General features: G+C 50.0%; 38 protein-coding genes. 15 read left to right on the top strand and 23 right to left on the bottom strand.

From position 1 onward, the window contains the following. Nucleotides 1–240 precede the first annotated feature (240 nt). The 13 genes from BZG84_RS11715 to yceD all read right to left on the bottom strand — a co-directional run bounded on the left by BZG84_RS11715 (nt 241) and on the right by yceD (nt 10,760). Nucleotides 241–1,020, bottom strand: coding sequence for a TatD family hydrolase (locus BZG84_RS11715; RefSeq protein ID WP_077479228.1), 780 nt, complete (start codon nt 1,018–1,020; stop codon nt 241–243). Nucleotide 1,021: 1 nt separating this feature from the next. Beyond that, on the bottom strand, nt 1,022–2,038 hold the full coding sequence (holB, locus tag BZG84_RS11710) for a DNA polymerase III subunit delta' (RefSeq protein ID WP_241825784.1): 1,017 nt from the start codon (nt 2,036–2,038) through the stop codon (nt 1,022–1,024). Beyond that, complete coding sequence (gene tmk / locus BZG84_RS11705; protein ID WP_069589106.1) at nt 2,011–2,649, bottom strand: dTMP kinase; 639 nt, start codon at nt 2,647–2,649, stop codon at nt 2,011–2,013. Before tmk ends, holB begins: the two co-directional genes overlap by 28 nt. Next, on the bottom strand, nt 2,646–3,662 hold the full coding sequence (mltG, locus tag BZG84_RS11700) for an endolytic transglycosylase MltG (protein ID WP_077678243.1): 1,017 nt from the start codon (nt 3,660–3,662) through the stop codon (nt 2,646–2,648). Before mltG ends, tmk begins: the two co-directional genes overlap by 4 nt. Then, a complete protein-coding gene (pabC, locus tag BZG84_RS11695; protein WP_077479230.1) occupies nt 3,656–4,483 on the bottom strand; it encodes an aminodeoxychorismate lyase in 828 nt (275 codons plus the stop codon). The genes mltG and pabC overlap by 7 nt, the downstream gene beginning before the upstream one ends. A 94-nt stretch (nt 4,484–4,577) precedes the next feature. Further along, nucleotides 4,578–5,816: a beta-ketoacyl-ACP synthase II gene (gene fabF, locus BZG84_RS11690; protein ID WP_069589102.1), complete on the bottom strand. Its 1,239-nt coding sequence runs from the start codon at nt 5,814–5,816 to the stop codon at nt 4,578–4,580. Between the two features lie 92 nt (nt 5,817–5,908). Beyond that, nucleotides 5,909–6,145, bottom strand: coding sequence for an acyl carrier protein (gene acpP, locus BZG84_RS11685; RefSeq protein ID WP_002541727.1), 237 nt, complete (start codon nt 6,143–6,145; stop codon nt 5,909–5,911). Between the two features lie 157 nt (nt 6,146–6,302). After that, nucleotides 6,303–7,037: a 3-oxoacyl-ACP reductase FabG gene (gene fabG, locus BZG84_RS11680; RefSeq protein WP_077479232.1), complete on the bottom strand. Its 735-nt coding sequence runs from the start codon at nt 7,035–7,037 to the stop codon at nt 6,303–6,305. 70 nt (nt 7,038–7,107) lie between these two features. After that, nucleotides 7,108–8,034, bottom strand: a complete 927-nt coding sequence (gene fabD / locus BZG84_RS11675; RefSeq protein WP_077479233.1) for an ACP S-malonyltransferase — start codon at nt 8,032–8,034, stop codon at nt 7,108–7,110. A 19-nt stretch (nt 8,035–8,053) separates the two neighbouring features. Then, nucleotides 8,054–9,013, bottom strand: coding sequence for a beta-ketoacyl-ACP synthase III (locus BZG84_RS11670; RefSeq protein WP_069589098.1), 960 nt, complete (start codon nt 9,011–9,013; stop codon nt 8,054–8,056). Nucleotides 9,014–9,021: 8 nt separating this feature from the next. After that, the gene (gene plsX / locus BZG84_RS11665; protein ID WP_069589097.1) at nt 9,022–10,044 is read right to left on the bottom strand and encodes a phosphate acyltransferase PlsX; all 1,023 of its coding nucleotides are present in this window, start codon (nt 10,042–10,044) and stop codon (nt 9,022–9,024) included. Between the two features lie 9 nt (nt 10,045–10,053). Next, nucleotides 10,054–10,224 carry a 50S ribosomal protein L32 gene (gene rpmF, locus BZG84_RS11660; protein ID WP_069589095.1) on the bottom strand — a complete coding sequence of 57 codons (171 nt, stop codon included), beginning with the start codon at nt 10,222–10,224 and terminating at the stop codon, nt 10,054–10,056. Between the two features lie 5 nt (nt 10,225–10,229). After that, nucleotides 10,230–10,760 (bottom strand): 23S rRNA accumulation protein YceD, encoded by a 531-nt coding sequence (yceD, locus tag BZG84_RS11655; protein ID WP_069589094.1) that lies wholly within the window; start codon nt 10,758–10,760, stop codon nt 10,230–10,232. 276 nt (nt 10,761–11,036) lie between these two features. On the opposite strand from yceD, the gene BZG84_RS11650 reads away from it, so the two are divergent. Beyond that, nucleotides 11,037–11,618: a Maf family protein gene (locus BZG84_RS11650; RefSeq protein WP_077456001.1), complete on the top strand. Its 582-nt coding sequence runs from the start codon at nt 11,037–11,039 to the stop codon at nt 11,616–11,618. A gap of 142 nt (nt 11,619–11,760) precedes the next feature. On the opposite strand, the gene BZG84_RS11645 is transcribed toward BZG84_RS11650, so the two are convergent. Both BZG84_RS11645 and rluC read right to left on the bottom strand, forming a co-directional pair. Continuing rightward, the gene (locus BZG84_RS11645) at nt 11,761–12,483 is read right to left on the bottom strand and encodes an HAD-IA family hydrolase (RefSeq protein WP_241825783.1); all 723 of its coding nucleotides are present in this window, start codon (nt 12,481–12,483) and stop codon (nt 11,761–11,763) included. A 63-nt stretch (nt 12,484–12,546) separates the two neighbouring features. Beyond that, nucleotides 12,547–13,500 carry a 23S rRNA pseudouridine(955/2504/2580) synthase RluC gene (rluC, locus tag BZG84_RS11640; protein WP_077678247.1) on the bottom strand — a complete coding sequence of 318 codons (954 nt, stop codon included), beginning with the start codon at nt 13,498–13,500 and terminating at the stop codon, nt 12,547–12,549. A 566-nt stretch (nt 13,501–14,066) separates the two neighbouring features. Here rluC and rne point away from each other — a divergent pair. The 13 genes from rne to gspS2 all read left to right on the top strand — a co-directional run bounded on the left by rne (nt 14,067) and on the right by gspS2 (nt 34,410). Next, nucleotides 14,067–16,982 carry a ribonuclease E gene (gene rne, locus BZG84_RS11635; RefSeq protein ID WP_198536734.1) on the top strand — a complete coding sequence of 972 codons (2,916 nt, stop codon included), beginning with the start codon at nt 14,067–14,069 and terminating at the stop codon, nt 16,980–16,982. A gap of 236 nt (nt 16,983–17,218) precedes the next feature. Further along, the gene (locus BZG84_RS11630; RefSeq protein ID WP_077678241.1) at nt 17,219–20,620 is read left to right on the top strand and encodes a response regulator; all 3,402 of its coding nucleotides are present in this window, start codon (nt 17,219–17,221) and stop codon (nt 20,618–20,620) included. Between the two features lie 787 nt (nt 20,621–21,407). Further along, on the top strand, nt 21,408–23,096 hold the full coding sequence (locus tag BZG84_RS11620) for an ABC transporter substrate-binding protein (protein WP_077678239.1): 1,689 nt from the start codon (nt 21,408–21,410) through the stop codon (nt 23,094–23,096). An 83-nt stretch (nt 23,097–23,179) separates the two neighbouring features. After that, nucleotides 23,180–24,166, top strand: a complete 987-nt coding sequence (locus tag BZG84_RS11615; RefSeq protein WP_077579530.1) for an ABC transporter permease — start codon at nt 23,180–23,182, stop codon at nt 24,164–24,166. A 1-nt stretch (nt 24,167) separates the two neighbouring features. Beyond that, the gene (locus tag BZG84_RS11610; protein WP_077678238.1) at nt 24,168–25,196 is read left to right on the top strand and encodes an ABC transporter permease; all 1,029 of its coding nucleotides are present in this window, start codon (nt 24,168–24,170) and stop codon (nt 25,194–25,196) included. After that, entirely contained in the window at nt 25,193–26,182 is a 990-nt protein-coding gene (locus BZG84_RS11605; protein ID WP_077480264.1) for an ABC transporter ATP-binding protein, read from the top strand. The genes BZG84_RS11610 and BZG84_RS11605 overlap by 4 nt, the downstream gene beginning before the upstream one ends. 27 nt (nt 26,183–26,209) lie before the next feature. Beyond that, nucleotides 26,210–27,205, top strand: coding sequence for an ABC transporter ATP-binding protein (locus BZG84_RS11600; RefSeq protein ID WP_077678237.1), 996 nt, complete (start codon nt 26,210–26,212; stop codon nt 27,203–27,205). Between the two features lie 20 nt (nt 27,206–27,225). Then, complete coding sequence (locus BZG84_RS11595; RefSeq protein ID WP_241825782.1) at nt 27,226–29,202, top strand: glycoside hydrolase family 9 protein; 1,977 nt, start codon at nt 27,226–27,228, stop codon at nt 29,200–29,202. After that, nucleotides 29,202–31,166 carry a beta-N-acetylhexosaminidase gene (locus BZG84_RS11590; RefSeq protein ID WP_077678236.1) on the top strand — a complete coding sequence of 655 codons (1,965 nt, stop codon included), beginning with the start codon at nt 29,202–29,204 and terminating at the stop codon, nt 31,164–31,166. Before BZG84_RS11595 ends, BZG84_RS11590 begins: the two co-directional genes overlap by 1 nt. Nucleotides 31,167–31,275: 109 nt before the next feature. Next, complete coding sequence (gene miaE, locus BZG84_RS11585; RefSeq protein ID WP_198536733.1) at nt 31,276–32,043, top strand: tRNA isopentenyl-2-thiomethyl-A-37 hydroxylase MiaE; 768 nt, start codon at nt 31,276–31,278, stop codon at nt 32,041–32,043. 348 nt (nt 32,044–32,391) lie between these two features. Next, nucleotides 32,392–33,342 carry a transposase gene (locus tag BZG84_RS11580; protein WP_077480260.1) on the top strand — a complete coding sequence of 317 codons (951 nt, stop codon included), beginning with the start codon at nt 32,392–32,394 and terminating at the stop codon, nt 33,340–33,342. A 379-nt stretch (nt 33,343–33,721) separates the two neighbouring features. Then, nucleotides 33,722–34,033: a YciI family protein gene (locus BZG84_RS11575; RefSeq protein WP_077480259.1), complete on the top strand. Its 312-nt coding sequence runs from the start codon at nt 33,722–33,724 to the stop codon at nt 34,031–34,033. Further along, nucleotides 34,033–34,410 carry a type II secretion system pilot lipoprotein GspS-beta gene (gene gspS2 / locus BZG84_RS11570; protein WP_077480258.1) on the top strand — a complete coding sequence of 126 codons (378 nt, stop codon included), beginning with the start codon at nt 34,033–34,035 and terminating at the stop codon, nt 34,408–34,410. Before BZG84_RS11575 ends, gspS2 begins: the two co-directional genes overlap by 1 nt. On the opposite strand, the gene BZG84_RS11565 is transcribed toward gspS2, so the two are convergent. The 5 genes from BZG84_RS11565 to BZG84_RS11545 form a co-directional block, all read right to left on the bottom strand. Beyond that, entirely contained in the window at nt 34,403–35,071 is a 669-nt protein-coding gene (locus BZG84_RS11565) for a TIGR01621 family pseudouridine synthase (RefSeq protein WP_077480269.1), read from the bottom strand. The genes gspS2 and BZG84_RS11565 overlap by 8 nt on opposite strands. 197 nt (nt 35,072–35,268) lie before the next feature. After that, the gene (locus tag BZG84_RS11560; RefSeq protein WP_077480257.1) at nt 35,269–35,457 is read right to left on the bottom strand and encodes a hypothetical protein; all 189 of its coding nucleotides are present in this window, start codon (nt 35,455–35,457) and stop codon (nt 35,269–35,271) included. A 230-nt stretch (nt 35,458–35,687) separates the two neighbouring features. After that, nucleotides 35,688–37,715, bottom strand: a complete 2,028-nt coding sequence (locus tag BZG84_RS11555) for a capsular polysaccharide biosynthesis protein (protein ID WP_077678234.1) — start codon at nt 37,713–37,715, stop codon at nt 35,688–35,690. After that, nucleotides 37,712–38,671: a glycosyltransferase family 1 protein gene (locus BZG84_RS11550; protein ID WP_108742980.1), complete on the bottom strand. Its 960-nt coding sequence runs from the start codon at nt 38,669–38,671 to the stop codon at nt 37,712–37,714. Before BZG84_RS11550 ends, BZG84_RS11555 begins: the two co-directional genes overlap by 4 nt. Then, complete coding sequence (locus BZG84_RS11545; protein ID WP_077678233.1) at nt 38,668–40,806, bottom strand: glycosyltransferase family 2 protein; 2,139 nt, start codon at nt 40,804–40,806, stop codon at nt 38,668–38,670. Before BZG84_RS11545 ends, BZG84_RS11550 begins: the two co-directional genes overlap by 4 nt. Before the next feature lie 92 nt (nt 40,807–40,898). On the opposite strand from BZG84_RS11545, the gene BZG84_RS11540 reads away from it, so the two are divergent. Further along, on the top strand, nt 40,899–43,178 hold the full coding sequence (locus BZG84_RS11540; protein ID WP_158011492.1) for a glycosyltransferase family 2 protein: 2,280 nt from the start codon (nt 40,899–40,901) through the stop codon (nt 43,176–43,178). A gap of 5 nt (nt 43,179–43,183) precedes the next feature. Here BZG84_RS11540 and BZG84_RS11535 read toward each other — a convergent pair whose 3' ends face one another. From BZG84_RS11535 to BZG84_RS11525, 3 genes are all read right to left on the bottom strand, one after another. Further along, nucleotides 43,184–43,630: a hypothetical protein gene (locus tag BZG84_RS11535; RefSeq protein ID WP_077662127.1), complete on the bottom strand. Its 447-nt coding sequence runs from the start codon at nt 43,628–43,630 to the stop codon at nt 43,184–43,186. Nucleotides 43,631–43,645: 15 nt separating this feature from the next. Next, nucleotides 43,646–46,588 (bottom strand): glycosyltransferase, encoded by a 2,943-nt coding sequence (locus BZG84_RS11530; protein ID WP_077678232.1) that lies wholly within the window; start codon nt 46,586–46,588, stop codon nt 43,646–43,648. Between the two features lie 187 nt (nt 46,589–46,775). Next, nucleotides 46,776–48,956: a polysaccharide lyase gene (locus BZG84_RS11525; protein ID WP_077678231.1), complete on the bottom strand. Its 2,181-nt coding sequence runs from the start codon at nt 48,954–48,956 to the stop codon at nt 46,776–46,778. Nucleotides 48,957–49,022 lie beyond the last annotated feature (66 nt).

Here is a 49,022-nt window from a genome sequence, read left to right as displayed (position 1 = left end):
TTTAAATTCAATGGCTTATGTTATTTTTGATTCAAATCAAAAATCGATAACGACATTGTCAGCATGGTCACTTTGACGTCAATATGACGCAATTTTGACCGAAAAATAACAGCCGTATCTGCATGTCATCAGGCGAGCTACATGCATCATAAGGCGTGAAATGATTTTATTTTACCCGCCCGATATACAATGAAATGGCAAAAGAAGAAAAAGCCCGGCATTGTCGCCGGGCTATTTGAATTAATTAGTTTTCGCGCCGCTGAAAAGCGCAAAAAAGTTTTGGCTTGTGACCTCACAAACCGTCTCAACCGTTTCTCCTTTGAGCAACGCGATATACTCGGCAACTTCCCGCACATAAGCAGGCTGGTTTTGCTTACCGCGATAAGGCACCGGCGCCAAATAAGGCGAGTCAGTTTCTACCAACAAGCGCTCTAGCGGTAAACGACGTACCACCTCTTTAAGCTCGGTCGCCTTATTGAAGGTCACGATACCTGAGATAGAAATATAAAAGCCTAGCTCAATAGCCGCCTCGGCCATCTCGTAACTCTCTGTAAAACAGTGTAGCACGCCACCCACTCGTTCAGCCCCTTCCTCACGTAAAATCGTCAGTGTATCTTCACGTGCCGCGCGGGTATGAATAATCAGTGGTTTATTTAGCTCTACCGCTAAACGCACGTGCTGGCGGAAAATCTCTTGTTGCTGTTCGGCCAACTCTGGCTGGTAATGGTAATCCAACCCTGTCTCGCCAATAGCCACCACACGATCATCAGCGGCAAGGGCCTTTAAACGGTCATAATCGAACCCGTTTTCAATATCGAGTGGGTGAACACCACATGAGGCAAAGACTTCGGGGTAAGGACGAATCATCTCCAACATCTCGGGGAAGCTATCCAGCGTCACCCCCACCGAGAGAAAGTAATCGACACCTCTTGCCTTCGCTTTATCTAATACATCGGCGACATTCTGGTGTAGTGCGTCATAATCCAGTTTGTCGAGATGGCAATGAGAGTCTATTAACACGTTATTCTCCAATCGTTAATAACCACTGGCTAATCACAAGCTCAGTGTTTAGTCCTGAATGCTTGGTCAGTTGCCGTTGCATATGATGCAGCGCACGCAGCTGACTGTGTAATTGATGGGTTTGTAGCGCCTCAGCCACTTTTACTACCACGGGTTGGTGATGGTGATGAATGAGCGCGTTGGTCGCCCCTTGACGCCACTTCATCACATCAAGCAAAAAGTAGCTGGCCCAGTCCAATGAAGCGGGATAGTGTGAAACCAACTGCTCAAGCGTGTCAAATAGGCCCGAGCGCGTGACCAAGTAGTCCGCTAACTGAGTCACAACCGCATGGTGATGATCCAATCCCCCTGAGGCTACAAATTCTTTTGCCGCCAATGGTGCGCCACGATATAGCGCAACCGCATGATAAGGCACATCTCGCTGCAATGCTTGCTCGACCCATTGCTTGGCAACCTGTATCTCCGGCTGGGGCGCTTTCCATACGCTGCAACGGCTGATGATGGTCGCCAGTAAGGTGTCTAGCGAGTCACTGAGCAAGACAAAATGACAAGCTGAAGGTGGCTCCTCAAGGGTTTTGAGCAGTGCATTCGCGGCAGCTTCACCGAGCATCTCAGCCGGTTCGATAATAATGAATCGTGCACCACCCAGTTGAGATGTTTCAGTGGCTTTGCGTTGGCTTTGGCGCACCGCGTCAATACTGATTTGTTTGCCGGGTTTTTCTGGCTTTAGCCAATGTACATCCGGGTGATTACCAGCTGCATACAGCTGACAACTATGGCAGTGCCCACAAGGCTGCTCTGTCTGTGTTTGGCATAAGCGTGTTTTTGCCAACAAGCTCACCAACTCGCCACGGCCACTGCCGGTTGGCGCCGCGAGTAAAAGAGCATGCGGCAAGCGTTGTTGCGTCAGTAAGTGTTGCCAGTGAGACCACATCGGTGCAAACCAGGGCAACACCTCAGGTGCTGGGATAGATAGCGTTACTGCGTCACTCATGGCGTGTTTTGTGTCGTTAGCCATTGGGTTAAAGCCTGTTCAATGCTGCGAGAAACCGTGTCGAGCGACTGTCCCGCATCGATAGTCACCACGCTCGGATCCGCCTTAGCAAGTGCTAAATAACGTGCTCGTGTCCGTTCAAAAAAGTCGAGCTGCATGGTTTCAATTCGATCCAATTCGCCACGACCGCGAGCACGCGCTAGCCCCTGACTAGGCTCAATATCCATATACAAGGTCAGCGAGGGCGAAAAGTCGCCCAATACCGTGGCTTTAAGGCTTTGCATCAGTGCTGCATCCATACCGCGGCCACCACCTTGATAGGCTTGCGAGGACATATCATGACGATCGCCGATCACCCATTGGCCATTCGCCAAAGCCGGCTTTATGACGTTCTCTACCAGCTGTACGCGCGCCGCATACAAAAGTAACAACTCGGCTTTGTCGGTAAGAGGCTCATCTGGATGACCTTGCTTAACCAAGGTACGCATTTGCTCTGCCAGCGGGGTGCCACCAGGCTCACGAGTGGTGATCACGTCATCGATGCCGTGCTGGTGTAGCACCTGCTTCACCTTTGCAATAGCCGTGCTTTTACCCGCTCCTTCGAGGCCTTCTACAACAATAAAATGGTTTTTCATTGGCTCTTTAACACTTTTAGGTAATCACGCACCGCTCGATTATGCTCGGCCAGCGTGGTAGAAAATTGATGGCCGCCTTTCCCTGTCGCGACAAAATAATAGTATTGAGTGGTGGCAGGCTGTGCCGCCGCCATCAGTGATGCCACACCCGGCATGGAGATCGGCGTTGGCGGTAGCCCTTTTATCACATAGGTATTGTAAGGCGTTGGGGTGCGTAAATCTCGTTTACGAATATTGCCATCATAGTTGTCACCCATGCCATAAATCACCGTCGGGTCGGTTTGTAAACGCATTCCCCGACGCAGCCGATTGACAAAGACGGAAGCCACCTTGGTGCGCTCGGCATCGATCGCGGTTTCTTTCTCGATAATGGAGGCCAAAATTAACAGCTCATACGGCGAGTCGATCGGCAGGTCATCAGCCCGATTTTGCCATGCCTTATTGAGCGACGCTTGCATCGCTCGGTATGCGCGACGCAACAAAGACAAATCCGTATCCCCCACATCGTAGACATAGGTTTCGGGGAGTAACAAGCCCTCAAGCTTGGTGTACTCAGCGCCTAACTGTTTGGCGATGTCAGCTTCATCAAGCCCCGTCAATGTTTGTTCGAGATGCGGTGCGGATGCCATTTGTGACTGCCACTGCGCGAAGGTGCTTCCCTCGATAAAGGTGATGGCATCTTGATATTGCTGTCCCTCACGCAAGGTGGCGAATGCCTCACTTAAGCTTTGTCCCGGATGAATTTGAAAGGTACCCGCTTGAATCCGTGTCAACTCAGGATACACCCGAGGCGCCACCTTGGCCCACACTGTCGCAGTCAGCCAGCCTTTATCTTCAAACTGATTGATAACTTTATGATAATGCGCCCCTTTCTCAATTGTCACCAGTTGTGGTGACTCAAGATTTAACGGTGAGGCCACATAGGCTTTTGTCTGCCAAAGCGTCCAGCCTGCCAGCGCGACAAGCAGACACATGAGTAGGCTGATCAGCCCGAATATTCGCTTTTTTAGCACGCGTTTAACCTCTGCTGTAATGCGCTTGCCAGCGTATGATCAGAATACGATATGTGGTCAATATGATTCACAGGGACCACTTTCATTAGGGTATTGGTGATAAAGACTTCCTCAGCTTGATAAAGCGCATCCGGTCCTTGTTGCACCATGTGACAGTGATAGTCAGGGATGTCCTCAAGCAACGCAATAACGCGCTGACGCATCAGCCCATCCACGCCGGCATAGTGCAGAGCGGGCGTATACACATCGACGCCTTGACGCCAAAAAAGATTCGATGCCGTGGTCTCGACAAGGTTGCCAAACAGATCGCACACCACCAGATCGTCGACGGTGGCTGAAGATAGCTTATTGCGTTGGTCAAGTTCGCGCTTGAGTAACACTTGCTCCAACCGATTCAGATGTTTCAGGCCTGCCAATGGGGAGGCACCCAACTGTCTTTCTGTGGTCGCCAACGAAATCCCGTGCTGCTGCCATTGATAGTAATGCTGAGGAAAAGCATGAAGGGTCACGATATCGGTTGGCTGCTGACACCCTGCGGGGCTGTAGCCGCGCCCACCTTGCCCTCGCGTGATCACGATTTTGACCACCTGCTCTTGGTTTGACTGCGCACAAGCGTGAGCGACCGTTTGCTGTAGCCGTAACCAATCGACACCGTCAATCGCGAGCTGTTGGCAGGTCGCCATCAATCGTTCGAAGTGCGCATCAGCCTGCTGCAGCACACCTTGAACACTCTGGCCCGTGGTAAAACAACCATCACCAAATTGCAGTCCCCGATCGCTGATCGGTACTGTTGCGCTCGGTTGTCCATTGACCCACTGCATGATGCCTCATCACTCCACAAATAAAAACGGCCCGATAAATCGGACCGTTACTATATCAAAATCTTTAATCACTTTGCGCTCAAGACGCGTGCAATTAGATTTTCTTGAAGATCAAAGACCCATTGGTGCCACCAAAGCCGAATGAGTTACACAGTGCGTAATCCATTTTCACGTCACGGGCTTCATGCGGAACATAGTCCAGATCGCAACCTTCGTCGACATTTTCAAGGTTAATCGTTGGCGGTACCGCTTGGTCAATCAATGACATCGCAGTGATGATCGACTCAACGGAGCCTGCTGCGCCAAGAAGGTGTCCTGTCATCGACTTGGTCGAAGACACCAGAACACGGTCTGCTGCGTCACCCATCGCACGACGAACGGCTTTACTTTCAGCCACGTCACCCGCAGGCGTCGATGTACCATGGGCATTCACATAACCGATTTGGTCTGGCGTAATACCCGCATCACGAATCGCCGCTTCCATCGCTAATGCAGCGCCTGAGCCGTCTTCGCTCGGTGAGGTCATGTGATAAGCATCGCCACTCATGCCGAAGCCAACCAGTTCACAGTAAATTTTCGCGCCACGCGCTTTGGCGTGTTCGTACTCTTCCAGCACCATAATACCGGCACCGTCACCGAGCACGAACCCATCACGATCTTTATCCCAAGGGCGCGACGCCGCTTGAGGATCGTCATTGCGGGTTGACAGTGCTTTCGCCGCCGCAAAGCCGCCAATACCGAGCTCTGTGGAGGCTTTTTCTGCGCCACCGGCAACCATTGCGTCGGCATCACCGTACGCAATCATACGAGCAGCATGACCAATATTGTGAAGACCTGTGGTACAAGCCGTTGAAATCGAGATATTCGGGCCACGCATGCCATAGTTGATAGAAACATGACCGGCGATCATGTTCACAATGGTAGAAGGAACAAAGAAAGGGCTGATTTTACGTGGGCCTTTTTCCACCAATGCACGATGGTTTTGTTCAATCAGACCAAGACCACCGATGCCAGAACCAATTGCCACACCAATACGGTGTGCATTGTTGTCATCTACAGCTAGTCCGGAGTCTTGAATGGCTTGAACACTGGCAGCAATGCCGTATTGGATGAACAAGTCCATTTTTCGTGCATCTTTCTTCGACATGTAATCTTCACAGTTGAAGTCTTTTACCATGCCGGCAAACTTAGTGGCAAAGTTGGTGGTATCGAAGTGCTCGATAGCCGAAATACCGCTTTGGCCAGCCAGCAGGGCCTTCCATGACGACTCAACTGAGTTACCCACGGGTGATAGCATACCCATGCCAGTCACAACAACACGACGCTTAGACACGATGATGTTCTCCGGAGAATATAAGTTTGGAAATTAGAATAGCTTAAAAAGAACACAGGCGGTCAAGGAGACCGCCTGGTGGGAATCAGGGATTACTCAGAAGCGCTAACTACGTAGTCGATAGCCGCTTGAACAGTAGTAATCTTTTCGGCTTCTTCATCTGGAATCTCTGTATCGAATTCCTCTTCTAGAGCCATTACTAGCTCTACGGTATCCAGAGAGTCCGCGCCTAGGTCGTCTACGAAAGAAGCTTCGTTTTTCACTTCTGCTTCGTCTACACCCAGTTGCTCAACGATGATTTTCTTTACGCGTTCTTCGATGTTGCTCATATTAATACTAGTCCTTACAAGATTCGCAGATGCGATATGTGCTGTAGTTTATTCATTAATGTGGAAGTTGCAAGACCCCCACCGCTGGTCAAACCACGATTTGGGGACAAATCAGTCGGAGTTTGACGTGTGTCATTCGAGATTGCAACGTTAGAGATCAAATCATGTACATACCGCCGTTGACGTGCAATGTTTCGCCTGTGATATAGGCAGCATCGTCAGAGGCTAAGAATGCAACAGTTGCAGCAATTTCTCGAGGGTCGCCTAAACGACCAGCTGGCACTTGTGCCAGTGTTGCTGAACGCTGATCATCGTTCAGTGCTTTGGTCATATCGGTTTCGATAAAACCAGGTGCGACTGTATTAACGGTGATCCCACGTGCAGCCACTTCTCGTGCCATGGATTTGGTAAAGCCTATCACACCCGCTTTCGCTGCAGCATAGTTTGCTTGACCCGCATTACCCATTACACCAACCACTGAGCCAATATTAATAATACGGCCACAGCGTTTTTTCATCATCGCACGTAATACCGCTTTAGATAAACGGAAAATCGACGTCAAGTTGGTGTCCATAATGTCCTGCCACTCGTCGTCTTTCATACGCATCAATAGGTTATCACGCGTGATGCCTGCGTTGTTAACCAGAATGTCAACATCGCCGAATTCTTTTTTAATTGTGTCAAGCACCTCAGCGACCGACTCCGGTGAGGTGACATTCAACGCCAACCCTTTACCCTTTTCACCGAGATAGTCGCTAATCGCTGCTGCACCTTTTTCGCTGGTTGCCGTACCAATCACAGTGGCACCACGCTCAGCAAGCAACTCTGCCGTTGCACGGCCGATGCCTCGGCTCGCGCCAGTCACTAGCGCTACTTTTCCGTCTAGTTTCATTCGGTTACCCTTTTAGTTGATTCTGCCGACCTCGGCCGGCAGTCACAGAATGTTATTGCCAGCTCAACGCTTACGCGTTGGCAGACGCTAAGCTCGCGCTATCGTTAACCGCCGCACTGCTTAGCGATTTATTGATGCGTTTTGTTAACCCAGTCAGCACTTTGCCCGGGCCAAACTCCAACAACTGCTCAACGCCTTCTGCAGCCATACGCTCTACAGTTTCTGTCCAGCGAACAGGGCCGTATAACTGACGTACCAAAGCGTCTTTGATCGCCGCTGGATCAGTCGGTGTTTCTACATCCGCATTATTGATCACTGGGATTTCAGGGGTATTAAAGCTCACCTGCTCAAGTGCTTGCGCTAATTTCTCCGCAGCTGGTTTCATCAACGCACAATGCGATGGAACAGACACCGGCAATGGCAGTGCACGCTTAGCGCCTGCTTCTTTACACAGTAAATTGGCACGCTCAACCGCTTCTTTGTTACCTGCAATCACAACTTGGCCAGGCGAGTTGAAGTTAACGGGTGAAACAACTTGGTCCTGCGCGGCTTGCTCACAGGCTGCCGCAATCGCATCGTTATCCAAGCCAATAATCGCTGACATCGCCCCTACGCCTGCAGGGACGGCTTCTTGCATCAACTGACCGCGCAGCTCGACAAGCTTAACGGCTTCTTTAAAGTCCAATACACCTGCACAAACCAAGGCTGAGTACTCACCCAAGCTATGGCCTGCAAGCAATGACGGTGTTGCACCGCCTTGTGATTGCCATACACGCCAGATAGCGACAGATGCGGTCAGCAACGCAGGCTGTGTGCGATGCGTTTCATTTAAATCCGCTTCTGGCCCTTGTTGCACAAGCGCCCACAAATCGTACCCTAAGACTTCTGACGCCTCGGCAAACGTTTGTTGCACAACGCCATATTGGTCGGCCAATTCACTCAGCATACCCACGGCTTGTGAACCTTGACCGGGAAAAATAATCGCAGTAGCAGACATAGCTGTTTTCCTATTAATTTTAAAACCTGACCAGCGCGGAACCCCACGCAAAACCACCGCCAAAGGCTTCGAGTAACACGGTTTGTCCGCGTTGAATACGCCCATCCCGTACGGCTTCATCGAGTGCGGTCGGTACGGATGCTGCCGACGTATTACCATGGCGGTCTAACGTCAATACCACTTGATCCATCGACATCGACAGCTTCTTCGCCGTCGCTTTAATAATCCGGTAATTGGCCTGATGTGGCACCAACCAATCAATGTCTGATTTTTCGAGTTGGTTGGCGGCAAGTGTTTCGGTCACGATATTCGCCAACTGGGTCACCGCGACTTTAAATACCTCATTGCCGGCCATGTACAGCCAAGCCTCATCGGCTGGTAAGGACTGACCACGCTCAGGGTATTTAAGTTTCAATAACTCACCAAATTTACCGTCGGCTTTGAGGTGAGTGGACAAGATGCCATCATTTTCATCGGCAGAAAGCACCACGGCACCAGCACCATCACCAAATAAGATGATGGTTGAACGATCATCAGGATCACAGGTGTGTGAAAGGCGATCAGACCCCACCACTAAGGCATTTTTAGCTAGCCCATTTTTAACGTATTGATCAGCGACACTCAGCGCATACACAAAGCCAGAGCAGGCTGCGGCAATATCAAACGCCGGGCAGCCTTGAATGCCTAGCATGGCTTGCACATCACAGGCCGCCGCTGGGAAAGCGCGTTCACCACTGGTGGTCGCTACAATAATCAGATCGATGTCATGTTTATCGATGGCAGCCATGTCAATTGCTTGCACAGCAGCTTGATAAGCCATTGAGGCAACAGTATCTGTTGGCGCAGCAATACGACGTTCTTTAATACCGGTGCGAGTGACAATCCACTCATCACTGGTTTCTACCATCTGTTCAAGGTCAGCATTGGTGCGAACCTGTTCAGGCAAGTAGCTGCCTGTGCCCAAAATCTTACTATACATGAAGACTACTAATGCCTCTCGAGAAGAACTGCCTCTAAACGGTCACTTATCTTGGTTGGTATCTGCCGTTCGACCTCGTGCACCGCTTCACAAATAGCATTTTCGTAAGCGGCGATATCAGCGCGTCCGTGGCTTTTGACAACGATGCCGCGCAATCCTAGCAAACTTGCGCCGTTGTACTGGTCGGGTTTCAGCTGTTTTAGTTGATTAAAAAGATCAGAAAATAGCCATTTCGCGATCCAGCGCTTGATGGGATGCTGATTGAGATGTGTTTTTACTTGGTTAATCACCAAGCTGGCGACGCCTTCACTGGTTTTAAGCGCGACATTACCGACAAAGCCATCACAAACAATGACATCAGTTTGGCCCGTGTATATTTGATCCCCTTCTATATAGCCGGTGTAGTTCACTGCTTGGCAAGATTGCAACATATCGGCACATCGCTTTACCAAGTCGTTTCCCTTGATCTCTTCTTCACCGATATTTAATAAGCCAATACGTGGCATACGCCCAAGCTCTGCTTGGGCCAACACAGCGCCCATGACCGCAAACTGAAACAGTGTATCTGCATCGCAAGACACATTCGCGCCGAGATCTAACAACCATTTACGTTGTTGGTTTGCGCCGGGTAACGCGGTCACCAGCGCGGGGCGGTCGACGCCGGGAAGCAATTTTAGAAGGTGTTTGGAAAGTGCCATCAGTGCGCCGGTGTTTCCGGCACTGACGCAAGCATCTGCCTCACCATGCGCCACTTTATCTAGCGCAATACGCATGGATGTGCCAGTGCTACGGCGTAACGCCGTTGACGGGCGCATGTCGTTAGGGATCACGTCTGGGGCATGAACGATGGAAAGTCGGGAGTGATTTTGTGCGTCGCATCGAGTGAGCTGCGCGACAATTTGTGCGTGGTCGCCCACTAAAATCACATTTAGGTCCGCAAAACGAGACAATGCCTGCACGGAGGCAGGCACTGTCACTTGGGGACCGAAATCCCCACCCATCGCATCAAGTGCAATGGTTAGCCCAGTCAAGGTTCAACCTTACTTGTTGATAACCTTGCGGCCACGGTAGAAACCATCAGCAGTCACGTTGTGACGCAGGTGAGTTTCACCACTAGATTTGTCTACTGATACTGCTTGAGTACCCAGTGCATCGTGTGAACGACGCATACCACGCTTAGAACGGGTTTTACGGTTCTTTTGTACGGCCATTGACCCTACTCCTCGTTACTTTGCTTTAAGTTTTTTAGTACGGCAAACGGATTTGGACGCTCATCAGCAAGTGGGATTTCCCCATACACCATGTTGTCAGCACTCACTTTACAGTCAGTGTCTTCGTGCATGGCGACCTGTGGCAAGGCCACAATCAACTCGTCTTCGACGAGCTGAATCAGATCAATCTCACCGTTTTCGTCGACTAATGCCGGCTCATAAGCATCCGGTAAGTTGCCAACCTGGTCTTCATTGAAAACCGGGCTATAAACGAATTCAGTTTCATAGCGATAGGAGAACGATTCCCAACAACGCTGACACTCAAGGCTTACTGTGACGGCCGCATGGCCAGACACGGTTTTTAACCCTTGGGCATCAATGTCGAAAGAAAGCGTGACCTCAGCATCACTATCAATGCTTTGGGCTGCCTCACCGAGGCGCGCCAAACGCGATTTATCTACGATGCCATCGTAGTCAAGCCGCTTTTGTGCACTGCGGAATGGATCAACCGTCAGCGGTAGCTTTACCTTCTGCATAGGGCGCGAATATTAGCCTCCAAATGCGCTGGAGTCAAAGAAAATGTTGCCTGTGCTCAGGCCCTTTGTTGTCTTCTTGGCAAAAGACACAACGAATCGCAATAGTAAGAAGGCTTTCCTCTCACCGTCTTCCCATCAACGCCTTGGTTCTGGCCGAGATCCGACCATACTGCATCATGCACATCGCACGTTGACGACTTTCAGGTTAGACTGAAATATGAAGATAAACCAAGCTTTTTGTGCGCATTAAGACTCACACACATTAAAGGACATGTCATGCAACCTAAAATCGTGTTGGCATCCAGTTCCCCTTATCGACAAGCGGTATTTAAGAAACTCGCCCTACCCTTTACCGCATTTTCACCCGCCATTGATGAGAGCCGACAAGAAAATGAGCGCCCGACTGACTTGGTCGAACGTCTCGCATTAGAGAAAGCCATGGCGGGTATGCCTTTGTATGGTGACGCGTTGATCATTGGCTCTGATCAAGTCTGTGTGATTGATGAAGAGGTGCTCGGTAAACCCGGCACACGTGAAAAGGCCATTGAGCAATTGCTGCGAGCCAGTGGCAAGCAAGTCACTTTTTATACCGGCATTGCAGTCATTAACAGTAAAACCGGCCACCATCAATCCGATGTCGAGCCCTTTCATGTCGACTTTCGTGATCTCAGCGAAGCCGAGATCACACGTTATATCGATAAAGAATTGCCGTTAGATTGCGCCGGTAGTTTCAAATGCGAAGGGTTGGGCATCGCGTTGTTTAATGCCATGCACGGCCGTGACCCCAACACCTTAATTGGACTGCCGCTGATCCGCCTGCGCGAAATGCTCGAGAAAGAAGGCGTCTCAGTTATTTAACACTGCAGACAAAGTAGCGCCGCGCCTAGATGAGTGGCTAAGGCGCCATCGCATGACCCCGCAAAACCTGTCGCTTGGTACGGTGTCCCTTGTAAGCTGTGCGCCGGCGTATGGTGTGAAAGATCGCCGTTTTACCGGTGACTCATAGGATAAGACTATTCAGTGAGTCAACCACAGCAATCGGCGCGTAAGCCTGCAAGGTGTTTCGGTCGTGCACTCCCCATGTCACACCAAGACGGTCGACCATCGCGTTCGCTGCCAGTTGCATATCATGATGTGTATCACCCACCATTAACGCTTGCGCTGCGCCGACACCTGTTTGCGTCAATATTTCTTCGATCATCTGCGGATCAGGCTTAGAGGCTGTTTCATCGGCACAGCGTGTCACTTCAAACAGGTCAGCCGTTCCTGTTTCGGCTAACGCTCGGTCAAGCCCAGCACGTGATTTTCCGGTGGCCACGGCGAGTTTGAATCCGTCTGCCTTTAATGCTCTGAGTGTGGCCTTCACCCCAGGATAAAGCTGGCACGGGGTTGGGTTATCATGCACAAACTGTTGACGGTAATGCGCAATCCAGTGCGGATACCATTTAGGATCCGCGTCTGGATACAACAACGAATAGCCCTTCTCTAAACTCAATCCAATCATTTGTTTGAGTTGTTCCGGCGCAAGCGTGGGTAGATGACCGGTGAGCGCAGCGGCGGCCTCTAAGCTCGAGACAATCCGTCCGATAGAGTCCATGACGGTGCCATCCCAATCAAAGATAAGCAGCGAATAGGGTCTAAGTAACGGATGCACCGAGAGTGATTGCTCACCCTCACTCATCGCCGTCATCTCTTGTACTATCACTTGTCCGCTTTCACTCATGCATGCCTCACTATTCCACTACTTATTATCGGAAATTGTCTGATAGGGACCGTCCGGTTGCGCTTATTTACCGGTTTTCTTCCGCAACCCCTCAAGCGCACGTTGTAACTTTGCTTCCATCGGCGCGTCGAGATCCATGGTCTCTTCACGGCCCGGATGCACAAAGCGAATTTTCGCCGCATGCAGGAAGAGTCGATTTAGGCCGACTTGTTTGGTATAAGCATCAAAGCGCGGATCACCATAGCGGTCATCCCACGCGAGTGGATGACCCATATACTGCGCATGCACGCGAATCTGGTGCGTTCGTCCCGTCACTGGGCTAGCCTGCACCAGCGTCGCCTCCGCAAAACGCTCGATCACCTTAAAGCGGGTTTCCGATGGCTTACCATTGGGGTTCACACGCACAATGCTATTTACTTCATTTTTTAATAGAGGTGCCGTAACTTTGCGCTTTTTCGCAGGCCACTCCCCCATCACGAGCGCGTAGTAATCTTTTCGCACTGTCTTTTCACGAAATTGTGCTTGGAGATGCCGTAATGCCGAGCGTTTTTTCGCAATCAGCAAGATCCCAGAGGTATCACGGTCAATACGATGCACCAACTCTAAAAAACGCGCTTTAGGGCGCAACGCACGCATGGCTTCGATAGCACCAAACTGTAGCCCACTTCCGCCGTGCACCGCAGTGCCCGATGGCTTGTTCAACACCAAGAGATGGTCATCTTCATAAAGAATGCAGTTTTCTAACTCAGCCACTTTGTCTAGCTTTGTACTTGGCGCCACTTGCTCATCGCGCTCAGGAAGCCGAATAGGCGGCACACGAATTAGATCGCCCGCTTGAAGCTTATATTCTGGTTTTATTCGTTTTTTGTTAACTCGCACCTCTCCTTTGCGAAGAACGCGATAAATCATACTTTTTGGGACATTTTTCAGCTGATTTCGCAGAAAATTGTCGATACGTTGGCCGGCGATGTCATCGTCAATTTCGATAAATCGCACTTTTGATTTTTGTTCTGTCATAGCGAGTGATTGTACCTCTAAGCGACGGGACATGCACCTATCTAAACCCCGCCTTCAACGCCGCTGAATACATGGCAGCAAAGATAATCGTGCAAAAAACGCGCACATTCGTCCGCTTTTTCTACCAACCCGACACAAGCAGCGAAAGCCGATTGCTGGACTCTGGTCTGGCTGCTATAGTTGCGGCGTTAGTCAGAAAAGGGAATCACTTTTCGGCGACATAACGGGCTTGCCTGTTAAAATATCCATAATTTCGAATGCTTTTCGTGCTTTACGCAGCACTCGGCGTAAGACGTAAGCCAAAAGCACCCGTTAGTGTGTTGACACGATGGCTGGTTGCCAGTGTCAGAGATATCCGCCATGAGTTTAAACACGGCGGACGCCAACTGCATAATCCGGTGAGCCACAATAACCGTCGCAGCTGGCCGATAAAAATTTGCCCGAGCGCACCCCTGATTTTCTCCAGCCGAGAGGCTGCACCATATCAGACTTGGGGTCAGGCAACATTGGCGACTGCTCTCGTCATCAACCGCTAATAACAACGATAAATAAATGAGAACAATCTGATGAAAAGAATGTTGATTAACGCAACTCAAAAGGAAGAGTTGCGCGTCGCATTGGTTGACGGTCAACGGCTGTACGATCTTGATATCGAAAGCCCTGGCCATGAATCGAAAAAAGCTAACATCTACAAAGGACGTATCACCCGTATTGAACCTAGCCTGGAAGCGGCATTTGTTGATTACGGCGCTGAACGACACGGTTTCCTCCCGCTAAAAGAAATCGCCCGCGAATACTTCCCTTCCGGTTATACCTATCAAGGCCGTCCTAACATCAAAGATGTGGTGAAAGAAGGTCAGGAAGTGATTGTCCAAGTGGACAAAGAAGAACGCGGTAACAAAGGCGCAGCACTGACGACCTTTGTCTCTCTAGCAGGTAGCTATTTGGTCTTGATGCCAAATAACCCGCGCGCCGGTGGCATTTCGCGTCGTATCGAAGGCGAAGAACGTAACCAGCTTAAAGAGGCCATGTCAGGTCTTGAATTACCGCAAGGTATGGGCCTGATTGTACGTACCGCTGGTGTCGGTAAATCGGCCGAAGAGTTAGAGTGGGACTTGAAAGTGCTACTCAACCACTGGCAAGCGGTTAAAGAAGCGGCATCATCCAACCCTGCCCCTTTCCTGATCCATCAAGAAAGTAACGTGATTGCACGTGCGATTCGTGACTACTTACGTCGCGATATTGGTGAGATCTTGATCGACAGCGAAAAAGTCTTCAAACGTGCGCAAGAACACATCCAGTTAATACGCCCAGACTTTGTCAGCCGTATCAAACTCTATGAAGGCGAAGTGCCGCTGTTCAGCCACTACCAAATTGAAAGCCAGATTGAGTCGGCCTTCCAACGCGAAGTTCGTCTCCCGTCAGGCGGCTCTATTGTCATTGACCCGACCGAAGCCTTGACGTCTATCGACATCAACTCGGCACGAGCCACCAAAGGCAGTGACATTGAAGAAACAGCGCTACAAACCAACCTAGAAGCCGCGGAAGAAATTGCTCGCCAGCTTCGCTTACGTGATTTGGGCGGTTTGGTGGTTATCGATTTCATCGATATGACGCCAGTGCGCCACCAACGTGAAGTGGAGAACAAACTACGTGATTCGGTTCGCATGGACCGTGCACGGGTGCAAATTGGCCGTATCTCACGCTTTGGTCTATTGGAAATGTCACGCCAACGCTTGAGCCCGTCTCTCGCCGAAGCCAGCCACCATATTTGTCCACGCTGTAAAGGGACGGGTGTTATCCGTGACAACGAATCGCTTTCTTTGTCGATTCTGCGTCTCATGGAAGAAGAAGCCATGAAGGAAAACACGGCGCAAGTTCTGGGTATTGTCCCTGTGCCTGTCGCCTCTTACCTGCTTAACGAAAAGCGTCGGTCGGTACAGCATATTGAGAAGTACCACAATGTAAAAGTGGTTGTGGTGCCAAACGCGGATCTGCAAACCCCACACTTCGATGTGGTGCGCATCCGTGGCGGCGAAGAAATGGCAAGCTTGTCGTACCATCTGCCAAGCCAGCTTGAGTCGCTAAAAGAAGCGGAAACGCGCGAAGAGCCACAACAAGCGCGTCCGGCGAAAAAGCGTGAAGAACCTGTTTTACAAGGATTTGCCGCGCCAAGCTCACCAGCGCCAACCGCAAAGCCCGCTACCGAGACAGCACCTAAACAGCCAAGCCTGTTGGCCAAGCTGGGTAAGTTCTTGTCTGGCCTGTTTGCAAGTGACAACACGTCTGAGGCAACGCCAAGTCAAGCGAGCACGCCATCGAGCAACCGCCAATCGGGTTCATCGACACGTCAACAACGTAGCAAACGCGATCAAAGTGGACGCAATAAACCTCGTCAAAATCAGGCCGCGCCGCAAAAAGACGAGCAAGATGACAACGCACAAGATCGCAACCGTAACAACAAGCCACGCCGCAGTAACAAGTCGCAAGATGAGCGTCGCGACAATAACCGTAAAGGCAAGAAAAACCGTAACGAGAAGCCAAAGTCAGCCCAAGCTGACAAGGTAGAAACGGCGAAGAAACAGCCTGAGAAAGCGGACAATAACGCGGATAACAAGGCAGAAAAAACGGAGAAGGTGAAACAACGTCGCCAACGCCGTAAGCTAAACCGCAGCGTGCGTGTCAACAAAGACCAGCCCGATGCTGTAACCGCATCTGCACAACCACAAGAACCGGCAAAAGGGAAAAATCTCCAGCAAGTCGGTGCCGATGTGGCGCAGCAAGCCAAACAGCAACAAACAGACAACGGCCAAAGTCAGCAAGACAAGCCTGCACGTGAAGAGAAGCGCCGTAATCGTCGTTCTCCTCGTCACCTGCGTGCCAGCGGCCAACGTCGTCGTCGCCGTCCAATGGTGAAAAGCCCGATGCCACTCACCACCGGCATGGCCTCGCCAGAAATGGCGATGGGTAAAGTCTGGTCGGCCGAGCAACCTATCAAAGTAAAACAGGACCGTCGTCGCCAAGACAAACGCCAAGCCGCATCTGTGATTGCAAGCGGAGTTGCACGTCCTGAAATGGCGATGGGTAAAGTGATTGTGATGCGCACACCGAGTGTCGCCGCAACGCCAACGCCAGAGAAGAAGCCAGTCGTTGAGCCAGTGCCAACAGCCCCTGTGGTTGAGGCTACGCCATCGGTAGCCGCATCACCGGCACCAGCGACCACACCAGAACACGATCCAAATGTGGCCTTGGTGACGGAGAAAGTGATTGAGCGTGAAGCGGTTATCACAGCGCCTCAATCAACCATTCGTTATCGTCGCGCAACATCACCAATGATGAAAGCGCCTGCGCCAAACCAAGTGGTTGATCATGCGCCAGTGCGCATCGCCGCCTTTAAAGTGCCCAATGCCAACGCGAAAGCGGCTGGCAGCGCAGAAGCGCGAGCCGCGGCTCAAGCACCGGCAACCAAGCCTCAGTATTAAATCGATACTAACGCTTAAACGTGATGAGAAAGCCCCAGCAGCGCTGGGGCTTTTTTTCAATAAAACCATTAACTATCGGGAAAAGTGATAAAAATGCGCCGATCCACACGCTTCTCGACCAACTTGCTTGTCAAAGCAAAAAAAGGAAGTAACGTCACTGTTTAGCATTCCTTCTGCCTGTTTAGCGTTGCAGACAGAATCATTAAATAGCTGCTTTAAGGACAAGGCTGTTGATCATGAGAAAGCTGTTTATCGCTCCTCCGTTTAAGCGCCTTCATCACACCTTGATGATGGCTTTTCTCCTGCTGAGTTTATTGCCTCTGATTCTCGTGGCACTTTTTTTCCTTAATGCTCACAGCAAGGATTTGCAAGAGCAAAGCACCGCACACCTACTTTCTGTACGCGACAGCAAGCAACAACAAGTGCGTGATTACTTTGATGCTAAAGAATCTGAAGTGTTAGGGTTCGTCGCATCAGAGCTCGCCTATGCCAGTGGTGGTCACTTTTATGGCTTGGTCAACGCCTTCCGTAGCCTAGGCCCTGACATGGATTCCGCCCGGCAGTATGCACAAACTCGCTACCATCCCGGTTCAGGTCACGCGATAAAAACGCCTGTCAGCAAAGGTTCGCCGAACTACCCCGGTGTAGAACGCTACCGCTTACTGCACAAACGTTATCATCGCGCCTATTTAGCACTATTGGCACGTGCAGACTTCGACGATCTGCTACTCGTCGATAAACAAGGTAATGTCACCTATTCAGTCAAAAAGCATTCGAACTATGGGACCAACTTATTGACGGGCCCTTACCAAGATACCAAGCTGGGTCACACCTTTGCCGCGCTAAAGCGCCAAGATAGGCAGGTGAAAGGTAAGCGCGATCCTCACCCTAATGTCGTCATGTCAGACTTTGCCCAAGATCCGGATGGCAACGCCTATGCATGGCTCGGCGCCCCCATTATTCAGCAAGGCTACCTGCACAGTTATGCCTTGTTTCGGCTTCCCAATCACGCGCTGACCGCATTAATGACCCCTTCCTCTTCATCCGACATTCAAACCTTGTTAGTCGGAGACGATCTGCAAGTACGTGGCCATTCATCTAACCCAGAGACGATTGCCAACAGTCTGGCAGTGATTGAAAAGGCACTGGATAATCACACAGGGGTTGAACGCTATGACAATGCGTCCGGCGACACCATGCTGGCGGCCTTTGCACCTATCTCAACCCATGGCTTGCATTGGGCGCTTGTCGCCGAAGTGCCTATCGACATTGCATTTGCGAGAGTTCGCCAACTCGAACAACTGTTCGTCGTAGCGATGCTGTTGGCCGGCTTTGCCGTGTTGGTCGCATCGAACAGTATGTCGAATTTTATTACTCGTCCTTTATTGCAGCTGACGTGGGCCGCAGAGAAAGTGAGTGCGGGGGATCTGGATACCAAAATTCACCATACGCGTCGGCATGATGAAATCGGGCGGTTGGCGGTCAGCTTTTCTCGTATGCGGCGCGCTATCCGTGAAAAGCTTCAGCTTATCCACCAGCAAAATCAAACACTTGAACAAAGTTTGGCCACAATTCAGGAGCAAAACCAAGAGTTGCAGTTGGCTAACAAGCTCAAAGACGAATTTCTGGCTACCACTTCGCATGAATTACGCACGCCTTTGCATGGCATGATTGGAATTGCCGACGCCTTGATCGCTGGTGCGAATGGTCCAATTAGTCGTGATCACCAATACCAGCTTTCGATCATTGTTAACAGCGGCCAACGATTGGCGAAATTAGTCGATGACCTGCTCGATTATCATAAAATGCGCTATGGTCAGCTCTCGCTTGAAAACGAAGCGGTCGATATCACCAGCCTAGCGCGTCTTGTCCTTTCTTTGGCTGAACATCTCAAAAAAGATAAGCCAATCCGTATCATCAATCAGCTCCCCTCGTCCTCTTTGTGGGTCTGTGCCGATACCCAGCGCCTTGAGCAAGTGATGTATAACCTGATTGGTAATGCAGTGAAGTTTACTGATGCCGGTAAGATAGTGTTGAGTGCCGAAAAAATTGATGACAGGGTTCGTATTCAGTTAGTCGATACCGGGCAAGGGATCCCGCCCGAGCAACTGAACGTGATCTTTGAGCCACTCACTCAAGCGGTCAGTGACCACTACCACTATCAGCATGGTGCCGGGCTGGGCTTGTCGATAACACGTCAGCTGATTGAGCTTATGGGCGGTCAGCTTTATGTAAGCAGTCAGCCACAAATCGGCACCACATTTAGTTTTACCTTACCCGCGACCCAAGCGCCTGACGAACCAGTTGTTCATTTACCCAATGACGAACAGCCTTCTCCCCTCTGGCAACCCCTTACCCCACAGGACGTCGAGAATAAGGAGCACGCTGCCACTGTCACTTGCGATGGTGGCTTACTGATCTTGGTGGTTGATGACGAACCCACCAATCAGCAGGTATTAACCAGCTTTTTACAAATGGAAGGTTATCGGGTTATTACCGCTAGCGATGGCGAAAGCGCGTTACAACAGGTCGAAAAAGAGCGTCCCGCACTGGTATTGCTCGATATACTCATGCCCGGGATGAGTGGCTTTGAAGTTTGTGAACGATTACGCCAGCAGTATCATCATGGGGCGCTTCCCATCATTATGCTCACGGCACTTAATCAACCCGATGACCGCATTCATGGCTTTAACGTGGGTGCCAATGACTATTTGAGTAAACCGTTTAATAAGCAAGAACTTGCCGCACGTATTGCCACGCATCTTGCCGCCTGTGATGCCGAGCGACGTCAGCAAGAAAATCAGCGATTGGAAGCCGCATTAGCGCAAAGTGCTGAGCGACAGGCGAGCCTACTTGAAACCCAGTCATGGCTGATTTCACAATTATCCCTCGCCCCTGAAGCGATCATCGGGGCAGGTAGCGATGGTCAAATCCGCTTTGCCAATGCATCTGCCGCTGCGCTATTTCAACAGCAAGATGCCAATCTCAAACGTATGCATAGCCATGCCCTGATCCACGAACCGGATGAGAGCCAACAGCTCGAGCGCTATCAAGGTAAGTTGACTGTTTATATCGGCGACCGGCATCGTGATCTAGAAGGGATGATTTTGCGTTTCCCAACGGCTTCTGAAATCACCACCTTATATGTGATGAACACTGATACACCCGTCTCGCTAGCGCGGATCCAAAGTTTAGAAAGTGCGATTGAGGCTTTGTCTGGCTATGCGTTCCGTGGTGATACGCGCCAACTGGATAAATTAAAAGCCATGGGCGGTGAGTTTGAAGCCTTAGTGAGCCAAGCCCAGAGCCAGCAAGAGGATAAAGCGCAAGCGCGCCGACAACTCATTGTCGATGCGATGGTAGCTGGGCTTGAGTACTGGGAAAAAACGACGGGTAAAAGTAAGTTCGATTTTGCCGAACAAAGCGGGCTGTGGCGAGTATACCTCGACCGCAGTAGCCTGCAAACCCGCACATTGGATAAGTACTTACTGCTGGAAACCTTACCCAAAACACCAAGGTGGCGCACAGTACTCAGCTCTATTCGCTACATCCTTGACCACTGTGACAAACACAATACCGATCGTACTCAGTTAGAGGCCTACTACCGACAGCTGCGTCAGCTGCTGCTCGAAGACTAACACACCCCGTACCACCTTCCCCCCAACGTGCCTCTCCTATTGAGGACAGGCACTTTTCTCTTTCCTTACCCAATAAGCAATTAATCAGCAATTAATCAGGACAGACACTCTAATCTCCCCTATGGGGACAGACACTTTAAATACTAACGAACATTTAAAGTGCCTGTCCCATTAAGCACTCCAACAAAAGAGCAACAAAAGTGTCTGTCCCCATAAATCTAAAGTGCCTGTCCCAACAAGGATCCACCAACCTACACGATAATAATTCACGCAAATAAACGGGGTCTTTGATGCCGATATCAGTCCAAGTCTGAGCGATAGTTGGGGCTAAAAATCAGGATTGTGGGGAGTATCACAACAAAACGGCAAGATTAAATTCTTGATTAAAAATAAGCCCTAAGAAGCATGTGATATCTGTCACCCCTGAGAAGATAACAAATAAGTCATTGATATTTATTGGTATAATCTGGTTCGGTTTCTGGTTTTTATCTCAGAAGAGAAAGCGAGTCAGGATACCTCTTCAATTTATCCCGATCGATTTTAACGGTTTTAACGTCATGAAAGCGTTTTTTTACGATTTTAACGATTAATGACGTTGCGCGGCGTTCTATCGGCATGCTTATTTGAAGAGGTTCACCGGCCGCTGTGTTATCGATTGCTGATGCATACGATGACCAGACAACAGACAACTAGATGCCGGTGAATCGGCAAGCTTGAGCTCGCGAAGGTTGTAAGCAACGAGCTCACTATCCATCACGTGAACTGAAAGCAACAGTAAGGAATGGCTATGTTTTCGAGTAACATTAGAGTTGCCAGCAAGACCCTACTTGCCTCCGCAATTATCGGAGCGCTGAGCGTAAGTGCTGGCGTCAGTGCCGCCGAGCGCAGTGAGCTCACTATCCACCCGAAAGAATTCAATACCTTTGTCCGTAACTTTAACCCTTTCCTTGGCGCCACCTATTTGCACACCACCACTGACTTCGTCTATGAGCCCTTAGTGGTGTTTAACGAAATGAAAGGCAACCAGCCTGTCTTTCGTATCGCGAGTGGCTATGAAATGGCAGATGACCTGAAAAGTGTCACCTTTACCCTACGCAAAGGGGTGAAATGGTCAGACGGCGAAGCCTATACCGCCGATGATGTGGTGTATTCATTTGATTTAGTAAAAAACCATCCGGAGCTCGACCAATCTGGGATTAATAAATGGATTGAGGATGTGAAAAAAGTCGACGACTATACGGTCCGCTTTGAACTCACGGAGGCCAATTCCAACGTACCGTACGAGATCGTCAAAGTGCCAGTGGTGCCCGAGCACGTTTGGAAAAACATCGAAGACCCAGCATCTTACACCAATGAAAACCCGGTAGGCTCTGGCCCCTTCACCACTATCGATACCTTCACATCACAGCTCTATATTCAATGTCGTAACCCCTATTATTGGGATAACGACAACCTTGATGTCGACTGTCTGCGCGTGCCGCAAATCGCCAATAACGACCAGTTCTTAAGTAAAGTAATCAGTGGCGAAATGGACTGGACCTCCTCGTTCATTCCTGACATTGACCGCACTTATGCCGCGGCCAATCCTAATCATCACTATTGGTACCCTGCCGCTGGCACCCAAGCCTTTATGGTCAATTTTAATGACCCTGATCCGGCCAAGCGTGAAGCGCTGACCAATGTCGACTTCCGTCGCGCATTTTCGATGGCGCTTGACCGTCAAACCATCATTGATATCGCGTTTTATGGCGGTGGTACGGTAAACGACTTCGCGTCTGGCTTAGGTTATGCCTTTGAGTCTTGGTCCGACGAAGCGGTGCATGAAAAATATCGCCAATACAATACGTACGATCTAGACGGCGCCAAAGCACTGCTCGCTAAAGCCGGCTTTAAAGATCAAGACGGCGATGGCTTTGTGGAAACGCCATCAGGTAAGTCGTTTGAGCTCGAGATCCAATCTCCCAATGGCTGGACCGACTTCAACAACACCGTTCAGCTTGCGGTTGAGCAACTTGCCGAGGCCGGCATCAAAGCCAAAGCGCGTACACCTGATTTCTCGGTGTATAACCAAGCGATGCTCGAAGCCGACTACGACGTCGCCTACACCAACTACTTCCACGGTGCGGACCCTTACACCTATTGGAATAGCGCATATAACTCCAATTTACAGAAAGGGGACGGCATGCCGCGGTTCGCGATGCATTATTACCAAAATGCCGAGCTCGACAAGCTGTTAGACAGCTTCTACAAAACCGCGGATAAAGCTGAGCAACTGGAAATTGCCCACCAAATCCAAGCGATTATCGCCAAGGATCAGGTCACCATTCCGGTGCTTTCTGGCGCTCAAATGTATCAATACAACACAACCCGCTTCACCGGTTGGTGGAACGAAGACAACCCGAAAGGTCGTCCCTCTATCTGGGCCGGTATTCCTGAGCGTCTTCTTCATGTGCTGGACCTTAAGCCCGTTCAGTAACCACTATCGGGCGCCTTGCGCGCCCGCTTTTCCACGGTGTTCACGCCACGAACATCACCACTTCGCTGTGTAAGGTGTGGGTTATGGGTTATTTTTTCCGACGGCTAACTTTTTACATGATTGCCCTTTTAGTGGCAGCAACACTCAATTTTATTATTCCTCGTGCCATGCCCGGTGATCCTGTCACCATGATGTTTGCCAACGCCTCGGTGCAAGTCACTCCAGAGCGGATTGAGGCAATGAAACAACTGCTGGGCTTTGTTGATGGCCCCCTCTATATGCAGTATTTCACCTACATGAAAAACGTGTTGAGCTGGGATTTAGGCACCTCCATCCAGTTTTATCCGTTGTCGGTAAACGAGCTCCTCGGCAAAGCCTTTGGCTGGTCGCTGTTTCTTGCCGGCAGTGCAGTGCTGCTGTCCTTCTCGCTGGGCTCGATTTTGGGGATTTTTGCCGCTTGGAAGCGCGGCGGAAAATACGATGCAGTGATCACTCCAGGAATGCTAATCATCCAAGCAGTACCTCAAGTGGTTATCGCGATGTTGGCGCTGTTTATTTTCGCCATTGGCCTGAAATGGTTTCCTACCGGATACGCCTACACGCCAGGCGTCACCCCTGACTGGACCAGCTGGGCCTTTATTAAAGATGTGGCCTATCACGCCGTACTTCCGCTTTTTTGTGCCTCCATCATTCAAGTCGGCGGCTTTTTGGTCAACATGCGTAACAACATGATTAACCTGCTTGCGGAAGACTACATCACCATGGCCCGCGGCAAAGGGTTAAGCGAAAACCGCGTGGTGTTTAACTATGCGGCGCGGAACGCGCTCTTGCCCAGTGTCACCGCGCTATCGATGTCGCTGGGTATTGCCATCGGGGGCCAACTGATTGTGGAGATCATTTTTAACTACCCCGGTCTTGGCTCAGTGCTTTTGAATGCGATCAACGCGCGTGACTACCAAGTCCTGCAAGGCCAGCTACTGATTATGACCTTGTTTATGCTCTCGTTTAACTTAATTGCTGACATGCTGTACGTGGTCCTTGACCCACGCCTGCGCAAAGGAGGCAAATAACATGAAAGATCTCCTCACCCTTATCGTACGCAATAAAATTGCCCGCGCAGGCTCCATCATTGTTGGCCTATTTATATTAATGGCGGTCTTCGCGCCTTTATTAACCCAGCACGCACCTAATAAACGCACCGGTAATCCGCATGAATACCCCAGCTTTATCGTCAAAGCGGCGCAAGCCAATCCAGACGGCTGGATCGCCACACACTTAGCGGATGATCGTCGCACCCTACTGATGTCGAAAAAGGCCGACCATGTCCTTGGTACCACCCGTATGGGTCGTGATGTCTGGTCGCAGTTAGTACATGGCGCCCGTGTTTCGTTAGCGGTGGGTTTTGGGGCCGGTATCACCGTGTGTGTGCTCGCCACCTTAATTGGTATTACCGCCGGCTATTTAGGCGGTTGGGTTGACGATGTACTCACCGCCGCGATGAACATTATGTTGGTGATCCCGCAATACCCACTCTTGTTCGTGCTCGCCGCATTTATCGGCGAAGCCGGACCGCTGACGATCGCCATCATTATTGGCTGCACCTCGTGGGCGTGGGGCGCACGGGTGGTTCGCTCACAAACCCTTGCCCTGCGCGAAAAAGAGTTCGTGAAAGCCGCCGAAGTGCTGGGTGAGTCGCGCTTTCGTATCACCTTTGTCGAGATCTTACCTAATCTCGTGCCTATTGTTGGCGCTAGCTTTATTGGTTCGGTGATGTATGCCATTGCCATGGAGTCGATTATCTCCTTTCTAGGCCTTGGCGATCCCAACACCATCAGCTGGGGGATCATGCTCTACAACGTGCAAACCTCTTCATCCATGCTAATTGGCGCGTGGTGGGAGCTGCTCGCGCCTTGTATTGCGCTGACTTTACTGGTTACGGGGCTTGCGTTACTCAACTTCGCAGTGGATGAAATTGCCAACCCGCAATTACGTGCGCAAAAAGGGATGAGGCGCTGGAAAAAACTCAGCCAACAAGAAAAGAAAGCCCGCGACGAGAATCCCGTTGCCGAACACATGCTGATCAGTGGAGATAAATCATGAGTCGCACCCCACTTATCTCAATCCGTGACCTGTGCGTGGACTACATTACCGATGCCGGTGATGTCCGAGCCTGCGATCACGTCAGTTTTGACATTGCCCCCGGTGAAGTCTTCGGTCTGGCTGGCGAATCGGGGTGCGGTAAATCCACCGTTGCCTTTTCGCTGATGCGTCTGCATAAGCCACCCGCCTTTATCACCGGCGGAGAAGTCATCTTTAACGGTGAGAATATCCTCGATTACAGCGACGCTCGGATGCGCGACTTTCGCTGGCGGGAGATGTCGATGGTGTTTCAAAGCGCCATGAATGCCCTTAATCCAGTGCTGACACTCGAAGAGCAGTTTTGCGATGTGTTGATGCGCCACACCAACCTGACCCGCAAACAAGCGGTCAAACGGGCTCAAGGCTTGCTGGAAATTGTTGATATTCACCCTAGCCGCCTGACCGATTATCCGCACCAATTTTCGGGCGGGATGCGTCAGCGCTTGGTAATTGCCATTGCACTGGCCCTCAACCCGAAAATGATCATCATGGATGAGCCCACCACGGCATTAGATGTGGTAGTGCAGCGCGAGATCTTGCAAAAAATCTACGCGTTAAAAGAAGAGTTTGGCTTTTCGATTCTGTTTATCACCCATGACTTATCGCTCATGGTGGAGTTCTCCGACCGGATTGGGATCATGTACTCCGGTGAGCTGATTGAAGTCGCACCGTCCAAACAGGTGCTCAACAACCCCTACCACCCTTACACCGAAGGACTGGGCAGCTCATTCCCCTCACTCACCGGACCTAAGCGCCAGCTCACGGGGATCCCAGGCAATCCGCTCAACTTGCTCGAAATCCCGACCGGCTGCCGCTTTCAAGCGCGCTGTGCTCAGGTGCATGAACAATGCCGAACCACACAAACTGTGTTGCGCCAAATCGAACCTGGCCGTTATTCCAACTGCCACCTATACGACGGCGAGCCGATCGCCCAACAAAAAGTCTAATATCGTGCCAATGTGAGGAAGTCAGTAATGAGTACAGGTTTTGGAGAACTGCTGGTTGAAGGGAAAAACGTGGTGAAAGATTTCCCGATTAACAGCCATGCCCTCAAACAACCCATGATGCGAGCGATCAATGATGTCTCGTTCAAAATGTACAAAGGCCGTGGACTTGCCGTGGTGGGGGAATCGGGCTCGGGCAAATCAACCACCGCGAAAATGATTGCCAAAATGTATGCCCCGACCGATGGCTGCATTGAATATCGCGGCCGCGATATCACCACCATTAAAAAACGTGATGAGCTGATGCGCTATCGCGAAGGCCTGCAAATGGTCTGGCAAGACCCTTTTGGCTCGCTCAACCCCACGCATAATGTGTTTCACCATATTGCGCGCCCATTATTGATCCACAAAAAAGTCGACAAGCGCGACAAAGCACAACTGAAAGAGCGAGTGTTCGAGCTGCTCGAGCAAGTGGGCCTCACTCCGGCCAAAGAAACGGCGGAGAAATTTCCCCACCAACTGTCGGGCGGCCAGCGTCAGAGGATTAACTTGGCGCGGAACATCGCCGTCGGCGCGGAAGTGGTACTCGCCGATGAACCAACTTCGATGCTGGATGTGTCGATTCGTGCCGGTGTACTTAACCTGATGGAAGAGATGAAAGTGGAAAAGCAAATGTCGCTGCTCTACATCACCCATGATATCGCCACCGCGCGTTACATTGCTGAAGACTTGGCAGTGATGTACGTCGGCCATATGGTCGAATGGGGAGACACCGAAGAGATTATTCATCGCCCTCAGCATCCTTACACCCAGCTGTTGGTCTCAGCCGTGCCCGACCCCAGCAAATCTATTCACGAAAAACTAAAGGGCAACAAGGGTGAGATCCCCCTGTGGACGCCGGACTCTGTCGGCTGCCCTTTTGCTGGCCGCTGCCCACATGCGACAGCCAAATGCACTGAGCAGTTACCCGGCGTCACCAAGCTCGCCGATAACCACTATGTGCGCTGCTATTTGTACGAGCAATAGCGACCAATAAGGATACCATCATGCAAGTGCTGACCAATCACATTGGCTACTCGTTACACGGTGACAAATACGCGGTGATCGTCAGTGACAGCGAGGCCCTCTCCGGCACACCCGTGGCACTGATTTCCCTGCCTCCTCTTAGGGGGACAGGCACATTTAGATCGGCGGACAAAGTTGCCTCCTCCTCTGGGGACAGGCACTTTAATGAAGCCGCAGAAGGCGCGCAAAATTTTACGGGGACAGACACTGTTATTCTCGGGACAGACACAGCACCACTCGATAACGTGGTGGCGCAGTTTGAGTTACACCAAGGCACACAGTTAAGCAACTGGCAGATGGGCACGGCTTATACCCTCGATTTTTCTGCCTTTGCACATCGCGGACGCTATCAACTAGTGCTGTTAACAGACACTCCGGTATATTCGCATCCGTTTGAGATCCTTGACGATTGTCTGTTTCACACCACGTTTTCCGATCTGCTGCATTATTTTAAATCACAGCGGTGTAGTGGCATCTATGAACACGCGGATCAGCACGCCAAGGTATTCGGCTCTGATGAACGCGTGGATGTATCCGGCGGTTGGTACGATGCCTCTGGCGATGTGAGCAAATACCTGAGCCACCTTTCCTACGCCAATTACTTTAATCCGCAACAAATCCCGCTATTGGCTTGGGTACTGGCCGATCTTACCAGCCAATTTAGCTCGGAAACGCTGCCCGCGTTTATGCGCACACGCTTAGCCGATGAAGCAAAACACGGCGCTGATTTTCTTCTCCGTATGCAACACCCCAGTGGCTTTTTTTATATGACGGTGTTTGATCAATGGTCGAAAGACCCAGAGCGCCGCACCCTTTGCGCTTACGCGACGCAAGATGGAGTGATGAGTGAGGCTTATCAAGCCGGTTTTCGTCAAGGCGGCGGCATGGCGATTGCTGCCCTTGCCGCCGCAAGCCGATCCCCGCTTTGCGCGGAGCTTGACCAACAAGCACGCTATTTAGACGCCGCCATTCGCGGCTACTGGCATTTGGTTGAACATAACCATCATTACCTTGATGACGGTGAGCCCAACATTATTGACGAAACCTGCGCCCTTCTCGCCGCATGTGAGTTGCATCACGCCATTCGGCAGTCTACCGAAGAGCAACCTACCGGGGACAGTCACGCTTATTTAGCGGGACAGGCACCTTTAGGTTCTGGGGACAGACACATTAGTGCGAACGGTGACTGTCCCTTCTTGAGCGAGGCTCGAGGCTGGATGCAAAAGCTGATAGCACGGCAGTGCAGTGATGAAACCTGTCAGTATTATTGGTCAGCAAATGCTGATGGGAGCCGCCCGTTTTACCATGCCGCCGATGCCGGTCTACCCGGCTTGGCATTAACTCGCTATCTCGATGTGGAAACCGACCCCAGCCATCAAGCTATCGCGCAAACAGCACTGGAACGCGCCTGCCAGTTTGAGCTCAACCTAACACAAACGGCCGATAATCCATTCGCGTATCCGCGTCAGTACGTCAAACCCGTCGATGGCGTCAAACAGGTACGTCACTTTATTCCTCACCACAATGAAACCGGCTATTGGTGGCAAGGCGAGAATGCACGCTTGGGATCACTGGCAACCTTTGCGTGTCATGCTACGCGCCATATTCAAGACGATGCGCTAAATGCGGCCCTCCACACCTTTAGCCAACGGGCGCTTAATTGGATCCTCGGTTTAAACCCATTTGATATCTGCATGCTCGATGGACATGGTCACAACAACCCAGATTACCTACCGCACTTGGGCTTTTTTAATGCCAAAGGGGGGATCTGCAATGGCATTACCGCAGGGATGGAGGATGAAACACAGATTGCCTTCAACCCCGCGCCATATTGCGATGATATGGCGCAAAACTGGCGATGGGGCGAGCAGTGGTTGCCACATGCAAGCTGGTTTATGCTCGCCATCAGTGCGCAAACACTGGTTGGCACCGGCCACTCGAACAAGGAGAACGCTTGATGACTTACCGCCTCGATCTTAGTGTGATCAACGAGTATCCCAATGACACCCCACCGCGCAGCCGAATGGGGTTAACCTTGCATAATCTTACCGACCGCCCGTTAGAAACGCTGTCCATTGCGGTATTATTTGATCGCTTCATCAACCCCAATACCCTGTCACAAGGCAGTATTGAGCAAATCGGTAGTTATTGCGTCATTACACCGGCGCATCAAACACTCGATGCCAATCAAAGCTTATACATCGAGTTTGATGCCCACACGCCGCCATTGCGGTTCCTTTGTGCCGGCTTTAAAGATGCGCTGATCTATGCCAATGGCGAGCAATATTCAGTGATGCTCACCCCCATTAACTTGGCGCACACCCACACCACACGATCAACGATTCCAGATGTTCATCCCGCCGAGCACGCCATTATTCCGGTGCCCAAATCAGTGCGCCACCAGCCAGGGTACTTTACGCTTTCACCCACAACACCATTAATCGCAGTGGATCCACAGGCCCTGCCCGCCGCGCAGTGGTTAAGTAGCGAATGGGTTCGTATGTACCCGCAAGCCGATATTGCACTCGACCCACGCTACCAAGATGCGGTAACTGGCGATCATGCCATTATCTTACGGCCGTTACCCGACTCCGCACTTCGAGATATCGCCCACCGTGATGAGGCCTATCAGCTTACCGTCACCGACCAAGGCGTGGTCATCCAAGCCTGCGCTGAGCGAGGGTTTATTCACGGCTGCGCATCGCTGTTACAACTTTGCCAAGAGCATGACACACAGCTTCGAATACCGGCAATCAAAATCAGCGATGCACCACGCTTTGCTTACCGAGGGATGATGCTCGATTGCGCGCGCCATTTTCATTCGGTGGACACGGTAAAGCGACTGATTAACCAGTTAGCCTATTTTAAGTTCAATACCTTTCACTGGCATTTAACCGACGATGAAGGCTGGCGACTGGAGATTAAAGCTCTGCCTGAATTGACGCGCTATGGGAGTCAACGCGGCCCCAATACCCGCCTTGCTCCGCAATTCAGTCATATTGCAGAGCGTCACGAAGGTTATTATCGCCAAGAAGAGGTGCGTGACGTGATTGAATACGCCGCGGCCCGCGGTATTACCGTCATTCCAGAAATTGATATTCCCGGCCACTGTCGCGCAGCCATCAAAGCGCTGCCTGATTGGCTACACGATGCCGACGACCGCTCTACTTACCGCAGCGTACAACACTACACCGATAACGTATTATCGCCAGCCCTTGATGGCACGTATCGATTTTTAGATACAGTACTAAGTGAAGTCGCCGAGCTTTTCCCTGCCTCATGGGTTCATATTGGTGCCGATGAAGTCCCTGACGGGGTATGGACCGATAGCCCAATTTATCGGGACAGACGCATGAACGGAGAAACGACCGCTTCGCTACAGGGACAGATACTGACCTATGCTGAGCAAAAGCTTCGCGCCTTGGGCAAACGTATGGTTGGCTGGGAAGAAGTGCAGCACGGCGATAAAGTCAGCAAAAACACCGTGATCTATTCATGGCAAAGCGAAGAGGCCGCATTGCACTGTGCGCAGCATGGTTTTGATGTGATTTTAACCCCCGGTCAAGCGACCTATCTCGATATGGTGCAAGATTATGCTGCTACCGAACCTGGGCTCGACTGGGCGGGCGTCACGCCATTAGAAAAAGCCTACCAATATGAGCCGCTGGCAAGCCTCGCCAGTGACGACCCCGCCCGTGAGCACATACTAGGCGTGCAATGTGCACTCTGGAGTGAACTGATCACCAATCAGGACAGGCTCGATTACATGGTATTTCCAAGGCTTACCGCCATTGCGGAAGCGGCTTGGAGCCACAGTGAGCGCCGTGACTGGCTCGATTATCTGGCCAGACTCAAAGCGCAATTACCGCGTTTAGACAAGTTCGGTATTCAATACCGTTCCCCTTGGGCATCGAACAAGTAGGCCGAATTCGCCCACCTGGCAGCGCGCCCTGCGCTGCCAGCTCTTTGCGCTCGCATCCCATCTGTTTATAATGCTCAGCCATTGTTGTCAGTCTGAGAGTGTTTCCGGCATGCTACGCCAAGAAATTAATACCCTACTCACCCCTATTCATGGTTTTCTGCACTGTCAAACCCCTGACAGTTGGATTGACGCGGCCATCCAGCCTGACAACCAATCGATTCTTTTACGCGATCACGCAAACTGCGAATTAAAAGCCAGCCAAACCGCGATGTGGTTGATCCGTAAATATGCGGTTGACGCAGCGAGTGGCGAGCAACTGCTGGCATGGGCCAAACCCTATGAGGACTTTGTTTATCGCGGCGTTCGCGATGGGATCTTCCACGCGCGCAAAAACGGTCTCAGCGCGCCTTTAACCCCCAAAGCGGGGTTTGCCCACGGCCAAGCCTTGATTGATAAAATGGTCCGCTTAATCAAAGAAGAGTTTCATCATTTTGAGCAAGTGATTGAAATCATGGACGCACGCGGCATTCCTTATCAACCGTTAGAAGCAGGCCGCTACGCCAAAGGATTAATGCGCGCGGCACGCACTCATGAGCCGGCAACCTTGGTCGATAAACTGATTATTGGCGCCTACATTGAAGCACGCTCCTGCGAGCGCTTTGCCAAAGTCGCCCCACACCTTGATGATGAACTGCAAAAGTTCTATATCTCGCTACTGCGCTCCGAAGCACGCCATTATCAAGATTACCTCACGCTTGCAGAAACTATCGCCGGCGAAGACATTCGCGGCCGCATTCAAGCCATCGGCGAACGCGAAGCCGAACTCATCCAAGCACCCGACAGCCAATTCCGCTTTCACAGCGGCACCCCTGCCTAACTTCTTCTTATAGGGACAGGCACTTTTTATTTCCTGCGAGGACAGTCACCTCTTGATGACTGTCCTCGTCGTTTTTCTCCAACGTTCTAACCTTTTCCTCTATCAAGACAGGCACTCTGTAGTGAGTGTCCCTATGACGGGCATGTTACGACGTCCTACTCCATCGCTACTCAGCGTTCTCGAGTACTTCTTGGGACAGACATGTTAAGCACTGACATGTTAAGCAAGTAACAACTCTCGTAGTTACACCATTTCTTGCACTGTCACGAAAATCCAATTCATAAAAATGAAGACTGTTTATTTATACAGTATATTTTACTCATACCTAGATGCTAAGAGGGACCGACGATGACCAAAGCTCGCGCATCGCAAATAAATTTAGCCGCCACCCCCTATTACCATTGTGTCTCACGTTGTGTGCGCCGCTCGTTTTTGTGCGGCTATGATGCGCAGTCACAAAAAAGCTATGAGCATCGTCGCACATGGGTAGAAACACGTTTACTTACACTCGCCAAAGCATTTTGTATCGATATCTGTGCTTATGCCATTATGAGCAATCACTATCACGTTGTTTTGCATATCAACGCCAAAGCGGCTCAGTCTCTAACCAATATCGAAGTTGTTGAGCGCTGGCTGGCCTTTCATCAAGCGCCTGCGCTTATCCAACGTTTTTATCAGGGTGAATCGCTCTCTCACTCAGAGCGAAAAGCGTGTTTTCGCATCATTGAGAACTGGCGCGAACGTTTGATGTCTGTCAGCTGGTTTATGAAGCTGCTCAATCAATATATTTCGACGCTAGCGAACCGAGAGGATCAATGTTCAGGGCATTTTTGGGAGGGACGCTTTAAAAGCCAAGCCATATTAGATGAAAAAGCACTCGCTGCGGCGATGGCCTATGTCGATTTGAACCCAGTGCGAGCAGGTATCACCAAGCAGCCCAAGCATGCCAATTACACATCGATTAAAAAGCGCGTTAAATCACTCGAGCAAAATAAAGCGACCCCTGCCGGCTTATTCCCCTTCGCCGGGAACCCGAGAAAGTCGATGCCCGACGGTATCCCTTTTCGCCTTATGGACTATTTGGCTCTGGTAGAATGGACGTGCGCTCAGGACCAGAACGCCAATTCACTCCCAAGACCACAGCTACTCACACAGCTGAACATCTCACGTGAAACCTGGTTAAGTACATGCTCTCACTTAGAGGGCGGGAATATCGTAGGTTCACTATCGAGTATTCAGGCGGTATTACCGACACTCGGTCTAAAACGCATGACCGGTCTAATGATCCCAAGTGACTAGGCCCAACCATTGAATATATCTCAATAACACAGGCATTCACCCAGATCGGCTGAGGCTTTATCCAGCCCAATAAGCCAGCACCATTATAAACACGAACAAAATACCTACCGCTTTTAAGAGCGGCTTTAGCCCTTTGGCTCCACCTTCCGGGGATTGATTACAGCATCCCATATTATCTCCTGACCGTTTTTCCAGAAGAATAAGCCTTCCAGTAACAGGAAGGTAAAGGGATATTCAGGTTTGATTCTAGCTTGTTGGGGGGACAGACACTTTAGATGCTTAAGTGCCTGTCCCCCCCCCAATACTCACTAATACACTGTACTCAGAAATCTGGACTCTGTATCCTAATGGCTATAAACATCTATCAAGGACAATGACGATGTGGTATCTCATATATTCGCAAGACGTAGAGAACAGCCTACCGCTACGCAAGCAAGTGCGTGACGCACACCTTGAGCGCTTACACCAACTGGAAAAAGAAAACCGCTTGATGATTGCAGGACCAAACCCTGCCGTTGATAGCGAAGAGCCGGGCGAAGCTGGGTTTACGGGGTCAACCGTTATTGCTTGGTTTGAGTCATTATCAGCCGCCCAAGCCTGGGCCGACAAAGACCCTTATTTAGCCGCTGGCGTCTATGCAGACGTAACCGTTAAACCTTTCAAAAAAGTGCTTCCTCAGGACCCTGCCTAATGCGATTAGTAAAAGTATTAATGATGGCTGCTATAGGGCTAATACTGAGTGCCTGTAGTAGCACCCAGCATGACCAAGCCGCAGAAGCCGCAATCCAACGTGCCGACATGATTGCACAGTTACTGCCGATGGATATTGAAGGCTACTCACTGGTTCGCGCTCGTGCACAAGATGCCATCATCGAGCTGACGCTTCTAGAGAAGAATGCCAAAAAAGCACCGGGGCAGCTCTTTTCCGGCTTAAAACGTCGATATTGCGAGGATAACGATATCCGCAGTATGTTAGATAGTGGTATCAGCTATACCATTTTGGTTCGCGATACCCGTGGTCGACAAATCCTCAAAAACGCTATCGATGCCCCCGGGTGTGCTAGCTAATTAATTGCCAAGGCTGCTCCCACTCCACCGGTAAGGTTGGCCACAATTCGCCTTGGGTCGGGGGCAGCACATAGCTATAGTGTTTTTCAGGCTGATCGTCGGTAAAACGACATGTAAATTGCAGCCCATAAGCGTGTAAGTAGCCACGATCAGCAGGCTCGCCGCCATAGTAATCATCACCGATAAGCGGAGAGCCAATGCTTTTCATCGCCACGCGAATTTGATGGGTTTTGCCTGTGTAGGGCCGACAGAGAAAAAGTCGCCGCCCCTCACCACCAGCAATAGAGGTAAAACGCGTTCTCGCAGGGTTATCTTTGCTGGTCAGTAATTTCCAGCTACCTCGCCGTCCCTTAGTCATATCACCAACGATCAATCCCTGCTTCTTACGCGGCTTTTTCGCACTCAATGCCAAATAGAACTTTTCTATCTCGCGTGAAGCAAACAGCCCAGAGAGGACAGACGCCGCATGAGAAGAAGTTGCCAGCAGCAGCAAGCCCGATGTCATCTTGTCTAACCGATGCACAAGGTAGACTTTCTCAACCCCAATATGCGCCGCCACGGCCGGTAAAAGTGCCGCATGATCGGCTTCTTTTTGCACGCTAACGCCGTGGTGCTTATTGATCACCACAAAGTGTTGGTTTTGGTCGACAATTGAAAACATAACGAGGAAATTTACTGGTTGCCCATTGAGGACAGGCATCATAACGGCTTCACTCCTGCGCCGCTAGGGCAATCATATAAGTGACTGTCCCCCGAGTGTTCCTAGGGTAATTATAAAGGTGTCTGTCCCGTTAGTTCCGTTAGCTTAAAGTGCCTGTCCCTTTAAAGCGCCCTTAAAGCGCCCTTAAAGCGGAGTACTTAAGTCTTCTCCTGCTGCTCATCCCAATTCGGAAGCGTTTGGCAAAACGGGCACTCTTCATTATCCACCGAGGCACCGCCCGCTTCCACATAACGAACTCTGTGGCTACGCGTGCTTCGATTGGAAGACACTGTAAATCGCCGTTGATCACGATCGGCAACTGTACTTTCTGTCTCCTTACTCGTCATGGTTTACCTCCAACAAATGCCGAAACTGACTCAGCAGTATGTTACTTAGTCGCGGATTCAACCGCTAAGTGCAACACGCCAGCAAAAAGTGCCTGTCCCTGATAGCCATACGCTGCTAGGGCAATCATATAAGTGACTGTCCCCCGAGTGTTTAGGGTCCTGGGTCCTAGAAAACAGAAAAAGCAAAAGTACCAATGCGAGCACCCCGCTGATCTTCTTGTATTCTCAAACTAATGCCTACGTAGTTTTAGCCATTGTCTGAATAGCCATTGAGAGAAACCACTATTCTGAGCGGCTTTTTGGCGCTGCTCATACATAAAGTCAATAGTCTGCTCTGGCGTGAGATAATAGCCTGTTTTAGGGCTTACATAAAAAGGATAGTAGATTAATGTTGCTGCCACTAATTCAGGCAGTGTTCGCCGGACTCCTCGACGCTCATGAGAGTACATATCTTCAGTTAACCCCCACCCTGAATAAAATGGCTGACCGTAGCAGGTAACCGGGACGTTTCGCAGCAACGCCTCAAATCCCGTCAAAGACGTCAAAGTATGCACTTCATCAACCTGCTCGAGTAAATAAGCCATATCAACGTTACCGATGATCTCATCGGCAAATTGCTCGGCAGTTTGCTCATCTTGACCTTGTTGGCGTAAACCCGCCTGTACGTCTGGATGAGGTTTATAGACAATATAGGCGTGTGGATTTGCTTTGCGGACCGCTTGAAGTAGAGAAAGGTTGCTCTTTAATACCGGTGAGCCAAAACGAATAGATGCATCAGACTCGACTTGCCCAGGCACCAGTATCACCCTTTTATCCATGGGGGGTTGCCAATGACTATTGCCAACATTGTATTTACTGACCTTAAGTTCAACTAAACGATTAATGAGTGTCTCAGCCCGCTGTAAATCACTTTGTAAAAAGTGACCGTCAACTAGAATACGCTCTAAACGTGACACGCGTGTCGCATCGTAATATATGCCGAGATCGTCTACGACCCAAGAGATGGGGCGAGTCAAATCCGCCCCCAAACCAACCGAACGAATAAATCCGTCTTCAACGCACAAATCAGCTACTTTGGTGCTTCCCCAACGCAACGAACGGTGAGGCGAAGAATGCGGATTATACGTTCGATGAATAAAAGGAATACGCATTTTGTTTTGATATACAAAATGTAACTTTGCTCCCTTTAAGAAGTCAGTAAGGATAGGTTGCTTCCATCGGGAAATATCAATAGCGCTAATATCGCCATCAATACGTTGCGATTGCTGACGCTGAAAGGCTAACCAAGTCATCAAGTCTTCTACTTGGCAGCATCGCTCCCACTCTGGATGCCAATAGCGAGGATACTCAACTAACGAAGCATAGACCAACTGCTCAATGGTGACAGACTGCCTCCGAGTTGGTGCAGGAAAGTCATCAATGGTAACCCCCCACCCTGCATAAAAAGGCATACCAAATGTATGCACTGTTTTGCCCCATAAAAGCGCTTCAAACCCCATTTGAGACGTCACACAAAAAACTGCACTCGCTTTTTCTAGCAATTTTGGGGGGTGGATGTCGTCAGCTAAAATCACGACTCTATCCGCATGCTCTTTGTATAAGTCAGCAACCGCTTGCCCCGTTAAGTAACCGGACTTTTTACCCGCAAATACATCCGGATGCGTTTTTATCACAACCTGGTGATTCGGGTAAGAAGCTAGCGCGCTCTCCAACATTTTTCGGAAACAACCCTCATCGGCAAGGCCATCACGCACAGAGGCATCACCCATTGTCTGGTCAACCACTAAAACAAACGGCTTTTCAACAACAGGAATCGCCTTTTCAACACTATGGTTATATTTAGAGACTCTGAGCGTCTGCCATTGCCTTACCAGATCTCGCGCTCTTTGCATTTGCATATCAGACAATGGCTGCATTATCAGCTGCTCCAACCGAGAAGCCTGCGCTGCATCGTAATAAATACCGATATCATCTATCACAATTGAGAGCGGTGGAGATTGATGTCCCAACAATAAAGACCGCAAAAAGCCATCTTCTAAGCGAATAACGGGTAACTGCCTACGCTCAGCAAATCGCTTCGCTTTTAACGAGGAAGGTTTATTGCCCCATGCGATAACCGCCGTGTCGGAGGATTGCTGTCGATAATTATTACGCGCAATGGGCGATAAATACCGAACTGAGCCTCCTATACACTCAGAGAGATGGGTAATGCTTGATAATGCAGGAGAGATAGTTAAAAACTGAGAATAATGCATCATTTATCTGCCATACTCCCGGCAAGTAGCGATTTATAATACGTTTGGTCTTGTAGCAACATTGCAACTGCGTTATACCAACGCTCATGTTCCATTGGAACCAATAATCCATTTACCCCGTTGATAACCTGCCCTCGATAAGCAGGATGATCGGCATAAATGCCAACTGCACCGGCTTGTGCAATATCATAAAACTTCGTGCACGAGCGTGCTGAGTTAAATCGACTATCCAGTAAAGGCGCTAAGCCAATATCGCGGCCCTTTTTTGCCAGCAAAGTACGATAATTCGGCCAAGACATTGGGTGAAGTACATGTACCCGCGGCAGGTGCCGAAACAAAAGATTGGTTTCACCATCTCCAATAAGCTCGATGCTTAATTGAGGAAAGTCACGCAATAGTCGCTCAAACAAAGGTTTTAACCATAAGAACTCCTGCTTATGGCTTGCCGAACCGTGATAAAAAAGGGTCTGTGTAATCGTTTGAGCATGCCAACTACTTGGAGGACATACTGTTGGCTGCCAACTTGCGTATTTTTCTGCTAGATAGTGATTCGCCACCCACAAATTCGCACCGATATCACGCCAGAAGTGCTGATGTTTCAACGCGTATTTCCAAAGCTTCCAACGATAACGAACCGATAACCCTGATGTCGCTTGCCAATCCAATAAATCGTCATCAATAAAAAGTACAATTGACGCAATTTTTCTACGATTTTTTTTAATCCACGTCCGCCACGCTTTGTTCATATACCGGACAAATAGAAGATTTAGCTTTTCTCCAGATCCACTATCATCAGTTTTGTAATAATCGAGACATTGATTGGGTTGCTCACCTAATAAAACACATTGCCAATCTGCATCCATCGCCGACAATTTAGGTCTAACAAAAAAATCAAATGACGGGTTTTCACGCTCTTGAATCACGATCCACTGAGAGGGTAGCGAGTCAGTCGACATCATAATTGACTCCAATCGATGGACTCTTGAGGGAATGGGTTGAGATTAAAATTCGCCAATCTTGCGTCTAACATAGGATGATAAAAAGGATCCGAATAATTTTTAATTGACCAGCGCTGATGCATAAACTCAACTTCTTGGGCTGCACGGCGCTGCTTCTCCGGAGTGCTATCTTTACCACGACTCAAAGACTCATGATGGTACAATTGAGCGAACGGTGTATACATGACACGTAAACCTTTTTCACGCACACGCAAACATAAGTCCACGTCGTTAAATGCCACCGTCAATTGCTCGTTCAACCCACCTAAAGATTGATAAAGCGATTTACGCATCGCTAAACATGCAGCCGTGACTGCACTGACTTCTTGAACCAAAATACCCTCGTGGCGTTTTTCAGCCATCCCTAGGGATTGAAACGCCAAGCGATGCGTCGCTACCTGTCGCGGCCCAACCACACAGCCCGCATGCTGGATAAGTCCATTCGAAAACAAGAGCTGTGCACCGACAACGCCGACAGCGGGTAAAGTCAGGCATCCGACCATAGCCTCAATCCAGTTTCCACTGATAACTTGCGTATCATTATTGAGCAAAATAACGACTTCACCATGTGCATGCTCAACGGCAAAATTATTAATCGCTGAAAAATTGAACACGTCATCGTAATTCAGCACGCGCACTTTTGGGTGCCGCTCAATCTCCTGTAACCAAATGAATGTCTCCGATTCTTGGCTTTGATTATCGACCAGCAATATTTCGAACTCAGCGTACTCCGTCAAAGTTAATACACTATCGATACATTGCTGAGTAACGACAACATTATCCCGAAACGGAATAACGATGGACACCACAGGCTGCCATGTGCTGGTGTAATTGAGTTTTGCAACACAGTGTTCCGACACAATACGCTCAGCACTGATACCACACCGATACAAATGCTGCGTAAGTACCGTATTCAGTTCCGAGAGTCGATGGGTATATGTTTGTAACCACAAAGGTATGCGCACATGATGAAATGCATCGACCAACTGGGTTTCCGCCAGCGCCAACAATAACGAGTAAGGAGAATAGGCGCAGCTCATCGGTTTTTCAGCTGACCATAATGCTTTAAACTGCGTTAACACTGAACGCTCAACGAATAGCACATCACCACAATAATGCGCTGCACGCTGCCGTTCGAGACACCAATCTGGCTTTAAGCTTATGCGATCAGGCATAGATCCCACGGATGATGCCAAAGAGCCATAAACATGATCCGAATAAATCACTTTAATATGATTCTGATTGATACTCGCTCGATAAAAACAAGTCACCGCGTAAGGTAATAATTTGGCTCCGACCGGCACGATTAAACACCAGTTCCAACGCGGATTATCACACAACATATCAATCGTTGCGACTCGCGCACTAACATACGTTGGCACATCAAACTGTATACGCGAATCAATCCATATCTCTGCATCTTGCCCTGAACAAGATTCGAGCGTCGCTATAAAAGACGCTTGCGTCATCTCCTCTGAAGCAAAAATCCATACCACAACCTTATCTTTAACATGGTGGCCAAGCCGAGCCTTCAACTCACCAGCATCGATGGCGGTTTGCGTGTAATGCTCGTGCCACCAATTTTCTAATGGCACTTCTGGAGAACGCACTTTACATAACTGTAATTTCTGGTAAGTCGCACGTAAGCCAAAGCGGCGCCACCAATTTAGCACTTGCTTAGCCCAACCGGTGTGATCAACGATATCGCGACGGCGCAATGCTACTAACAATGAAAACGCTTGATACCCTAAAGACCAAATCGATCGTGCTGGCTTCACACACTTTTTATCTAATCGCACCCTAGCATGGCTGCTCAAATCACAATCACGGATACGGACTGCCCGCGCACCTCGAGGCAGCGCGATCCATTGCTTAACGACACCGTGTAAACTTGCACCAACAGGTAAGTATTGCCTCCGCCCATCATGGTTGATGAATTCAACAACAAATCCTTGATATCGCCATGGCTCAGCAATACAAAGTGATAACCAGTAATACCGTGCTTTCGCTATTGGACCTTCAATCAGTCGCGCTATCTCGTCGTCAGACGTGCCTACCCACGACGTCAGTTGCGGCTTTTTATCCATATTACTCATCGCATATCCACCAAGCGTTGCTATGGTTATTTTCACTGACGTTCAAAAACGGTATATTACCGCCTAACGTCCTTTGTTTGAATACTGCGCCTATGTCACTTACATCTAATCGATTAAATTCTGAGATCCTCTCTCACTGCGCTCAATATTTAAACAAAAAGCGACCCGAAAAATTTATTTCCATGGAACCACATATACGTTATCCAGGTTCTGTTACTGCACAGATAAAAAATCATTCTTGGGTCCTAAGACAAGTCACAAAAAATACCCTCAAACTCGAACACCCTAATTCGGAAGGAGGGTGGTATCAGTTGAAGGTAAAATATCACGCCCTTTCATTAGCCAAAGAGACAAAATTAGCAAAAGAGATAAATTCAGTATTTGTTGAGTTCGGTGATCAACAAGCGCCAATCACATTGATTCAAGAAAAAAATGGGCTCCTGAGCTTAACATTTCATAGTCCAATACCTCTAAAACATATTGAACTGATATGGCCAACCCTTAGCGCACATATCAAGGTTAGCATTCAGCTAAAGCGCGTCTCTCAAGTCAGCGCTGTGATGAGCATGCTACGCACCGTCTCACGACGAGAGCAACAAGAAGGAGAGAGCTGGCAACATATTTATCGTATTACGCGGGCAAGACAAAAGCGCGTCGATTGGCCATTTGCCCTCCAGCGCCTCGTCCAGACATACCATCCAATGCTCAGCGGTAAAACCCTTCTCCAGACGCCCTACGCATTCTGGCGGCAGCACTTTCAACCTAAGCTGCCTAACGTTCATTGCCAGCAAAGCATACCTACAGTGGTGTGGATGCCAATTCCAGATGATATTACATCCGATGGTAAAAAAGGGGTACAACAAACAATTCAAAGCCTCATCGCTCAAACCCATCAATACTGGCAACTCAATCTGCTTACACAGAGCCTCCCCGCATGGCTGGAAGCGCACCTAGCTACGCTTCAAGAAGACAGGGTCCAGATAACCTCTTATAACAAGGCGCAACTCGCACCCACTGCTTGGCATAGTTTCATCGAGTGTGGTGATCAATGGCCAAAACATGCGCTAGCACTCTTTGCTCAGTGTATAGCACATAATGCAGAAGCCAGTTTGGTTTACAGTGACCATGACGAAATTACCGTCCAGCAGGAAAGATGTGCTCCCGCCTTTAAGCCACAATGGAACCCCGAACTACTGAAAAGCAACAACTACATGGGTCGTGCCGTCTTTTTTAATGGACAGTTGATGCACTCATCTTTTCTCGCAATGCCCCAACATGTCCGCTGTCTTCACGCGGCATTAAACACACCTACGGCCAAATGCGCTTGCATTCATATACCGCATATACTTTTCCACCAGCGCCGTAGCGAACAACAAGGCATTGCGTTGACCGAACGTCAACAGGTACAAAGCGCACTTAAGCAACTCACCCAGAATGATGTGCATACTATTACGCGTGTCACTTTCGACAAAACGCATCAAGTCTATCACGCACACTACCGTCTTCCGGCTCCTCATCCACGCGTGTCGATTATCATCCCAACCCGAAATGGATTAACGATTACGCGGCAATGTGTGGAGAGTATCCTACGGCTAACAAGTTATCCGAATTACCAAATAACTATCGTCAATAATCAAAGTGACTGTCCCGACACCTTGGCGTGGTTCCAACAAATTAGTCAGCATAGTAGTGTTCAAGTATTAGACTATAACCAACCGTTTAACTACTCTGCGATCAACAATTTCGCCGTCGCACACAGCGACGGCGATCTCGTGTGTCTACTAAATAACGATACCGAAGTTATCCATTCCACTTGGCTCACTGAGATGGTCCGTCAAGCAAGTCGACCAGATATTGGCTGCGTCGGGGCCAAACTGTTATTTTTTGATGACACCATTCAACACGCCGGGGTTATCTTAGGCATATGGGGGCTCGCAGGCCATGCACATAAACATTACTCTACATACAGTCATGGCTATCAGAAACGCTTAGCATGTAGCCAGAATTATTCCGCAGTCACTGCAGCCTGTCTGCTAGTCAAGCGCTCGCTCTATGAATCCGTCGGCGGGCTTGATGAAAAGCTCACCGTTGCGTTCAACGATGTTGATTTTTGCCTCAAAGTACAACAAGCAGGTTATTACAACCTCTGGACGCCACGTGCAACGCTTTACCACTATGAGTCCAAAAGTCGGGGCAAAGAAGACACGCCAGCGAAGAAAGCGCGAGAGCAACAAGAGATCACGCTCATGAAACAACGCTGGCCAGCCATCATTCAAAATGACCCTCACTATAGTCGCCATCTAACGCGTCATCGTGAGGACTTTACTTTACGCTTAGAAGAAGAGCATTTTGAGGCAACAACAAAAACATAACGGGATCACGGTTTGAATCGTTGCCATACTGAGGTCTTGCGTGGCCGCTCAATTTCCGCAATTTGCTGAGGCGTTAACCACCGCCCCTCCAAAACTTTAATGAGTTGGCCGTTGACCCGAAAACCAAACATAAAAGGTTTATCGAATACCGGCACCTCAAACTGAAAACCACAGCGGCGAAGTGGGTGCTTATCCGCACTGACACCAAGCTTTTGCTCCACCACATTCGGACGCTCAATATTCAGTTCAAAATTATGGCGCCGTCCCTCCTCCTCAACCCAAATCGTCGCCCGGTAAATGGGCTCATATAAAAGCCAACCATGAAACTTAAGCATTGCGCCATCATCAGCCGTGTTCTCCACACCAGGTCTTGGCCCATCCAAATGCCAAGCTAATACGCTTGATACATCGATCTTGTGTCGCACAAAATGCAACTGTTGACTAGACTTCATAACTATCTCAACTACTTACCTATCTTTACGGTCAATGACATCAACGGTTATCAAGGACGTGTCGCTATCGATTGGCGTGATCCCATCGTCCTGTCGACCCAATCGCTCGCAGATTGACATCCATTGTTCAACGCCCTCACTAACGGGCAATGCCTGTTTTACCCACTGTTGACCATGGTATGCCCGTTGCTGCAACGCCTGTCTATCGCTGCAAAGCACCGCTAAGTGTGCGGTGACTGCCGCGTGATCTAAATACGCTGCCCAAAGCACCGGCGAGCCTGCTGCCCACTCCACCATGCTACCTTGGGCATAAGCAATCACCACTCTTCCTGCACCGAGCGCCTCAAGTACCGTGCGCCCAAACGACTCATAAAAATGAGAGAGACTTAATACCACATCCAATGATGCTAAAGCGTCATCTGGTTTATCCACATAACCGGCGAAGTGAAGATTACTCGGCACTCTATCCGCCTGCATTGCCTCAATGTCAGCGGTGTGTGGCCCAAACAGATAAAAGTCGATAGGAAGCTGTTCCGACAACGCTTGCTCAGCCACTCGAAACACATCCCAGATCCCTTTTTTAACTATATTGCTACTCAGCATCCCCACTTTTAGACGCTCTCCATTCGGAATACCAACGCCACCTGCCTCTGGGACACACCATGGATTTTGCCAAACAAGCGGTTTACGCACATCGGTTAACCACTCAGCCACCGCCTGAGAGTTGGCGATCCACGTATCCACCAAAGGGTCAAAGTGATGCAGCCAAGCATTGGCCGTCGTCCCTAACGCAGCACACAAACTTGGGTCATGCTCGGGTAATTCTCGGACATGTACCGCCGTAGGTATCCCTAACTGTTTGGCAGCGCATAACGGTAAGTCAATCACCAAGGTATTCACATACACAACCTTGGCGTTAACGCGCTCAAGCCAAGCTCTCCACACCTGGCAAGACGCATCCAATAGCGCGCGCTCCTGATGCCACCAAGGCGTAGGAATAAAGGTCACACGATGACAAAACGGCATGATTTGCTCAACATAATCACGGGTAGCCGAAGGCAAGACCACTTCAATCCGATAACCATGGTGTTGCCAATCTTTGCGAGTCGCGATTTGTTTCAGTATTTGAACAAAACTGCGCTCAGCACCGAATTGATAGTTCGACACCTGATGTCCCACATACACCATCGCAGGTTGGTCATCAGCTGTTGCGCCCGGTTGTGACGGTGGGGTTTCCAAGTGCCCTCTTATCGAAAGAGGGATAGGCGGTGTGTTCGGTTCGTGAGTTAATCGGTGCCACAGTGGATTGATTGTGTTCGCGTCAGGATACAAAAACTGATACGCCGAAGTTGAAAAATGTGAACAAGGATCACGGCCCTCTTGCCAACCATGAGCCAAGTAATGCTCGACTGCATCGATATTTGCAGCGGCAACATCCGGATAACGTTGTCGATACCACCCTTCATCTACCCACTGACACTCTCGGACATAGCGGGCAAAATTATCCTTCTGTAAGGCCGACGAACCTCGACATAGGCGTGGCGGCACGGCAAACGGACGCGTGGTCATTTCTGCGGGTAAAGGTAACTGATGCGACATGGTGTGATGCCAAGCCAAAGCGCGTTCGTGATAGTCTTTTCGCACGCCGTAAAACTGAGTTCGTAAATGGGTCGCACTATGCTGAGTCAAACTATCGGTCAACACCATCCCCAAAGAAAGCGGAATACCCGGCATCACCTCGACAATCGCGTCAGCGCCGTAGACATGCTGTAATCGATAGTAATATTCAGTATCCGCATTCACGGCCACATTATCCCAATACCCAAGCGCACTGAACACTTCGCGCTTGATTAGCAGCGAAGAGACATTCCGGTACACCCAGCCTTGCTCCATCCGCCAACGCTGGAACTGCAACTTCTCGTCGCAGCGAATCCAATGGGACACAGATGCAACAGCATGGCGATCGGATAACAATGCTTGCATTTGACGCTCAATCTTTTGTGGATGAGACCAATCATCGGCGTCGTGCACGGTTAACCAATCGCCTGTCGCACATTGCATACCTCGATTACGCGCCGCATAGGCGCCTTGATTTTCGGACTGCTCAACCAAGCGAATTCTTGAATCACGCGCCTGCCATCGCCTCACCACGCTAGCACTGTTGTCGTCCGACGCATCATCAACCACAATCAACTCTAGATAGGGCCATGTTTGCCCACATAAACTCGCCAATGCACGCGCAATAGTCTGCTCCGCGTTGTAGCAAGGAATGACGACAGATACTCGATAACGCCAAGGTAAAAATCGCCGCCAGCCGAGTGACGTAGGTAAAGCGTGACGCACACCAGGCATATCGGAGGGTAACAGGTGCGACATATCTTGGGGAGCGGGTGCGCGCGATAACCCTTCTTGTTCCCAACCTCGTTGCAAGGCTTCCCAACTCCCGAGCGTGCCTTGTGTCATCCCGATAGCAAGTTGGCGCTCCAATCCATCCGGCCACGCCATATCGGCGAGTAGCCTCGCTAACTGTGCGTCCTGCTTTTGATGATACAGCGCTGAAAAGCACAGCAGCCAAGGCGCTTGCGTTGGCACTAATAGGCACGCGGTCGCATCACAAAGTATGGGCTTTAAATAATCCGCAACCCCCGCATACTCTCCCTCACTGGCATAAAAACGCGCCAGTACAAACCCCGCCAAACTTCTATTAACACGCTGTTGGTGCGTATCGCATTGTTCAAATAACGCCTTTAATTGAGCCAGCGCCCGCGCACGCTGCAAAGGCTGGCGCCAAAGTATCGACTCCCATTCAAACGCAGGAAGCGCACATGGCAGACGGTTCTCGTTGCAGCCATGGTGAGAAAAATGCCACCAAGGGTCGACGCCCGCCTCAGCCACATCTGGGTACTGGCGTAAATACCACTCGGCATCAAAAATAGCTGTCAATTGTTCAGCGACCACATGATATCCTTAAAAAACTGTCGGTCTGAATGGCTGGCCTCTACTCTAACATATGCCGAGAATTACGGGCACTTCAGGGCATAAGTAAACACTCAATCCCCTTCCATCACTCACCACAAAGCAAAAAAAAGAACCATGCGACAAAGCATGGCTCTTAAACGGTTCGCGCTTTAGCACAATGGTGCCACTAGTGTGCAATCATAAAATCATCAAAGTACGCACACTCGGTGGTAAAGTTCCCTGCATCATCTTTTGGTGCCCAGGTATCATCACTCCCACCGTGGAAGGTGCTAAACAATAAATGCTGAATGTAACTGTCCGTACTATCGCTGGCACGTAAGCGTAAATTATCAATCACCATACGCTGCTCACCGTCAATCCACACTTCCACCATACCATTCGATACAGACGCAGGCTGATTAACCTGCACGACCAACTGCAAATGGTAATACTGGCCAGGGATAAACGTAAAGTTCGGTACCCGCCACGAGTCACCATACGTACCGGGAATATCTTGATGATAAATATACGTTGATAACGTACCCGCCGAGCCAAAGCTAAGGCGCACACTCCAGCCATCATCGGTCATTTCTCGTCCGCCCGTAATGGCGCGCAATGGTCCCAACCCATGCAGTTTCCCACCACGAACAAACTTGAAATCCTCACAAAATTCAACATTAAAGCTCAATGAATAGCGAGAAGCGGGCGGCAAGGCTTGTTTGTCTAGCACTCGACGGCTACCGCGCTCATACCCCTCATAGTTCACTTGAATGCCGGTTGAATTATTCACACCTCCCGCCTCAGCACGTTCAATCAACGCGTTATCAAACAGGCTCAGTGCAAAATCGGATAAACTGCTATCAAAGCTCTCAGCAAAGACAGGCGCACCAAAACGCTGGTAGCATTCAGCCAACGACGCCGCAGCCACTAAATCAAATTCGGAGCCACAACGTAACGCCGTTACCTCATCGTCACGTAATCGCGTTTCAACCCACAAACCACTATCAACACGCTTTAGCACAAGTTGTTCGCGATCACTGATATTGTCTCGTCTTAATCGCGTCCAAGAGTCCGCACCGTAGCTATCTGGGAACGACAGCGCGGGCTCAATAAAATCGAGTCGTGACAGATCCTCGGCAATTGGCGAACCGCTACCATACAAGCGCTGCCAAACCTCATCCACAATCGCATTCGCTCCGGGCAAAAAGGTATGCTGACTCTCATCAGTACGCTGGGATGATGCATTAGCTATAACATCGACCTCTAGCGTCGCTAGTGTACTCGCCTCTTGGGTTGGCATCTGGCAACGCCCTTGTACCTCATCAAAGTCAGTCGTTGCTCGCCCCATAATACGGTACTCAGTGGCTTGCCAGTTTGCCCAATATTCAACCGACACCGTACACGTTGAGCCGCCTGTCCATTGAATTGTCGTACCCCGCTGCAGCTCACCAACAACCTCTTCACCCTGCTGAAAAATAGACACAGGCTGAGTCACCGAATCGAACGTACCAGACACCTCAGCCACACGAAGCATGACATTGTTTTCCGCAACACCAAAATCCTGACGCAACCATTTATCGGTGATTTGACCGCTACCTTCCGCGACCGTGGGTAAATAGACCCGTGTTACCTTTGTAAAATCTGGATATAGCTGTGCAACCTGTTCCTTTTCTGCATGCGCTTGTTGAAGCCCGACAGCAAATCGCTGAGCGATCGTATGCGTGCGGCCATCGCCGCTCTCAATAAAATCGCCATACAGCTGGTTAGTCGACAAGTTATACGTAGAGCGAATATCAGACTCCGCCTCATCAATCAAAGTAACCAATTGGGCGCGAGCCTCTGAATCTGTACGCACTAACTCACAGCTGAGCTCAGCAGTCTGCGCGCGTTGCCACGCCGTAATCGCTTTTTTCCATATCTGCGTCGTGAAAGGCGAAATCACTAAATTACTGGCTTGTTGCTCACCAAGACGTTGCTCGCGGATCACTTGAGGCGTTGCAATGAGCTGGTAGGCGCGCGTCACCTCCCCATAATCCGAATCAAAAGCGCCGACCGGCACATTGACTACGATAGGCACATATTGCCAGCAGGCCTCCAACGCGTTTTGATCCACAGAGAAGCGCCCCTGCGCTTCTGTCAAAACATTGGGCTCATTCGCATCGAGAGTATGATTAAAGTTGTAATCGAGGAACACAGTTGCGCCTTCGAGGTAGCCATCGATCGCCATACCAACAATCGCAGAAGACACAGGGGGTGAAGGGCTAGGTCCAGAGGTGTTGCCCTCTGAAGATGAATCGCTCGAGCCACCGCAGGCGAGTAAAACAACACTAAAGCCACACACTTGCAATAACCGAAAGAACTCTTTCATAACTGCTGCCTCTTTCAGTGTACATATAAAAGTATTAGTACACAGAAATAAAGGCAGCAATTATTA

Source organism: Salinivibrio sp. PR932, assembly GCF_001996125.1.
In the GTDB taxonomy this organism is placed as follows: Bacteria; Pseudomonadota; Gammaproteobacteria; order Enterobacterales; family Vibrionaceae; genus Salinivibrio; species Salinivibrio proteolyticus.
Note: the sequence above shows the minus strand (reverse complement) of the source record. Positions and strands in the feature narration are given on the sequence as shown.

What these genes read in the sequence shown, in the direction of transcription:
- BZG84_RS11580 (WP_077480260.1), top strand. Translation starts at nt 32,392, where the DNA reads ATGACCAAAGCTCGCGCATCGCAAATAAATTTAGCCGCCACCCCCTAT.
- BZG84_RS11575 (WP_077480259.1), top strand. Translation starts at nt 33,722, where the DNA reads ATGTGGTATCTCATATATTCGCAAGACGTAGAGAACAGCCTACCGCTA.
- BZG84_RS11565 (WP_077480269.1), bottom strand. Translation starts at nt 35,071, where the DNA reads ATGTTTTCAATTGTCGACCAAAACCAACACTTTGTGGTGATCAATAAG.
- BZG84_RS11550 (WP_108742980.1), bottom strand. Translation starts at nt 38,671, where the DNA reads ATGATGTCGACTGACTCGCTACCCTCTCAGTGGATCGTGATTCAAGAG.
- rpmF (WP_069589095.1), bottom strand. Translation starts at nt 10,224, where the DNA reads ATGGCCGTACAAAAGAACCGTAAAACCCGTTCTAAGCGTGGTATGCGT.
- BZG84_RS11540 (WP_158011492.1), top strand. Translation starts at nt 40,899, where the DNA reads ATGTCACTTACATCTAATCGATTAAATTCTGAGATCCTCTCTCACTGC.
- BZG84_RS11525 (WP_077678231.1), bottom strand. Translation starts at nt 48,956, where the DNA reads ATGAAAGAGTTCTTTCGGTTATTGCAAGTGTGTGGCTTTAGTGTTGTT.
- BZG84_RS11605 (WP_077480264.1), top strand. Translation starts at nt 25,193, where the DNA reads ATGAGTCGCACCCCACTTATCTCAATCCGTGACCTGTGCGTGGACTAC.
- fabG (WP_077479232.1), bottom strand. Translation starts at nt 7,037, where the DNA reads ATGAAACTAGACGGAAAAGTAGCGCTAGTGACTGGCGCGAGCCGAGGC.
- BZG84_RS11600 (WP_077678237.1), top strand. Translation starts at nt 26,210, where the DNA reads ATGAGTACAGGTTTTGGAGAACTGCTGGTTGAAGGGAAAAACGTGGTG.
- tmk (WP_069589106.1), bottom strand. Translation starts at nt 2,649, where the DNA reads ATGAAAAACCATTTTATTGTTGTAGAAGGCCTCGAAGGAGCGGGTAAA.
- BZG84_RS11555 (WP_077678234.1), bottom strand. Translation starts at nt 37,715, where the DNA reads ATGATGCATTATTCTCAGTTTTTAACTATCTCTCCTGCATTATCAAGC.
- fabD (WP_077479233.1), bottom strand. Translation starts at nt 8,034, where the DNA reads ATGTCTGCTACTGCGATTATTTTTCCCGGTCAAGGTTCACAAGCCGTG.
- rne (WP_198536734.1), top strand. Translation starts at nt 14,067, where the DNA reads ATGAAAAGAATGTTGATTAACGCAACTCAAAAGGAAGAGTTGCGCGTC.
- BZG84_RS11645 (WP_241825783.1), bottom strand. Translation starts at nt 12,483, where the DNA reads ATGAGTGAAAGCGGACAAGTGATAGTACAAGAGATGACGGCGATGAGT.
- pabC (WP_077479230.1), bottom strand. Translation starts at nt 4,483, where the DNA reads ATGCAGTGGGTCAATGGACAACCGAGCGCAACAGTACCGATCAGCGAT.
- holB (WP_241825784.1), bottom strand. Translation starts at nt 2,038, where the DNA reads ATGGCTAACGACACAAAACACGCCATGAGTGACGCAGTAACGCTATCT.
- miaE (WP_198536733.1), top strand. Translation starts at nt 31,276, where the DNA reads ATGCTACGCCAAGAAATTAATACCCTACTCACCCCTATTCATGGTTTT.
- BZG84_RS11535 (WP_077662127.1), bottom strand. Translation starts at nt 43,630, where the DNA reads ATGAAGTCTAGTCAACAGTTGCATTTTGTGCGACACAAGATCGATGTA.
- BZG84_RS11615 (WP_077579530.1), top strand. Translation starts at nt 23,180, where the DNA reads ATGGGTTATTTTTTCCGACGGCTAACTTTTTACATGATTGCCCTTTTA.
- BZG84_RS11650 (WP_077456001.1), top strand. Translation starts at nt 11,037, where the DNA reads ATGCAACCTAAAATCGTGTTGGCATCCAGTTCCCCTTATCGACAAGCG.
- BZG84_RS11610 (WP_077678238.1), top strand. Translation starts at nt 24,168, where the DNA reads ATGAAAGATCTCCTCACCCTTATCGTACGCAATAAAATTGCCCGCGCA.
- BZG84_RS11620 (WP_077678239.1), top strand. Translation starts at nt 21,408, where the DNA reads ATGTTTTCGAGTAACATTAGAGTTGCCAGCAAGACCCTACTTGCCTCC.
- rluC (WP_077678247.1), bottom strand. Translation starts at nt 13,500, where the DNA reads ATGACAGAACAAAAATCAAAAGTGCGATTTATCGAAATTGACGATGAC.
- yceD (WP_069589094.1), bottom strand. Translation starts at nt 10,760, where the DNA reads ATGCAGAAGGTAAAGCTACCGCTGACGGTTGATCCATTCCGCAGTGCA.
- BZG84_RS11670 (WP_069589098.1), bottom strand. Translation starts at nt 9,013, where the DNA reads ATGTATAGTAAGATTTTGGGCACAGGCAGCTACTTGCCTGAACAGGTT.
- gspS2 (WP_077480258.1), top strand. Translation starts at nt 34,033, where the DNA reads ATGCGATTAGTAAAAGTATTAATGATGGCTGCTATAGGGCTAATACTG.
- acpP (WP_002541727.1), bottom strand. Translation starts at nt 6,145, where the DNA reads ATGAGCAACATCGAAGAACGCGTAAAGAAAATCATCGTTGAGCAACTG.
- BZG84_RS11590 (WP_077678236.1), top strand. Translation starts at nt 29,202, where the DNA reads ATGACTTACCGCCTCGATCTTAGTGTGATCAACGAGTATCCCAATGAC.
- BZG84_RS11545 (WP_077678233.1), bottom strand. Translation starts at nt 40,806, where the DNA reads ATGAGTAATATGGATAAAAAGCCGCAACTGACGTCGTGGGTAGGCACG.
- BZG84_RS11560 (WP_077480257.1), bottom strand. Translation starts at nt 35,457, where the DNA reads ATGACGAGTAAGGAGACAGAAAGTACAGTTGCCGATCGTGATCAACGG.
- BZG84_RS11595 (WP_241825782.1), top strand. Translation starts at nt 27,226, where the DNA reads ATGCAAGTGCTGACCAATCACATTGGCTACTCGTTACACGGTGACAAA.
- BZG84_RS11630 (WP_077678241.1), top strand. Translation starts at nt 17,219, where the DNA reads ATGAGAAAGCTGTTTATCGCTCCTCCGTTTAAGCGCCTTCATCACACC.